This window comes from Microbulbifer maximicatervae (SeqCode) (assembly GCF_052468155.1).
The window spans coordinates 461371-519041 of sequence record NZ_CP174335.1 but is presented as its reverse complement, the minus strand read 5'-3'; the positions used below and the strand labels follow the sequence as shown (position 1 = coordinate 519041).

Genomic DNA, 57671 nt, shown 5'->3' with positions numbered 1-57671 from the left:
CCAAATATCATGAGTGGGTTGGTAAGGGAAAGGTTTGTCATAACTATACCCTGAGCAAATTTCAGGGGTATCACGGGTCAACAACCGGTCAGATTCTAGGCCGCGTTACTCGCCATTTTATTAAAGGTGAGAGCTATGCCGATGTGCAAAAGGCTGTAGATAATGCCCATGAGCACAATGAGATGGTGCGAAATCTGGATCCCAATAATCCCATGCATCAACCTTATATTAAGAAAGGGGTTAAGCCGGTAATGTCGGCGGACTTATTGACTATTCGCAATAGAGTAAAAATGGATAACCCCACCTTAGTGGATGTTCTAAATATTCTGCATAGAAATAATCTTCACTATGAAAATATCTATTGTTCTTTTTGTCGAAGCGAAGTGAGTTTTAGCAATATCCTTATTGGAACTCCATCCTGGGACAGCAAAATGCAGCGACCAACCACCTAAACGGTGTCTTTTAACTTCGTATTCAATTCTTAAGTAGAGAAAAGATGGTGTCCGTTAAGCTAGAAATGTGAATGCATTTTTATTATGGGTCACCATCTACCAATTTGTTACGGCTCACTTCTTTGAGCTTGCCGAGCCTAAACTTTTTTCCTCAATTCCTCCTTATTTTTGTCATATTTATTTCATACCTCACTCATTTGACTAATACTTAGTCCAAAAAATTTTCCTCTTCGTGACTAATGTCAAAAATCATGCAATAAAACTTGAGTATGGATGATTGGTCATAGTAGGTTGTTAGTACGGTTGTTTTGTTTGGAGGGGTGACCCTCTTATTTCTGTACTCGACGTTAGATAGGTGTCATATGCCTGTTCGTGAATTGGATTTAGTCAAAATTTTTGCACCGGAAGGTACCAATGTTGGGGATGCGCCGTCCCTGGTGATTTCTGCCCACGGTGCCGCAACCAAGCAGGTTTTTTATAATAAAGGTCACGGTGGCGACAACCTGCTTTTCTTTGCACCTCACGGTTACACGTTGGAAGATCCTGGCCTACAAGATGTTGTAGATGGGAAAGCAAAAGTTCATGAGCATATTGGCAAGGGTAAGATATGCCGTAACTATATGTTAAAAAAATTTCAGGGGTACCACGGCAGTACAGCCGGACAGATTTTTGGTCGCCTATCGCGTCGATTTATTAATGATGGTGAGAGTTACGCTCAGATTCAGAATGTTGTGGATGAAGCCCATAATCACAATGTGAAAGCTATTCGGAATCAGGCAAGACTGCAGCAATATGACTTAAATGATCCCTTTCAAAAGTCTCTGTATGACGCAAAAGTTGGTGCTTCTTTGTACACCACAAAGATGGAAGCTAACTTCTTGACGATTCGAAATAGGCACAATCAAAAGAGTCCAACCCTGGCTGATGTGCTCAATATTCTGCATCGGAACAACTTACACTATGAGAATATTTACTGTTCTTTTTGCCGCAACGAGTTGAGCGTAGGTAATCTTATATTGGGAACGCCTTCCTGGGACAGTAAAAAGAGGAAGGTGAATACTTAGAAATAAGTAACTGAGTAATTTACGGGCAAAAAAAGGGGGGCGTAAACGCCCCCTTAATCCACTACTTATCAGGAGTGTGTGGAGAAAGCTAATTCCTTTTCAGATTCCTTGTGACCAATACCCGTCTTCCTTGTTTCCTGTAGCCAATCCATGGCCTCTTGTTGCTGTTTGAAATAGCGGACTTCACCGCTAACAAACCAGCTCCCGACTTTTGTGGCTATTTGCTGCCACTCCTCATCCCCAAGTACAGCGACATGCGAGAATTCATTGCCGTGCTTTAAGGCCAGCTTGAACTCATCCCAGATCGCGTGCATCCCCCAGCCCTCGAAATCCCGGAGATCAATCAGTAATTGAACCTGAGGTTTTTTTACCCCTACCAGAGCATATTCTAACAGTGGTGTTATATGCTCATAATCCTCATGGGTTAATTCACCAATTGCCTTTATGTAAAGGAAAAATTCATCATTTATGCGTTCCATGCCAATGGATATGCCGTGGCGTTTAAACTGCATTAATATTTCCTCCCTGCTGTTTTGGTGACCTAAGCTAATGCCTGCGCGGGCATTTGATGTTGTGTCAGATCTTCGTGCAGGGACTCGTAAATTTTTCTGGTTGCCCTGTCGAAATATCTGCAGCTTAATTCACTGACCTGTTTCTGAATATAAATCCAGTCGGTAGTCCCCAGGTACTGTTCGATCTGTGGGAAAATAGATTTATTTTCCAAGTCCATATGCTTGCGTTGCAGCTTCAGGTAGGTGTTGCAAGCTCCTTGCAGCACTCTCCGTTCAACGGTCGCATCGTTGGCAATAGCGTAAAATAAAGCGCACATGTGTTTTGTCGCTGCGGCTATATTTTCATGCTGCATTTGCGCTTCGTAAATTGATTCCCTGTCATGTACTGGCTTAGTCAACAGCCGGGAAAATATTAAGTCCTCAACTGGGTGGTGATACCTATCCGGGTATGCCGATAAATAATCCAAAGCATCAAGGATCAGTGACAAGGTGTTCGGATCGCGGTCGCCGCAGCCAAAAAGATCCAGGAGTAATTGCTCAAAGGCGTTGAGCAACTCTTGCATATGTTTATGGTCACAGCACAGTTGTCGGTAGATGGCATTCATCCCAGACCTCCGCGATTTGTCGATGGGTCTATTGTTGCCATATGTACCAATCCAAAGTTGATTTGGATCAAGTGAGGGGGACTTAGTGGGACTCAAGGTGGAATTTACCGCTACCTACTCAGGGGAAGGCTGGGGTTATCAATAGGTATGAGGCTGACCATGCCGCTGAATTCCTTGGTTCAACTCTTATCTGTACCTCGTTGTATTTGACCACAAGATAAATTAAACCTATTTTCGAGTAGCCCTTTCTTCAGTTTTTTCCACAAGTACGCTCTTCTGTCGGACCTAGATAAGGGTGTGTCTGATCCTTCATATTTTAATAATTTCTAATGACGTGTTGTTGCACATTTAAGCATGCTGCGATGTTTCCCGTTGCTCAATAAATTTATTGGTGCTGAGGTCGTAGGTTGTCATCGAATTATGCTGCCGCGCTCTATTTATGTGTCACGACAAAGTTAATGCAACAGGATGGGAGTGTTAATGAAAATAGTTAAGGCTGGTATAGGTGTGCTGGCACTCGTTGTTTCAACGGGCGCAATTGCCGAGGGCGCCTACTGGGGGGGTGTGGCCGGAATAGCTGATTTTGATTTCAAGGGGGTCGATAATCCACTGAATTTGGGACTGCGAGCAGGTTATGTGCGGGCCTCGGGTTTTGGGGTGGAAGGTGAATATACCAGTTCACTATTAAGTGGTGAGACTGAGGCTTATGGTCGGAATGTGGATGTAGACATACGTACTCTTGCTACTTATGCGACTTACAGAACAGAGGGGGACTGGTACCTGAAAGGACGCCTGGGCCTTCTCTATGAAGACGTTTCTGTTGGCAGTGCAAGTAGTGATGACTTGGGTGTCAGCTTAGGGGCTGGAATTGGTTATAGCCTGAATGAAATTTATCATCTGGAGCTTGAGTACACCGTATTAGAGAAGGATGTCAGTTATTGGTCAGGCGGGTTTAGCTTGAGATTTTAATTGCCTCTTTCCTAAGTTTGACTAATGGTGACACCTCTTTTTAAAAGCTCCCAGGTTACATACTGACCTGTCTAAGTGACCACTTGTGCCAGTTGATTGTGCCCCTATAATCCCTGCCCTTTGATCAGACTTCGAGATTTAAGGGGAAGATGGTGGGCTTTAATCTCAAGGCAATGGCTGCAGTTACCGCTCTGTTGTGTTCCGCTACCGCTTATGGGCAGGGTGCGTATATCGGTGGCGTCTTCGGTGCTTTGGATGTTGATGCCAGGGGGGAGAATCCTTTAAATGGGGGGATTCGAGCCGGTTATACCTGGGGTTCTGGCTGGGGATTCGAGGCAGAAGTCACCGACTCTGTCATTGATGGTGAGTTCGACTACTACTGGCACGATTACAACTACTCCCTGGCAACACAAGCTGTTTATGCCACCTATCGCAGCCCGGGCAACATTTATCTGAAAGGTCGTATCGGCTACCTCCATGAGGAGTTGGAGATAGATAATTGGGAGAAAGAGTACTCGGATAACGGGGCATCTGCCGGGCTCGGGGCTGGTTTCAAACTGACCGACGAGGCGACCCTGGAACTGGATTACACCATCATTGAGTCCGACGTGAATTACTGGTCTGGCTCTGTAGTGTACAAATTCTGACCGTCTTTTTAAGGTGGGCGGGTTGGTCCCGCCACGTCTCTGCATTTGCGCATTCATGCTGCCCTTGGTGTACAATGCGCGCCTTTCTAAAATGCCCAGAATGCATTGAGCAGTAGGGCCATCCCACGCTGGGAGCCTTTGGTCCTACTCATAAGTCTGGGCGCTGTGGTATCGAGTTTTACAAGCCTCTACTCAAGCCCGCTTTACCGAGGGAACACCATGTTTGATTCATCTGTCACTTTAGCTTCTTACGACCCGGAAATTTGGGAAGCCATCCAGGAGGAAGACTCTCGTCAGGAAGACCATATCGAGTTAATCGCCTCTGAGAACTACACCAGCCCAATGGTAATGGAAGCTCAGGGCAGCAGCCTGACTAACAAGTATGCCGAGGGCTATCCAGGCAAGCGTTATTACGGCGGTTGTGAGTACGTGGACAAAGTGGAAACCCTGGCCATTGAGCGCGCCAAGGAGCTGTTTGGTGCTGACTACGCCAATGTGCAGCCGCACTCAGGATCACAGGCTAATGCGGCTGTTTACCAGGCGCTCTGCGCCCCAGGTGACACTGTACTGGGCATGAGTCTGGCCCACGGTGGCCACCTTACCCACGGTGCCCGCGTTAACTTTTCCGGCAAGATCTACAATGCAGTGCAGTACGGTCTGAACCCGGAAACTGGCGAAGTGGATTACGAGGAAGTTGAACGCCTGGCGCTTGAGCACAAGCCGAAGATGATCGTGGCTGGTTTCTCTGCCTATAGCCGAGTGATGGATTGGGCGCGTTTCCGCGAGATCGCTGACAAAGTGGGTGCTTACCTGTTTGTGGATATGGCTCACATTGCAGGCCTGGTTGCCGCTGGTGAGTATCCCTCCCCAATCTCCCACGCCGATGTTGTGACTTCTACTACTCACAAAACCCTGCGTGGCCCCCGCGGCGGTATCATCCTGGCGCGCGCCAACGAAGAAATTGAGAAGAAGCTCAACTCCGCTGTATTCCCCGGTGGTCAGGGTGGCCCGCTGATGCATGTGATCGCGGCGAAAGCGGTTTCTTTCAAAGAGGCCATGACCCCTGAATACAAGGCCTACCAGAAGAAGGTTGTGGAAAATGCCCGCGCAATGGCGGAGACTTTCCTCGATCGCGGTATCAACATTGTATCCGGTGGGACCGATGATCACCTGATGCTGGTTGACCTGATTGGCAAAGAGTACACCGGTAAGGATGCGGATGAAGCCCTGGGTAACGCCAACATCACCGTTAATAAGAACGCGGTACCCAACGATCCGCGCTCTCCTTTCATTACCAGCGGCCTGCGTGTTGGCACTCCGGCAATCACTACTCGCGGCTTTGGTGTAAAGGAAACCCAACAGCTCACTCACTGGATCTGCGACGTGCTGGACGCACTGGAGAAAGGTGATGTTGAAGCCACTATCGCCGATGTGAAGCAGAAGGTTCTGGGTATTTGCGCAGAGTTTCCTGTGTATAAAAAAGGCTGATCAGCACTGCTGACAAAAAAGCGGCTCATAGAGCCGCTTTTTTTATGTGTCCATGTTGAATTTGCGATGCACTGTGGCTGTGCGTGCCGCGGTCACACAGTGCAACGGCTGTGGTAAACTGCGGCCCATTTTCCATTCCGGGGATAATCCCACATGCACTGTCCGTTCTGCAGCGCAGAAGAAACAAAAGTAGTCGATTCCCGATTGGTGGCTGAGGGCGACCAAGTACGCCGCCGGCGCGAGTGCCTGGAGTGCCACGAGAGGTTTACCACATTTGAAACTGCGGAGCTGCTGCTGCCGCGAGTGATCAAGCAAAACGGCCAGCGCGAGCCGTTTAATGAAGACAAGCTGCGCGCGGGTATTCAGCGCGCTGTGGAAAAGCGCCCGGTGAGTATTGAGCGGGTGGAGTCGGCGGTATCTCAAATAAAACACGCCCTGCAGGCGACCGGAGAACGGGAGTTGCCGGCGCGTGCTATTGGTGAATTGGTGATGGAGCAGCTGCGTGAGCTGGACCAGGTGGCCTATGTGCGCTTTGCTTCTGTCTATCGCCGTTTTGAGGATGTCAGCGAGTTTAGAGAAGAGATTGAGCGACTGACCAGTAAGGGATCGAAGACAGAATGAGTCAAACGGTTGTACACAGTGCGGAAGCACTGATGGCCCGCGCTATTCAGTTGGCAGAGCGCGGTCTCTACACCACTATGCCGAATCCGCGAGTGGGCTGTGTGATTACTGACGGGGATGGCAATGTTGTCGGCGAAGGCTGGCACAAGCGGGCCGGCGAACCCCACGCTGAGATCGAAGCCTTGAGTGATGCCGGCGACCTGGCTCAGGGGGCTACGGTTTATGTCACTCTTGAGCCCTGCAGTCATACCGGCCGCACAGGTCCCTGTGCCGAGGCGCTGGTAAAGGCCGGCGTGGCCCGGGTTATTTACGGAATGCAGGATCCGAATCCGAGTGTCAGTGGTGCCGGGCTGCAAATATTGCGCGATGCCGGGATCGAGGTGCAAGGCCCGCTCCTGGAGGAGAAGTGCCGCGCTCTAAACCCCGGCTTTATCAAGCGTATGACCCTGGGACTGCCCCTGGTGCGAAGCAAATCCGCCATGAGCCTGGATGGGCGCACCGCTATGGCCAGTGGGGAATCAAAGTGGGTATCGGGCCCTGCGGCTCGCGCCGATGTACAGCGCCTGCGTGCTCGCAGTTGTGCAGTGATCACAGGGGTTGAGACGGTGCGTTTCGACAATCCCAATCTCAATGTGCGCGCCGATGAAATGGCACTGGAAATGCTGGCCGCAGAGCGAGCCGCCGAAGTGCAGCCGCTGCGGGTAATTGTTGACAGCCAGCTGCGCACCCCAGCGAGAGCCTTTATTTTGCAGGGGGATGCCCCCACATTGGTGTGCACGACAGAGCGCGCGGAGGCCGAGCGCCGCGAGCGTATTGAGAAAACGGGTGCGGAAGTCGTGGTTTTACCCCACGACAAAGAGGGCCGCGTAGACCTGCTCGCCCTGCTCAAGGAGTTGGCGCGACGCCAGTGCAATGAAGTTTTGGTAGAGAGCGGTGCGACCCTCTCTGGTGAATTCCTCTACCGGGGCCATGTCGACGAAATAATTGTTTATATGGCGCCAAAACTGCTGGGTAGCACCGGGCGACCGCTGTTTGAACTGCCTATCGAGCGTATGGGCTCGATGCTGCCGATTACGATTACCGATATGCGCGCAGTTGGTCACGACTGGCGCATTACTGCAACAACCGATATCGAGCGCTGATGTTTACCGGAATTATTGAAGCTTTAGGCGAGATTGCAGAGTTAAAACCCCAGGGCGGCGACCTGCGTGTGCGTGTGCGCAGCGGTAAGCTGGATCTGGGTGATGTGCAACTGGGGGACAGTATTGCCACCAATGGTGTTTGTCTCACGGTTGTTGACCTGCCCGGTGATGGTTACTGGGCGGATGTCTCTGCGGAAACCCTGGATGTGACAACGGTGGGCCGCTGGAAAAAAGGCGACCGGGTCAATCTGGAAAAAGCACTAACACCCCAGACCCGCCTGGGTGGACACATTGTCAGCGGCCATGTGGATGGTATTGGCGAGGTGGTATGGCGCAAGTCCGAGGCTCGCGCCGAGCGATTCCGCCTGCGCGCACCGGAAAACCTGGCTCGCTATATTGCCCATAAAGGGTCTATCACCGTCGACGGCACCAGCCTCACGGTCAATGCCGTGGATGGGGCTGAGTTTGAACTCACCATAGTGCCACACACGTTGCAGGAAACGATTATGGCCGGCTATACCGCCGGTACTCGGGTCAACCTGGAAGTGGACCTGATTGCGCGCTACTTGGAGCGGCTACTCCTCGGTGATGAGGCAGCCAAGCCTAGTGGTGGGGGTATGACCCTCGAATTTTTGGCCCAGAACGGGTTTTACAAGCGCTAAAGATGGGCCGTGCACCACGGCGAAAACAGCAGCGATAGCCGCTCTATTTGCAATTGATAAATTTATCCAGAGTTAACCATGGAACTAAATACGGTTGAAGAACTGATCGACGATATCCGCCAGGGCAAAATGGTAATCCTGATGGATGATGAAGATCGCGAGAACGAGGGCGACCTGGTGATGGCTGCGGAGCAGATTCGCGCTGAAGACATCAACTTTATGGCCACTCATGCCCGTGGCCTGATTTGTATGCCCATGTCCAAAGAGCGCTGTGAGCAGTTGGACCTGCCGCTGATGTCGCGGGACAACGGAGCCCAGTTCAGCACCAACTTCACCGTATCCATTGAGGCGGCAGAGGGTGTCACCACCGGTATTTCCGCCGCCGATCGCGCGCGCACGGTTCGCGCCGCTGTGGCCAGAAATGCCAAGCCCAGCGATATTGTACAGCCCGGCCATATCTTCCCCATTATGGCCCAGCCCGGCGGTGTATTAAGCCGCGCAGGCCACACCGAAGCCGGTTGCGACCTGGCCCGCCTGGCGGGTTTTGAGGCGGCTGCGGTGATTGTTGAGATCATGAATGAAGACGGCACCATGTCCCGCCGCCCGGACCTGGAAAAGTTCGCGAAAGAGCACAACCTGAAAATCGGCACTATCGCCGATCTGATTACCTATCGCGCCCTGAATGAGAAAACCGTCGAGTGCGTTAATGAGCGCAAGGTGCGCACCGAGTTCGGTGAGTTCAAGCTGCGCACCTATCTCGATAAGGCTCGCCGCGAACGCCACTTTGCCTTTGTTAAAGGCGACCCCACCCCAGAAGAGCCGACCCTGGTTCGTGTGCATGTGGGAAATACTCTGCGCGATGTGCTTACGATTCAGCGCGGCGATGAAAAATTCACCCCGTGGACCTTCCGCCGCGCGATGCAGCGTATTGAAGAAGAGGGCAAGGGTGTTGTGGTACTGATCTGCCACAACGAAACCACCGAAGAAATCGAAGAGAGCATTGATTGGCTGATCAGCGGCAAGCAACAGCGCCCCAGCCAGGACTTGGTGTACAAGCAGGTAGGTACCGGTTCGCAAATTCTGCGGGATCTCAAGGTGCGCAAAATGCGCCTGATGAGCGCACCGTTCAAGTTCAGTGCTATTTCCGGGTTTGACCTGGAGGTAGAGGAATACCTGAACGTGGAAGCGCCGCAACCCTAGTAAAAGAGTAACAATACTGAAGCGCCGCTACTGTCCTGATAGCGGCGGCGATGGACAAGAAATACGGATTGAAAATTATGAGTAATATTCAAGTGATCGAAGGGGACTTTGTCGGCAGTACGGGCAAATACGCACTGTTGGTGAGCCGCTGGAACAGCTTTGTGGTTGAAAGCCTAAAGGATGGTGCACTGGACACCCTGCGCCGCAAGGGTATCAAGGATGAAGATATCACTATCTACTACGCCCCGGGCGCATTCGAATTTCCCCTGGCGGCACAGAAGTTGGCTGAGACTAAAAAGTTCGATGCCATTATTGCCCTGGGCGCGGTTATCCGTGGTGGCACCCCGCACTTTGAGTATGTGGCTGGCGAGTGCACCAAAGGCCTGGCTCAGGTATCCATGAATACTGGCATTCCCGTCACCTTTGGCGTGCTGACTGTGGACTCCATTGAGCAGGCTATCGAGCGCTCAGGCACCAAGGCTGGCAACAAAGGTTGTGAAGCCGCCGAAACCGCCCTGGAAATGGTTTCCCTACTCGGCAAGATTTAATTGCCGGCGCGCCGGCACAAAAGGTGTGTCGGTGCAGCCCATTCTGTGAAGTATCTACCGGAAAAGACAATGACCGTAACTGCATCCGCCCGCCGTAAGGCACGTCACTACGCCATGCAGGCGCTCTATCAGTGGCAGATGGCCGGCGCCAGCCTTAATTCCATTGAGGCCGAGTTTCACGCCGATAATGATATGAGCAAAACCGACGTGGAATATTTTCGTGATATTTTCCACGGCGTAGCGAAAAACCTTGATGAGGTAGAGGGCGCTTACACGTCGCACCTGGATCGCAAAGTGGAAGACCTGGACCCTGTATCCCGCGCGCTGTTGCGCATGGCCACTTACGAGCTGAAAAACCGTATCGATGTGCCTTACAAGGTTGTCATTAATGAGGCGGTGGCCCTGGCGAAAAAATTTGGTCCCACCGATGCCTTCAAGTTTATCAATGGCATTTTGGATAAGACCGCTGCGGACCTGCGCTCGGCAGAGGTAGCCGCAGACAAGAAGGGCTGAGCCAGCAATTATGTCTAAAGCGCCGGGGGAGTTTGAGATCATCCGCGATTACTTCGCCCGCGCTCCCCAGGGCGAAGGTGTAGCCCTGGGGATTGGCGATGACTGCGCGCTATTGCAAGCACCTGTCAGCGGGCAGCTGGCCACTTCTATGGACACCCTGGTAGCAGGCCGTCACTTCCCCGCAGGTGCTGACCCATTCATGGTTGCGAGCCGTGCACTGCGTGTGAATATCAGTGATCTGGCGGCAATGAATGCCCGCCCCCTCTGGTTTACCCTTGCCCTGACCTTACCCGATAGCGACTCCGTTTGGCTGGAGAAATTCGCCAGTGGCCTGCTGGAAACTGCCGGCAAGTTTGGGGTTTCCCTTGTGGGTGGCGACACTACCGCTGGCCCCTTGTCCATTACGATTCAGGTGATCGGCCATACCGAAAAGCCCCTCCGGCGGGACGGCGCTTCTGTCGGCGACAATATTTATGTGAGCGGCCCACTGGGCGCTGCCGCAGCAGCCCTGCCCGTTATTTTGGCAGAGCGGAATGTGACTGAGTCAGTGCGGCGGGAGGCGGAGCAGGCTTTCTATTTTCCCGAGCCGCAATTAGAAACCGCCAGCGCGATTGCAGGCATTGCTACCAGTGCGTTGGATATTTCCGACGGATTATTGGGGGATCTGGGACATATCTGCAAAGCGAGCGGTGTGGCAGCAGAAATAAACCTGGAATCTCTGCCCATAGCACCCCTGGCCAATCGATTGGCAGCTGATACTGCCGTAGAGCTGGCGGCCTGTGGAGGGGATGACTATCAGCTCTGTTTTACTGCACCGGCAGCCGCTGTTGATCAAGTTCGTCAGCTGGGTTTCACACCCATAGGGAAACTCGTTGAGGGGGGGGCGCAGGTACGCTGCTCCTATCACGGGAACCCCTGGGTTGCTCAATCGCCAGGCTATAGGCACTTTTAAGTCATTGTGTAGACCATAGTGCCTTTGTGAGAATTCAATAACATGAGCATTAACAACCCGACATTTTCTCAGCTGTTGCGCGATCCCACTCTTCTGTTGGCATTTGGGTTCGGCTCCGGGCTGGCACCCAAAGCGCCGGGTACGTTTGGTACCCTGGCAGCGATTCCTTTTTGGTGGTTGATGAAGGATTTGCCTCCATTCTGGTATCTGGCCATTGTGTTTGTTACCGGTGTGGTAGGTTGCTATCTATGTGGTGCAGCTGCCAAGAAAATGGGAGTTCACGATCACGGCGGTATTGTTTGGGATGAAATGGTGGGCTACTGGCTCACCATGTTTATGGCTCCTGCAGGTTGGGCTTGGGCGCTATACGGTTTTGTCCTCTTCCGGATATTTGATATTGCCAAGCCCCCGCCCATTGGTTGGGCTGATCGCAAGGTGCAAGGTGGCGTTGGAATTATGCTCGACGATATACTGGCCGCCGTTTACGCGTCACTGGTGCTGCAATTAACCGCATGGGTACTGGGTGTCTAGGTTGGATAGGGAAGATCAATGCGCAGCTATTTTGCATTTGTAGTTAGCTTTTTACTTGCACTGAATGTCAATGCTCAGCAGGTGCAGCTAAAAGGTCTGTTTGGCGATAGCGCCATGCTGGAGATTGATGGCCGCCAGAAAATCCTTAAGGCGGGACAAAAATCCCCAGAGGGCGTCACCCTGTTGGAAGCGACTACTCGTTATGCACGGATCAGTGTTGCTGGGCAGGAGCAAAAGCTGACTTTGGCGGCTCCTATCGCAACCAGTTTTGCCAAGGCGGCAAAGGCTGAAGTACGGCTTTCCGCTGATAGCCGGGGTCATTACATGACGGATGCCTGGGTTAATGGCATGAGAGTGCCGATGATGGTGGATACCGGTGCTACCAGCATTGCCTTCAATTATCCCACCGCTCGCCGTCTCGGTTTGAATTTGGATACTGCACAAGAAATACGGGTTTCCACTGCCAATGGAGTTACCAGGGCTTACAAAGTGAGCTTGAACAGTGTAACCATTGGCGGAATCAAGCTTCACAATGTTGATGCGACTGTACACTCCGATGATTTTCCCAGCGTAGTGCTTCTCGGCAATAGTTTTCTCAGTCGGGTTGATATGGAACAGCAGGGCGGCGTGCTGCTACTGCGCGCTCGACACTGATTTAAAGAGGTATTAAGTTGACCATTCGTTTTGTGGAATCCTCAAAACTGCCCACCTCTTGGGGTATGTTTGAGATGCACGGTTTCGAGGAAGTGGAAACCGGAAAAGAGCACGTGGTACTCACCATGGGTGACTTCGATACCGAAGAGCCTCTGTTGGCCCGTATTCATTCTGAGTGCCTGACCGGAGATGCACTATTCTCCCTGCGCTGTGATTGTGGTGCCCAGCTACAACATGCGATGCATCGCATAGCGATGGAGGGGCGTGGAGCTATTTTCTATCTCCGCCAGGAGGGCCGCGGTATCGGTCTGTTAAATAAGATTCGAGCTTACCACTTGCAGGATTGTGGTGCGGATACGGTGGAAGCCAATGAGCAGTTGGGCTTTGGCGCGGATATGCGGGATTACTCAATTCTGAAAGCAATGATCGAACACCTGGGTATTCATGCCATTCGCTTGATGACCAATAACCCGCGTAAGGTAAAAGCGCTGGAGGACTTGGGCATCAATGTGACTGAGCGCCTGCCGCACCAGTCTGGGCGCAATCCCCACAATGCCAAGTATTTGTCCACTAAAAAAGGCAAACTTGGTCACCTGATCGAAAATGAGGATGAAGAAGGAAAAGAGGAAAACTAACTTTCACTTTTCTTTAAGCACCCCAATAAAAAAGGCCGGAGTTATCCGGCCTTTTTTATTTTGTAGAAATTAATTAAAACTGGGTTCGAATATTTTAATTTCGCTATTAAACTATTCAGAGGCTTTTAATTCTTAAAGACCTTGCCCCCTTTCATCACAAAATCCACATCTAAAAGTTCATCGATATTATCCAGTGGCGAGCCATCGGTGGCGATAATATCGGCGTACTTACCGGACTCAATGGTGCCCAGTGAATCGCTCATATCGATCAGGTCGGCGGCGTTAACGGTAGCGGATTGCAGGATGGCCATATTGTCCATACCGGCTTCACTCATCAGTACCGCCTCGCGGGCATTGATGCCGTGCTTGGATACACCTGAGTCGGTACCGAAAGCAATTTTTACTCCGGCATTGACCGCTTTACGGAAATTGCCGCGCATGTCTGTGCCAACACGAATGGCTTTTTCCTTCTGAGCCTCAGATAAGACATCGGTATTTTTTGCCAGCTGTACCACAGTATCGCCGGCGAGAAGTGTCGGAACCAGATAAGCGCCGGTTTCTTTAAATAACTTATGGGCGCGGGGACCTGCGTAGGTGCCGTGCTCAATACTGTCTACACCAGCCTCCAGTGCGGCGATAATGCCTTCTTCCTGATGCGCATGACTGGCCACCTTGCGGCCCATACGTTTGGCTGCAAGGACCACCTCTTTTAACTCATCCATTTCCATCTGCTGACCAGTTCCGGTAGCGCGATCGGTGAGCACACCACCGGTAGAGGTAATCTTGATAAAGTCAGCACCATATTTGATCGCATGGCGGGTCGCGCGTCGGCACTCGTAGGGGCCGTCGCATACAGTTTTGGTCTTGTCATCATGCAGCTCCATTAGCTCTGGACTGACCCCGCTGATATCTGCGTGGCCACCAGTTATTCCCACCCTGCCGGCTGCAACAATTCGCGGGCCATCTACCCAACCTTTATTGATCGCATCGCGCATCGCATACATTTCTTCACCACTGTTACCAGCATCGCGCACAGTGGTAAAACCAGACTCCAGGGTTCGCATGGCAAACATTTGCGAGCGCATCTGGGTCAGCGGCATGGACATCTTGAGAGCCTCGGTATCATTTTTAGGGCCCAGCTCACCTTGTAAATGCACGTGCATATCCATTAAGCCCGGCATTACGAAACTATTCTTAAGATCAATGACTTCAGCGTTATCCGGGCTTACATAACCGGATCTGACAGCACTGATCTTGCCGTCCTCGATAATTACACTTTGCTCTTGCAAAGGTTTCTCACCGGGAACGGCGAGGAGTGTGCCTGCATGGATAACAGTAGTTTTTGCCAGTGTCGCGGATGAGAGAAGAGTTGCGATGCCGCAGAGAAGGAGACGCTTCATGATTTGTACACCTATTTATTATTTAGGTACACGCTAAATCAATCTGCGGAATATGACAATTGCGAGCTGATTACTTGGTGAGAGCCGGGAAATTAGTTTCTAAAAAATGAAAAAAAGGCCGGAAAATCCGGCCTTTCAAAATTTATAAAGAATTAATATCTACGGCGTGGCTGCACAAATACTGTGGTAGTTCGGCCGGGCAGAGTAAAGGTGCCGCTGCTCCTATCAAATTTTACTTTGTGCAGGCGTGAGTCTACTGATCGGCGCTGACGTGGGTGCTTGAATAGGTACTCACCAATAAGGTTTTCGCTGGTAAATTCCAATGATTCGTCATCGCCATTAAACAGCACCACAATTCGTTCAAAGCGGCGATCGATGCTGCCACTGGAATCGGATAACTCCATCACAATCAGCCCAGGAATCTGGTCGGGTCCGGTGTTGAGGAAATTAAGGTGTGCCTCTACGGACTCTGCATCAGACAAGCGGAACAGGGGAGAGCTGTTGCGAATCGCCAGTTGCTCGCGGAATAGAGCAGAACTCCACAAGCGGTGTCGGCGCTCGGGAGCCAGTTCCGGGTTTGCCAGTAAAGGTTGCATCAGGGACCAGTTATCTTCGTTTTTATCTGCGATAGGTAAACCCGCAGCCCAATTATCGGTGGCGAGGCTGAAGTCCAGTGCATTAAACCAGTCACCGGAGTTGTAACTGTCCCGATCCATCGACTTTGAGCGCAGGAAATCCTGGCCTGCGTGGATAAACGGCACTCCCTGGGCGAACAGAACCAGGGAATTACTGAATGCCTGGATACGCACTCGTTCAGCCAAGTCGGCGCTGTCGCTGGCTTTGATCTGTACTCCGTCGAACAGCGTCTCGTTGTCGTGGGCGGCAATATAATTAATGGATTCCTGCGGGTCGGCGGTATAGCCGGTGGGCTGGCCGTTATAGACCAGCTCGCTGCCGGTAATGATATTGCCGTTGGCATCTTCAAAAGGATAATCCGCCAGGTTGCCGGCGAGGGAAACGCGGACTTTATCTGCCAGGGTTAGCAGTGTGGCACGCTCATCTTCTCCCTCAAACTTACCGTTGCTGTCGGTGAACAGACCGGTACCAAAGCCCTGCTCCTCAAAGCCTCCGAAGGGGTTGCCGCCACGCACGGAATCGCGCAGGCGATCGTTAAAGGTGCCGATACCGCTGCCGGCCATATTGCCCTGGCGGGCCTGTACAAAGCGAGCATCGTCAGCCACCTCGCCAAAATTCCAGCCTTCACCGTACAAATAGATAGCGTTGCCATCGACACCATCGGCTGCCGGGGTCAGTGATTGCAGTGCCGCTTGCGCCTTGAGGATATTGTCGAGGCTATGGTGTCCCATCAGATCGAAACGGAAGCTGTCCACCTTGTAGGACCGGGCCCAGGTGACCAGGGAATCGATCATCAGCTTTTCCATCATGGCGTGCTCACTGGCGGTATTTGCGCAGCAGCTGCTCATTTCCACACCGCCCTCCAGGTTGCGGCGGTGGTAATAGCCGGGGACGATTTTATCGAGTACGGAGTTGTCGTATTGGCCATAGGAGCTGGTGTGGTTGTAAACCACGTCCATCACCAGTCGCAGGCCGGAGTGAGATAACCCTTGCACCATTTGACGGAATTCGCGAATGCGCGCGGGTCCATCGGGAGCGCTGCTATAGCTGCCTTCGGGGACCGTGTAGTGCAATGGATCGTAGCCCCAGTTAAAGCCATCGGTATCGCGAATTGCATCTACCTGGGCCTGCTGCTCGCTGCTGTCCGATGCGTAGTCTGAGAGGTCAGGTGTTTGCTGCTGCTGCGTGCGATCCTCATTGACTGTGGCAAAGTCAAAGGCCGGCAGCAGGTGGATATGGGTGAGGCCGGCGCGGGCCAGTTTATTGAGGTGGCGCATGCCGTCGCTGTGCTTGCGGGTGAAAGCCTTGAAGGTGCCGCGCTCTGCTTCGGGGACAGTTTGATCCGCAATACTGAAATCGCGCACGTGCAGCTCGTAGATACTGATGTCTTCCGGCTGGGTTAACTTGGGCTTGCGCAGGCGGTCCCAACCGCGCGGCTTCAGGTCCCGGTCATTCAGGTTAACGATCTGGCTTTTGCCACTATTGATGGAGAGACTCAGGGAGTAGGGGTCGGTGACCAGGTTGGTTTCAAACTGGCGGCTGAAGTAGGAGTACACCTCGACCTCATAGAGATAAAAACTGCGGTCCCACTGCTTGTCGATATCGGCACTCCAAACCCCGGTAGATTCATCGCGCAGCATGGATACCACCTGATCGGCGCTATCGCTGCTGGAGTCTGTAAACAGGTGCAGCTTTACTGCCCGTGCGGTGGGAGCCCAAAGATCGAGCTGGATATTCTCCTCGCCGACACGGGCACCGAGTTCACCGTCGTAGTAGAAGCGATCATCGAGCGCGCCTGCCATCTGCACACCAGTCGCATCCAGTAACGTGCCCTCCGCATCGTAAGCGGCGAGGGCGAGTTGCTGGGTTACCAGATCACTAGTGGAAGCCTGCCCCGGCAATTGCCAGGCACTGAAACTGGCCAGGTGCGGGAATTTTTGTTGGGCGCTGTCGGGCAGGGTGGCGAGAGGGGTGAGATCGATGGTGCCATCGGAACGGATATCACCGTCCTCCAGTTTTAGCTCGGCGCTGTTGCTATAGTGCAATTTAACCTCGATACCTTCCTGCACCTGGATATCCCAGGCAAAGCTGCTGGTATCCACCCAGTGAGCTTTATCGCTGCTCAGGTCACCCTTGGCGAAGCCGTCACTGCTGACGGTGACTTCTTTACTATTCGAGTCAAAAGCAAAGTAGATTTCGTCGTAATCGGCGACCACGGTAAAGCTGACGTTGGCTCCATTGTTGCCGTAGCTCTCCTCCCAGCCTTCGTGCAGTGCTACCTTGAATTCATAGGAACCGGCAGGCAGCGCAGAGGTGATAAAGGTGTAGGTGCCATCTCCATCGGCATCCTGCATCCAGCTGCGCAGGCAACCGGGTTGCCAGTCTCCCGGGCACCCCAGCAGGGATTGGAAGTTGCCGGCTACAGTGGCGACCACGCTATTGTGGTTGTCGGTGATCCAGTGACTCTCGTGGTCGTAGATAAATTTAACTTCGCGGGCCTCATCCAGGCTAAGGGAAATATTACCGCCGTCCCGCTGGCCGCCCCAGCCATAATTTTCATCCCAGCTGTTGTTGAGAGCGGCTTTGTACTCCCAGTTGCCGGCGGGTATCCAAAAGTTGCCTTGCCATTTGTCGTCTTCGCTGTCATAGCTGAGCAGGGTGGCGACACAACCTGGTTGCCAGTCGCCATCGCAGCCCAGTTGGCTTTGTAGGTTGCCGGGAATATTGACCTCTGTGGGGTCTGGTGTGTCAGATGCCCACACCGGTATTTGGATGGAGCAGAAGACTGCCCCCAGAATCAGCCCGGCCTTTGTGCCGGGCCCTGTAAATTTTGTTGTTGGCATAGCGCTTCCCATTTTTTGTTGTACTTGTTGCGGTTCTCTCAGTTGGTATTGAATCGCAGTCACGCATTGACGGCCTCCCACCCCGAGGAGGTGGAGGTCTGGGGGAGGTGGTTGGGGGTGTCATAAAACCTTTATAGATTCGTCACTTGGTGGAAATACCCGCAGGAGAAGATGCTTCTCGAGTAAACGCGATGGCGAAAGAAAAAGCCGGATCTATACTCAGCTGATCGGGTTATGGTGAGTCGAGAAAGGTGATGCACTCGCTGTAATCGGATTCGAAGGCCGGCTTTTGCCGGCTTTGCTTTTTATGGCGGGGCAATTACTAAGAGGCTTCCCGGGATTATCCTTGCTCCTATCCCCGGGTAGTGCTAATTTGCCCATAACCCGCCAGGTACTTTGGCGGAATCCAGAACTCAATGACTGCGGAGGATGATTGATGATTGTTGCAACCCTCCGTCGGGTCCAGTAGCAGCCTCCAGCTGCCCACGCCCGGCGATAGATTCCTAGACGTCGGGCTTTCCCTGAGAAAGCTCTGTTGGCCGCGCATGTGCGGTCGCTTGGTGCTTTATTGCGCCCAGAGGGTTTCAATCTTGAGTAAATCTCGCTTTACCCGCCGGTCTGTTAATAGATTCGGCACTAAATCCCCATCTATCAAAATTGAGCGGGAAGCTTCTCCGCTGCAAAAACTCGGTTGGAAGCCTTTTTTCCAACAGCAGCTGACGCTCGAAGAACTCGAGCAGTGTTTGCCGCTGCGGGTTATGGCTGTACACCGCAGTCGCCTGGAGTTGGCCGGCGAGCAGGGGGCTGTGTCCCTTCCGCTAACCGGGAGTCTTGTGGCTAATTTGCCCGCAGTGGGGGATTGGCTGTTGTTAGAGAAGAGCAGTGGATATTTCGTGCGTTTGTTGAGCCGCAGCAGCCAGTTTGAGCGCATGGCACCTGGGGGGCATCAGGTGCAGATGATCGCCGCCAATGTCGATAGTGTTTTTATTGTTTCGTCTCTGAATGATGACTTTAACCTCTCACGTATTGAGCGCTATTTGGCTCTGGCTCGGGAGTCTGGTTGCAGCCCACACCTGATACTGACTAAGACCGATCTGTGTGAAGATACAGCCCCTTTTCTTCAGGCATTGCGTCCATTCGGCGAATTACCCGCTGCAATGGTAAATAGCCTGGATCGAGAAAGCGTGGCACAGCTGCGCCAGTGGTGCTTACCTGGGGAAACTATCGCGCTGTTAGGTTCTTCTGGAGTGGGTAAATCCACTTTGCTAAATGCGCTGTATGGCGAACCCCTGGCTGAGACTGGGACCATTCGCGAAGCCGATAGTAAAGGACGTCACACTACACGGAAACGCTCTCTTCACTCCCTGAGTTGGGGAGCGCTGTTACTCGATAGCCCTGGAATGCGGGAGCTAGGATTGGTGCATGTTGAAGATGGCGTGGCGGAGACTTTTTCTGATATCGAGGCCTTGTCCAGAGAGTGTCGCTTTTCTGACTGCCAGCACCAGTCAGAGCCAGGCTGTGCGGTACAAGAGGCAATAACGGGCGATTCGCTGGATGATCGGCGCTTGCGCAATTGGCAAAAACTGCAACAGGAACTAAGCCGTAACGGTCAAACTCTCGCGCAGAAGCGGGCAGGGGAGAGAGCGCTATCCCAGATGTATCGATCTGTGCAAAACCAGGCACGTAAACACAAATATTCAGAGGATTAATAGAACTGGCGCCCGGGAACTTTCCCGGGTGCTTCTCAATTAATGAGAGAGTTTTAACGTGACAACGCCTAAGATAATGAGCAAAACTCCCAGGTAGCGTCCAAGGCTGGTGGAGTCTCCAAAGAACAGCACCCCTACGGCAAAGGCTCCGGCGGCACCAATTCCAGTCCAGACCGCATAGGAAGTACCAATAGGTATCTCCCGCTGCGCCAGCCATAGAAGAAATCCACTGACCCCAATAAATACCACAGCCATAACCACACCCAGAAGGCGGGTGTTACTGCCCTGTGAAATTTTCAGTCCCAGCACCCAACCAATTTCGCATAGTCCGGCGAGTATTAAGTAGAACCAGGCCATGATATTCCTTTAAAAATAGCTTTGGGGATTTCAACTTCAGCGCCGCTTGTGACGCTTGCTTGTTGATAAACATATTGGACGGTCAATAGAAAAGATATAGCTGAGAATGGAGGAAACGCTTTTAATGAGGCTTGGGGCAGACTAAGCGGCAGACCACACTTTTCTTTAGCAGCTGCAACTTCCGATATAATCAGGTTTGAAGGGAAGTATCCGACGATAAAAATAAAATCAGTTATAGGGAGTTTGGCCAAGTTGAAAATGATCCATGGAATAAAAGGAGCCTTATTATTTTTTGTGTCTGTCTGGTTATGTTTCCTTTCTGACTTTTCGTATGGTAATGAGGCAAAGATAGAGACCCTGGTTGTTACAGCGGGCAGGTATGCTCAGGGCATTGCGGAGCGGGTAGAGAGCATTTCTGTTGTCGACAATGATGTGCTCAAGAAAGCGGGTAACACCCACATCCAACAAAGCTTGGCGAGTGTGCCCGGAGCAAATCTGGCTCGAGGAAATGGGCAGGAATATCTGCCCGCCCTGCGCTCCCCAGTACTGACGGGTGCGGGCGCTTGTGGGGGAGTTCTGACAGCAGAGGATGGCATTCCACTGCGAGCAAACGGCTTTTGCAATATCAATGAGTTATTTGAATCTTTTAGTGAGACAGCACGTCATATCGAAGTCATAAGAGGGCCTGCTGGTACGCTATATGGATCAAATGCCCTGCATGGATTGATCAATATTATTAGCCGTGACCCTGTTGAGGATGAGGGTGGATTACTCAATGTTGAGACGGGGCCTCACGATTATTACCGAGTGGGTGTGTCGGCGAATCATCATTTTAATACTGAAGGTGATGGAATAAGTACGGATTTGTATCTGACGACCGATGGTGGCTATAGAGATCACTCCGGTGTGGATCAGCAAAAAGCCAGTGTTCAGTATGTTAGCCACATCGGAGATAGCAGGGTTCGAACCCGTTTGGTAGCTACAAACCTGAACCAGGAAACTGCGGGTTACGTTGAGGGAGAGAGCGCTTATCGAGATCCTCGATTGAGCCGTACAAACCCCAACCCAGAGGCATTTCGGGATGCCTATGCTATCAGGATGTATTCCCTGATCGATTTACCTATTAATCGTGATAGCCAAATACAGTTGTCGCCGTATTTTCGAAAAACCAAAATGCGTTTTCTGCAACATTATTTACCGGGCCAGCCTTTGGAAGAAAATGGTCAGGAAAGTATTGGAATTAGAACTGGTTATTATCTTGAGCTGGATAAAAAACTGAATCTGGTTTCGGGTATTGATACTGAATTAAGCGAGGGATATCTCTTGGAGGTGCAAGAGAGTACTACCGAGGGATCTGAATTTCTTCAGGCGACGATTCCTGTGGGGAAGCACTATGATTACGAAGTGACGGCTTGGAATCTCGCTCCTTACGCATCGGTAAACTGGCAGGTTAGTGATAAATTAGAAATTACTGGCGGAGTGAGGTTTGAGTCTGCACGTTACAATTACGACAATAACATGCTCTCCGGGCGTACCGATGAAAATGGAATGGCTTGTGACTTCGGCGGCTGCCGGTTTAGCCGACCGAGTGACCGAAAAGATAACTTTAACAATATATCCCCCAAGTTGGGAGCGCTATTATGGTTAAGTAATGAACTACAACTCTTTACTCAATTGGCCCAGGGTTATCGTGTACCCCAAGCGACAGAGTTATATCGATTACAGCGAGAGCAGACGGTAGCAGAGCTGGATCCAGAGGAAATTAATAGCTTTGAAGTAGGGCTGAGGAAAATAGGCGACTCTTTGTCATATGAGTGGGTGGCTTATACGATGAAAAAGGAGAATGTAATATTTCGTGATGCCGACTATTTTAATCAGTCCAATGGAAAAACCCGGCACTGGGGAGTTGAGTTGGCTGTAGATTATGAATTCACTGAAAGCTTACGGGTAGAGGTGAGTACCAGCTATGCAGAACATCGCTATGCAGATCAAAGGGAGTTGCAAGGTGTAGAACTGGATGGAAAGCTTGTAGATTCTGCGCCAAAGACCTTTGGTAGTTATCGACTTCACTGGTCCCCGAATTCTTTGGTATCAGCGGAGTTTGAATGGTTACATCAGGGTAGCTATTTTACAGATCCTCAAAATGCTTATCGGTATCCAGGACATGACTTACTGAACCTCCATTTGGCCTGGCAGTGGAAACAATATCAAATTTCTACTCGAATACTGAATATTACCGATAAAGCCTATGCTGAGCGCGCGGATTACAGTAGTTTTAGTGGTAGCCGCTATTTCCCTGGAGAGCCTCGTTCAATTTACTTTGGAATCAATTTTGATTGGTAATGTAATAAGGCCTTACTTTTTGCTTTCGGATTTCATTTGAGCGTCCCGAATCAACGCTGCCATGCGATAAAAACCATGAGCCATTTTAGTGTAGGGCGTGAGTAAAAAAAATGCGAGAACTGCACCCAAGTGTAAATCCAATAGTAGGGGGAGTGCGGCTGTCCCCCCGAGGGAAAAAAGTAATAGACCGCTGAGTGCGATGAATAACAGTAGGCCAACAAACCCCATCTCCCCGCTCCAAACCCTTGCTGAGCCAAGTTCTGGATCAGCCTTGAGCTTTAGCTGAATAAGCTTGCTACACCCCACTAATATGAGTAATCCACCAGGTATACCAAGTAATTTGGGTACAGAAAAAATCGAGTATGGCCCTGGCATGTTCAGAAAGTAATACATTACTGTGCCCGAACAGGTAGCTGCAAAGCACAATAAGAAGCCGTATAGAACAGCTTGGTGTGCGTATCGTCGCTGGTTGCTGAATCGGTCTTCCTCTTCGAAGTTACATCCATCCCCGTGGCCCCCGGATAGATTCTTTAGTTTTCCTGCTGAAATTAATGCACTTCTAAATTGACCCCAGGTAATTTTTTCCCCGTCGATTTTCCTCCAGTAGCGACGTAAACTTATCCCCAGGCTAAACAGCGGATAAAGAAAGGCCGGTAAAAAAATACTGGTCATAGTGGCGTGAGAAACAATTGCGTAGAAGCCCTCACCACCACTGGGTTTCAATACTCTTATTACATAAAAGATGATGGCAAATCCGATGATAGTAGCCAGGGCGATCAGACTGCCGCGTTTTTGGAACATTCTAGCGATACCTCCCGGCCAGGCAAAAGTCTCCCAGCTTTTCTGTCGCGCTTCGGCCATGACTTGGGGAATATTAATATTGAATTCGTGGGGATCGGTATACTGGCAGGCATAGTAACAACCTCGGCAGTTGTGGCAGAGATTGGCCAACTGGGTGATGGTTCCCTCTGAGAAAGAGCGGTGTAGTTGAAGTGCTGGAAAAACGGCGCAGTAGCCCTCGCAATAGCGACAGGCATTACAGATTTCTGCTTGCCGCCGTGCCTCTTCCAAATTATCCATTTGCATAGTTAGCGGCTTCCCTGCCAGCAATACGCCCAAAAACGGTGCCGATCATCATACCCAACCCAGCCAGATATCCCTGACTTAGGATTGACCCGGCCATGGTTTCTCCTGCAGCCCACAAGTTTTTTACCGGCCCTGTGGCAGTGCTGCACTGGGCATTCTCATCAATCTTGAGCGCCAGATAAGTGAAGGTAACCCCGGTGCGCAAGCTATAGCAGTAAAATGGTGGCTCGCTGATGGGGCGGGCCCAATTAGTTTTTTCTGGTGTCAGGCCGGTAGTGGCGACACTATCCAGCTCGGTGGGGTGAAAAGCGTCACTACTGCCACAAGCAGCATTAAAGGTTGCTATGGTATCGATCAGTTTTTCAGAGGGTAAACTGGTTTTTTCCGCGAGTTCCTCCAAGGTGTTCGCTTCGGTCGGAGGAAATGCTGATGGCATAAACATTTTTAAAGACTTGGAGTCGATAATTGCAAAAGCCACCTGGTCTGGCTGTTGTGCGACAAGGCGGCCCCAGATGGCATAGCGTTTGGGCCAAATATCTTCTCCCTCGTCATAAAAGCGCTGGGCCTCCTTGTTAACGACGATGGAAAAGGGGACACAATCCAGGCGGGTTACTATGCCCCCATCAAACTTCGGCGCTCGCCCATCAATTGCCACTGCATGGCACTGGGTGGGATCTCCGACGGACTGCACGCCTTGCTCCAGTAAATCTTCCAAGACCACACCCCGGTTATAAGGTGTTCCGCGTATCAGGAAATTTTCAGCAGCTGGGCCCCAGGCTTTTTCCAACCACTCAAGATTGGCTTCGAATCCGCCGGAGGCTGCTACAACTGACCTGGGTTCAATTTGGTATTGCTGTCCCTCGTAAACATAGTCGACACGAGTAATATGATTGCCCTCTAGCTGCAGGTGCTTAACGTGTGCCCGATACAGCACATCAACACCTAATTTGCCTGCAGTTCGGTAATAGGCGTTAACCAGGGACTTACCGCCGCCAAGGAAAAAAGCATTTGTGCGCGTGAGGGATAGTGTGCCGGACAGAGGCGGCTGGAAATGAACGCCGTGCTTTTGCATCCAGGGAAGCGCTTTTTCTGATGAGCGTATAACCAGCCGAGCTAACTGCTCATTGGTTTTACCCCCGGTAACTTTTAGCAGGTCTTCATAGTACTCGTCTTCACTGTAATCACCTTCCAGTGGACCCAGGGGGCCTCGGTGCATACAGCGTATATCCCTGGTGTGGCGGGAATTGCCGCCTCGATAGGGCTTGGGGGCAGTTTCCAGGATAATCACCTTGGCCCCAAGTTCGGCAGCAGTTATAGCTGCGCACAGAGCGGCATTGCCACCCCCAATTACGGCGAGGTCGTAGTGAGTGTTCACCGATAGAAAACCCTTTTGCAATGGATCAGTGTTCCATTGCAAAAGGTAGGTGAAAATTGAGAATAAATAGGCGGGCAGGCAATCCCTGCCGCAAAAAATCGTTAGCTGGTGGCGGGTTGTTCAGCTTGCTGCATGTCGATGTGAACAGATACAGAGGCCTGGCTTTCCAGCCAGTTGTCCATGCGCTCTTCAAGAATATTCAGTGGCAGTGCTCCAGATCCCAACAGAGCGTCATGGAAACTGCGAATGTCGAAATTGCTATCCAGGGTTTCCTCCGCCTCTTTGCGCAGCTCTTTAATTTTGAGCTGCCCTAGCTTGTAGGCCAGGGCCTGGCCGGGCCAAATTAAGTAGCGGTCTATCTCGACGGTTACATCGTGGAGCGGTTTGGCGCTGTTTTCCATAAAGTATTCGATCGCTTCCTCGCGGCTCCAGCCCAGCTGATGCATACCGGTGTCCACAACCAAACGCACTGCACGCCACATATCGTAAGAGAGTGCACCGAATTCGCTGTAGGGGTTTTTATACAGGCCCAGGTCGTAACCGAGACTTTCGGAGTAAAGGCCCCAACCCTCTACAAATGCGGTATAGAGAGCCATACGGCGCAGTGGGTGAATATCAGTTTGCTCTTGTGCCAAGGCAATTTGCAGGTGGTGACCCGGCATCGCCTCGTGCACTGTGAGCGCCTCCATTTCCCATTTTGGGCGGCTGGGCAGGTTGTAGGTATTGGCAAAGAAGATACCTGCACGGCCAGCTTCGTTGGAGCCGGGCAGATAATAAGCTGTGGTTTGGGATTGTTCTGAATAACTGGGTATAGGTTTCACGCCATAGGGCAGGCGTGGCAAGGTGCCGAACAGAGCGGGCAGCTCTGCATCAATGCGCTTGGCAATATCGCGGTAATCCCGCAGTAACCCCTCCCGGCTGGTGTGGTAAAAGCGCGGGTCGGTACGCAGAAACTCGGTGAATGCTTTGAAGTCTCCCTGGAAGCCTGTCTTCTGGATGATTTTATCCATCTCCCCTCGAATTCGCTTCACTTCCGCAAGCCCAATGCGGTGGATCTCTTCGGGGCTAAGATCGGTGGTGGTACTCTCTTCCACTTTATGGGCGTACCAGCGCAGACCGTCAGGGCGGCTGGTTAAAGCGGTATCCACCTGGGCCTCGGGAATATATTTTCGCTCAACAAATTCAGCCATACCCTGCCAGGCCGGTACCAGTTGTTTGCTGTAAATGGCATAGGCGCGTTGCTGCAGGTTTTTCCGCTTAGTTGCTGGGATGGCCTCAGGCATTCGATTAAATGCCGTCAGCAATGGGCTGTGCTCCGGCGCGACAGGTACCAGTGCGCGTATCTGACGCGGCAGGTCGCGCAGGGTAATTTGTGGTGGTGTGACCCCTTTGCGCAGGCCCCGGCGCATCAGCCCCTGGGTTTGTTCAATCAGGATTGGCAACCTTTCCAAGCGGCTGATAATTGTTTCGTAATCGGCTGCAGTGCGCTTGGGCATGCTATTGATAACAGCCGGTACATTGCGCTGAATACCGCTCATATGGGTAATTGGTTGCAAGTGCTCTGGAAACTGGAAGCCTTTTACTTCTCCCAATAAGTCCTGGTAGAGCAGCTGGTAATCCAATTGTTGCCCGGCTGGCAGGTCGCTCTGGTCGATATTGCGTGTAGCGCCCAATAGGATTCGGGTCTGCTTCTGCCTGAGTTTCACAGATTTCAGGGAGTTATCTACCCAGCGATGATTTTGCCCGGGGTAGCCCTCGTAGGTTGCCTGGCTGGGATAACTCTCCATAATCCAGCGATAACGTAAATCCTGTAAGGCGATGAGGCGCTCGGAGGCGCTGGTCTCCGGAAGGGACTTGTATGCTTTCCGGAAGGTATCCTGATCCATCGCCGAGGTATTGAGGCTGGCAATAAGTCCCAGGGAAGTGAATAGGGCTTTTCTGATAAACGACATAGTCCCCTCGAGTGAAAGCGTGTGGTCCAAATAGTGGCCGGATTTAGTCAATGGGTGGTTTGTTACCACTGCCGGCAATTTATTGCCGGGCATTCGAAGAGCAGCCAGCCGCATTAGCTGGCTGCCAAAGGCGGGCTGGGTCAGTTGGCTGCCGCTGTGCGACTGCCAAACTCCTGGTGATTGATCAGTTGCAAGCGCCTGCGAATCTGTTCCTCAATACCGGAAGCATTGAGGCCGATGGCCGCCAGCAGGTCTTTGTGCTTGCCGTGCTCAATAATTTGATCTGGAAGCCCCAGTTGCAGCACCGGTACTGACCGCGCAGTGCTATTGAGGTATTCGAGTACGGCACTGCCAGCACCACCAGCAATGGTGTTCTCTTCGATGGTAACTAAGAGTTGGTGACTCTTGGCAAGTTCATCGATCAGTGTCTCGTCCAGGGGTTTTACCCAGCGCATATCGGCTACAGAGGCCCCCAGCTGCTCTGCAGCGGCCATAGCGGGGCCGAGTAAGGTTCCGAAGCTGAGGATGGCTACACCACTGCCCTGGCGCAACAGGCGCCCCTTGCCGATCGGTAGCTCTGTCATTTCCTTGTTGATGGCGGTACCCATACCAGTTCCGCGTGGATAGCGCACAGCAGTGGGGCCGTTGTGTTGGTAGGCGGTATAGAGCAGCTGGCGGCATTCGTTTTCGTCACTGGGCGCGGCGATAGCCAGGTAGGGCAGGCAGCGCATAAATGTGAGGTCAAAACTACCCGCGTGCGTGGGGCCGTCTTCCCCAACCAGGCCGGCGCGGTCGATGGCGAAAGTGACATCCAGGTTTTGGATTGCCACATCGTGCACCATTTGGTCGTAGCCGCGCTGTAAAAATGTCGAATAAATAGCAACTACCGGCTTCTGGTCTTCACAGGCGAGGCCCGCAGCGAGAGTGACGGCGTGCTGTTCGGCAATGGCTACGTCGTGGAAGCGGTCCGGGAAGCGCTTGGAGAACTCCACCATACCGGAGCCCTCACACATTGCCGGGGTAATAGCGACCAGGCGCTCGTCCTGTTCTGCGGCATCGCACAGCCACTGGCCAAAAATATCCTGGTACTTGGGCAGTTTCTTCTTGCCGGGTACGGCTACTTGCACCTTGGCTTCCGGCTCCAGCTTGTTCAGCGCGTGGTAGCCCACCGGATCTTCTTCAGCGGGGCCGAAGCCTTTGCCCTTGGTGGTGGCAATATGCAGGAGTTGCGGGCCCGGCTGGCTGCGCAAGTTGCGCAGGGTGTGGACCAGGTCGTGCATGTTGTGGCCATCCAGGGGGCCCACGTAGTTAAAACCCAGTTCTTCGAACAGGGTACCCGGCGTGATCATACCTTTGACATGCTCTTCGGTGCGTCGCGCCAATTGCCAGGCTTTGGGGATGGCAGACAGTATCTTACGGCTGCCCTCGCGCATGTTCAGGTAGGTTTTACTGGCCAGGATTTTGGCGAAATAGGTAGCCAGGCCGCCGACATTTTTTGAGATAGACATACTGTTGTCATTGAGAACAACCAACATGTCCTTGCCGGTATGGGAGGCGTGGTTCAGGGCTTCGAAAGCCATTCCCGCCGTCATGGCGCCATCGCCAATCACCGCCACTACCTTGCGATCGTCAGGGGAGCCCAGGGCCATACCCAGGGCGGCGCTGATCGAAGTGCTGGAGTGGCCGACTCCAAAGGTATCGTAGGGGCTCTCACTGCGTTTGGGGAAGCCGGACAGGCCCCCTTGCTGGCGCATGGACAGCATCTGTTCGCGGCGACCGGTGAGGATTTTATGAGGGTAGGTCTGGTGGCCCACATCCCAAACCAGCCGGTCCTCCGGGGTATTGAATATGTAATGCAGGGCGATGGTCAGTTCCACCACACCGAGACCGGCACCAAAGTGCCCGCCGGTCTGGCCGACACAATACAGCAGGTACTCGCGCAATTGGCTGGCGAGTTCCGGCAATTGGCGTTCATCGAGGGCGCGCAGCTGCGCCGGGTCGTCGATCGAGTCGAGTAGCGGTGTCTGCGGGCGTGTGCGTGGAATTTCTTCGAGCATCAAATGTATCAGTTGCAACAGATGGTGATATTGAGGGGGATTGTATGCCCGTGGCGGGCATATTGCATCCCAAACCCCACAGGCAAGGCTGTGACTTAGTGTCCGCGCTGCACGATATAGTCTGCGAGCTGCTGCAGTAGCAGGGTATCGCCATCGAGACTTTGCAGTGCCTGGGAGGCCTGGGCGTGCAGTTTTGCCAGCTTGTCCCGGGCGCCGTCGACGCCGAGCAGAGAGACATAAGTGGGTTTGTTGCGCAGGGCATCGGCGCCCTGGGTTTTGCCCAGAACCGCGGTTTCAGCAGTGATATCGAGAATATCGTCCTGAACCTGGAATGCCAGGCCAATAGCTTGGGCGTAGCGGGTAATAATCTCCAGCTCCCTCTCGCTGGCACCGCCCAGCAGTGCGCCCATACGAGCGCTGGCACAAATCAGAGCCCCGGTCTTGAGGCGGTGCATGGGCTCCAGCTGATCCAGGGTCAGGGTTTGGTCAACGGAGTCCAGGTCGATAGCCTGGCCGGCGACCATACCTCGGGCCCCCGCCGCAGTGGCGAGCTCACGCATAAGCTGTAACTGCAATTGAGGGGCGAGGGGTTCAGCGAGGAGCAACTCGAAAGCCTGGGTTTGCAGTGCGTCGCCGGCGAGAATGGCTGTGGCTTCGTCATAGGCGATATGACAGGTGGGGCGACCTCGACGAAGGTCGTCGTCATCCATTGCCGGCAGGTCGTCATGAACCAGGGAGTAGGCGTGAATGCACTCCAGGGCCGCCGCTGTGCTATCGCAATAGGCCAAGTCAAAATCGACTCCCCGAAAAACCTGGGCACAAGCGTAGACGAGAGCGGGGCGCAGGCGTTTGCCGGGGCCCAGTGCGGCATAGCGCATTGCTTCGAACAGCTTTTCTGAGCCGTCGATCGGGGTGTTGAGCGCCTGCTGGATTCGGCTTTCGACGCGTGTGGAGGAGGCTTGTAGGAAGGCTTTCAGCTCCTCTGGCAGGTTTGCGGAACTCACTTAAACTGGGTCCCCGGAGTTGTCGTCGGCATCAAAGGGGAGCTCGCGGATATTGCCGCTCTCTTCAATTAACAGCTTCACTTTCTGCTCGGCTTTGGCGAGCTTCTGTTGGCACTCCCGGGTGAGTTTCACTCCCTTTTCGAAATCAGCGAGAGCCTCCTCCAATGGGAGATCTCCGCCTTCGAGTCGCTCAACCAGCTGTTCCAACGCCTCGAGACTCTCTTCAAAAGTTGATGTTTTTTTCTTTGCCGCCATAGCATCGCCTCTTAATTGCGGGGCAACCTTAGCGGCTGGCGCTGCGGGGGTCAATTCCATGGCCCCCTCATCCGGGAGCCTCCTCTCAGTGTCGTTTAGGAGCGCAATTCCTAGAGGCTCGACTCCCGGGATAAAAGATAGTGCGCCAGGGCTTTTTTCTGCACCGCCGTAAAGTTGTAGTTAGGCATTGGTGGTGTTGGGGCGTCGAAGTAGTCAGCCAGGGTCTGCGCTGTGTATTTAGCGGACAGGTTGCGCAGGGGAAACTGGGCCTGATGGCAGTGGGCACAATCGTTAGACCGATAGAGCTGGGCGCCCAGTTGAACCACCTCGGCATCTATTGAAAGCGCGTTGGCCGTGGATGTTTTTTGCAGTTGTGGCTGCTGTGTTGTCAATACAGCTTGGCGAGGGGGTCCTTGGCTTACACGATAAACTGCACCGGCGTAGTCATCGGAAATATAGATGTTGCCCAGTTTATCCTCGGCGATGGCGACAGGGCGGCCGTAAACCGTTTGGCGGTCATCGCTGAGAAACCCCCACAGGAAATCCCTCTGTTGAATTTCCCCGTCGTTACTCCAGTGCAGGGAGACAACTTTATAACCATCTTTCACGCTGCGGTTCCACGAGCCGTGCAGGGCGACCAGCGCTGCATGGCGATAATCCTTAGGCTGTTCCACACTGCGCAAAAATTTAATCCCGAGTGGCGCGTTGTGAGCGCGAAATTCGTACACAGCAGGAATTGAGTCAGCAATCTTTTGCTGGATTTCAGGGCTTGCATCCACCCCAAGATCCGGATCGGGAACCCGGTCACCGTAAGCGTAGGGCCATCCGTAGAATTGGTCTTTGCGAATCAGGTTGAGCTCATCTGGCGGCAAGTTGTCGCCGAGCCAATCGCGGCCATTATCTGTTGCGTAAAGTCCGCCATCTTTTGGAGACCAATCGAACCCCACACTATTACGCAGGCCGGTGGCGTATATTTCAAAATTATCTCCGTTTGGTTTCATTCTCATGATGGTTGCGCGGCGAGGATCTTTTTCAATACAAACGTTGCAGCTGGAACCACTGCTGAGAAAAAGCCATCCATCGGGACTCATATCAATAGTTTTTGTCCAGTGTCCATCGTCCTCAAGATTTTCAATAATTCTCTGGTAGCGCCCAGCGAGTCGCCCATCGGAATGATCAAAGGGGACCCGTCCAACTGCGTCACTTTCGGCAATATATAACCAGCCGTCGTGTAGTAATAATCCGTGGGGCCGTTGAAGATTATCAATAAGGGTCTTTTGCCCGTCACTGCGGCCGTCGCCGTCTTTATCCTGTAATAAAAGTGAAACTTTGCCGTGTCTCGGCTGAGAGACAATGATGTCTCCGCTGCGGGTCACTATGAGCCAGCGTGCGCCAGGAACATCCCTTGCGAATAATTCGACCGAATATCCATCCGCTGCCGTTAGCCTGCCTGTCACTTCTTTTTCTGTTGTTTTGACACCACCGACCAGTTGGCGCCAGGGTACACTGACACTGGATTTAAAGGTGGCCAAGGCGGTAGAAAGCACCGCTCCCAGGGCAATAAAAAATATTAGCGTATATTTCAACGTTTTCTTCATGGTATCGATTGAACTTGAAATAAAGAAGTTTATAGTTGCCGCGCTTACTTTTTTACCCCTATAGTTAACGCGGGATTAATTTCCTGTCTCCCCTCCCTTTTGTAACAGGTAACTCAGTTTGTGAGATATCTCTTACATAAAATTCAGCAGATTTCCCCTACTTTTTTCTCCCTTGATGTCCATAATTAACTTGCAAGGACGCGAAAGGGACTGCACTACTGCGGCAATGGATAAATGGATTGCGCCGCTCGCCCTAGGGATATGGGCACCATCCTGTGAGACGCACCGCCCGGGCCGGATTGCCTGGGCGGTGTTTTACATTCTGCTTTAATCTGCCTGTTGCTGCCTACAACACTTTCCAGAATTTATACCTATCCTTTGTAATTTGCTGTAATTCCACCATCGGCTTGTCACTGTCTGGAATTTGTAATAGTTATCCGCTTTAATGTTGATAGGCCGGCCAAATTACCCATGAGCCGGCGGAGGGTGGCGCATTCAGTAATCTACCAGCAGAAGTGCCCGTATTACCCAAGGCAAAACTACGCCTGTGGGCATCTGTATTTTCGTTGGTAAAAAAGCTTTCAGACTCCTCCATCTTGTCTGGGAGCAAGCTTTTACTTTCGAAGGTGGCAGTTTTTTCTAATGCTGTGAATCGCGCCAGCTTCTGTCATCGTCATCCAGTCCCTTCGATCTGTCACTCCAAAACTTCTTTTTTCTTCTTTATAAAAACTGTTGTGATTACACGGAAACAGTTCCGGGGCTGCCTTGTTCTATTCGACTGTGGGGAGGCGAGGTTATGCACGCGAGAATATTGCGTTTAAACCTGGCGGGACAACCGCTGGAATGGCTGAGTTGGCAAGAGGCATCCTGTCTGTACGTGCGGGAGCTGGTTACATGGTCGCTGGGAGGTGTTGTCCAGCGGGTGAGAGGAGGCTTTAATCGCAATGGCGATCGCTCCAGCCTCGATCTGGCCGCTATTATCGCCTGTGGCGGTGCACGTATGGCCCGTCCGCGCCGGCGCCCACCTCTAACAAATCGAGCACTGTTTTTTCGCGATTCCCATACTTGTCTTTATTGCGGTAACTTCTTTAAAAGTGTGGATTTGACACGGGACCATGTTATTCCTGTTTCCAAAGGCGGAGTTGATTCCTGGGAAAATGTGGTTGCGGCCTGCAGGCGCTGTAACCAGCATAAGGGCAATCAATTATTGGAAAATATCGACATGGAGTTGTTGGCTTTGCCCTTCTGCCCCAATGCAGCTGAATACCTTGCCCTGATTAACAGTGAGCGGATTCGCGGCGATCAGATGGAGTTTCTGCGCGGCCAGTTTTCACGGCGACGTCAACAGGGGTGGTTGTTGCACTAGCCCGTCGGATCAAAATGAGCAAAAAAGAAAAGGGGCCAACAGGCCCCTTTTAATTATGTCTTGTCGTTAGGTGAAGATACCGCAGAGCGGATCAGGCCGGCCAGGTATTCGGTGAAATTGTGCCCGTGGTTTTCCATCATTTTGGGGAACATGGAGTTAGGTGTCATACCGGGAAAAGTATTGACCTCATTGAGGTAGAGTTCGCCGGTCTCTGTCAGGAAAAAGTCTATGCGGGACAAATCCTTCAGCTTTAGGGCTTTAAAAGTGCGCAGGGATACTTCGGCTATCCATTGAAGCTGTTCTTCGTGAAGATCAGCAGCTTCGATAAAGGTGACCGCGCGGCTGCCCTCGGCATACTTTTCCTTATAAGTGTAAAAAGTATCCGTTGGGGCGCGTACTTCTCCCGGGTGGGTTGCGATCACATCATCATCGTAGTGGTAAACCGCAACTTCTAGCTCTCTGGCTTTCAATGCTTTTTCTATCAGCACATAAGGGGAGAGTTTAAAGGCGTCCTCGATCGCGGCCTCTAAGCCCTCTTTGTCACGGACCTTAAAGCAACCTACGGAAGATCCCTGATTGGAGGCTTTAACAAATACCTCGCCCCAGTTCTCCAGGGCATCGTGAGCTTTTTGTAGCTCCTCGACTTCAGTGCTGTGCAAAAACTCGTAAGGTGTGTTTTCAATACCCAGAGCGCTGAGCCACATCTTGGTTTTAATTTTGTTAAAGCAGATTTTGCTGGGCTCAGGTGCAGAGCCGAAATAGGGGATGCCGAACATATCCAGTTGCGACTGCAAATCGCCGGTCTCTCCCGGGTAGCCATGAATTGCAGGAATTACGTAGTCCACATCCCAGGAGTTACCTTCTTCATCGCGAATTTTGCGATCGTAAAAGATATGGTAAACCCGGCCCTGGCTGTCGGTAAGGCAGCCACTGCTATCCATTTCCACCCGCAATAGGGCGATGTCCTCTGCCGCTGACAACTTGTCCTCGATAAAATCAGCAGTTCTGAGGGATACGTCGTGCTCGCTGCCGCCACCGCCGCAGATAAGCAAGGTGTTAATCATAAAATTATTCCGTCGTAGTGCCTGCCGAAGGTGCGGTTAATACCTGTTCGCACTGTTGAGGCAAGGTCTTTGGTTTCGGCTTTTTCTGTTTCGGCTGGGGTTTAGTGCCATTGAGAATTGCATAGAAGTCATCGCTAAACCACCAATCCAGGTCACTGCCACAGGCTGCAGTGGTCACTGGTGCCTGGGGCTTACAGTTGGTGCTTCCCTCTGGGCAGGCCAGGCGCACATGAAAATGGTAATTGTGCCCCCACCAGGGGCGCACTTTTCGCAGCCACTCGTTATCTTCGCCGGATATTTCGCACAGGTGGCGCTTGATGGTCGGGTGTACAAAAATTCGTTCGACCCGCTGGTCCTCTGAGGCCAAGCGCAGGATTTTGGGAACCCGGTCGTCCCAGTTTTCAGGGATTAGGCGGTGTTTGCGCTCATCAGCCAAGGCAACAGCAGAAATATTATCACGCTCCCACGGGGTGAGGGGACGCTCTGCGGCTCGCCGATCCTGGGAATACCAGATGTCTACGTCCAGGCCAGTTTGGTGGCTGTTGTGCCCACCACTGCCGAAAGGGCCCCCTCGAGCCATAGACATGTCACCGATCTGGATTCTGCCCAGATCTTTCTGCGCCACGCTCTGGGAAAACTCCTTTAGGAAGTTAATGGTCTGGGGGTGGGCAAAATGTCGATCGCGGCCAGTCCTCACCAACTGATAGCCCTCTCCCCTCAATGGCAGGGTCTCTCCGCCACTCAGGCAGCCATTGGTGTAGGTGCCAATACTCGATGGTGTCTGTGCACTGGGCACTTCGACCTTATCCCAGTCGTTGGCACTTGCGGCGCCGCTCGCTAGGGCCGAGGCGAGAATCAGGGTGTGGGTTATTTGCCGTAAAAATCCCGCTTTAAAGGGGCTAACGGCCTCGGTAGTGGATACTGAATTTTGAGCTTTCGGGTGCATAGGTCCCTGGATACCAATAAGTCACAGTTGTCGGGCCACCTCAAGTGGCGCCCGACGAGTATAGACAGACAGAGTGCTAGCTCTGTGACGCAAGTATTTCTTTGCAGTTCCGTATCAGCTGCTCCATTTCCTCATCGGTGCCAATAGAGATACGCAAGTACTCACTGATCCGGGGCTTGTTGAAGTAACGTACGAGAATATTACGCTCCCGCAGTGCCAGATACAGGGCTTCTGCGCCGGGCTCCGGTGGTTTGGCTAGAAGGAAATTGGCTTGGGAGGGAATCACTTCGAACCCCAGGTCTGTAAGCGCCCGCTCACAGCGCTCGCGGGTGGCGATGACCTTGCCGCAATTGTCGCTGTGCCAGGCGGTATCGCGGATCGCTGCGGTGGCCACACGCTGTGCAATGGCATCAATGGGGTAGGAGTTAAAGGAGTTCTTGGCTCTTAGCAATCCTTCAATCAGGTGCTTCTGCCCCATGGCAAAGCCGAGGCGAAGCCCTGCGAGGGCATAGGACTTTGACAGTGTGTGTATTACCAACAGGTTGGGGTAGCGATCGATGAGTGTTGCTGCGCTCTGGCCGCCAAAATCGATATAGGCCTCATCAATAACCACCACTCTCTCAGGCTGTGAGCGCAATAGCTGCTCAATCTGCTCTAGCGGCAGGTACCGTCCCGTGGGTGCATTGGGGTTGGGAATAATTACACCGGCTGCGGGAGCGGCATAGTCCTCAAGCTGGATAGAGAAATCAGCGTGCAGGGGAACAGTGCGGCTTTTGATATTGAAGAGCTGGCAATAAACCGGGTAAAAACTGTAGGTGATATCCGGAAATAGCAGGGGCTCGCTGCGGCGGAAAAAACTGTAGAAACTCAGCGCCAGTACTTCATCGGAGCCATTGCCCACAAATACTTGCTCGGCAGAGAGGTTGTGCTTATCGGCAATAGCGCGACGCAATTCACAGGACTCCGGGTCGGGATAGCGGCGCAATGCATCGGCAAAGTCGTGTTGCTCCAAGAGCCTTAAAGCTTCGGGGGAGGCAGGGTAGGGGTTCTCATTAGTATTGAGCTTTATCAGGGTTTCACTCTTGGGCTGCTCCCCGGGTGTATAGGGTTCCAGCTGGTCGAGCCCTGGGCTCCAATAAATCTTGCTCATGATTCCACCTCTGCGGTACTACTTTGATTGTCGCTGGAAGAGCCTTCAGCGCCTTCTTTAGTTTCTTTTTTCTTAATGGGGATATCAAACAGGTCGGCCGAATTTCCAATAAATTCCTGCATGGGAACAGGGTTGCGGAACAGCATATTATCGTATTTCAGCTCTGTGGATATCGGCGGAACCTCGCTGAATTCGTCCATGTTGTTAACGCTTTCAGCTAAACCTAGGCCGAGGAATGCCAGTGGCAGTGTCAGTGCCACTGTCCAGCGCCAGCCTCTGGCGAGGTTGGTGGCCAAATAGCAGGCGGACCAGAGCATTGCCGGTAATATGATGGCGAGTACCAGGAAGTCCAGGACCTGAATAGTAGTGCCGATGGCAAAATTGAAATTGATCAGCCCCCTCAGCCATTCCCAAAAAGTGTAAGTAAGTGCACCTATGGCGGCGATGGATAGATGGGTGAAAAAGTGCGTTTCATGCCTGACAACCCTGCCGATAAACGCCCAGACTCCGGCGTAAATCACCATGCCAATTATGGCCGTGGCAAGAATGTTGACGGCAATAGTCCATTGATAGTTTCGGGCGTAACCGAGGTAGCTCATCAGTACGCTGGCGAAGCCAAAACACAACAGCAGCAGTATTGCTCCCAGGGGGTGGGACAAGCTGGAAAACAGGTTTTCCAGTGAATGGAGAGGGGTAGCTTCAGGTACCGGGTCATCCGTATGGAAAACCCGGAAGCGTGACTTCCCACACTGCAGCAAGTCACCGGAGGAAATCCTGTGTTGAGCGATGGTATCTGGTTTAACGGACTTATCTTTCAGGTTTCCCAAAAGCTGGCAACCGTTGGTCGAATTGAGGTCGTGTAAGACGTACTGGCCGTCCTCTCCCCGCTTGATTTCGGCATGGTGGGCATCGGAATGGATGTCCTCCAGAATTGCATCGTTGTCGTAAGCGCGGCCCAGGGTAAATTTATCCCCGTCCATTCGGTAGCGCAGCTGCACCCGGTGGGCGCGATTGAGTTCTTCAATAATCAGGGCCATTGGATCTCGCTCGTAAACTTCTGAGTAAAGGCGTCGGCGGACTCCTGGGTAAAGCCGGACAAGGTAAAGTGGCTGACCAGTGCGCGATTTTTCTGATCCACACTTAGGCTCAGGAAGAAAATATCGTAGAGGTCAGGAAAGTCCTTGTAGCGCCTGACACAGTAGCTGGTGCGCGCGATCAGGGGCTCGCGATTGCGATCCGGCTTCGATACCGAGGTTTCATTGCCGCGCTCCTGAGAGGTAAATCCTTGCTGGCAGCGGAAATTGGTTACATCTTCTTCTCCAGCGCTATTGCCTGGGTAAAAGGAGTCCATCTGCCCTTCGTACTCGGCATAAAAGCGCGCGGGCAGAAGATCCTCGGCTTGCAGCCAGAAAAATTCGTACTCTACCCGCCCGGTGTTGAAGTCGTCGGACAGGAAAATAACATCTTGTCCGGTGCAGCCTTTATCAATTCGCTTGATCGGATTGGTTTCGCTCTCTTGGGTGTTTCCCCAGCATTTAATGGCTGGAATTATTTCACCGACAACCTGGGCCTCACCGAGGGCGCGACGCTGCCAGTCGGCCCTAAGTATTGAGTCGATAATTTTTTGCTGGTTATCCAAAAGCTGTTGATAAGTTACTTGCTTCAGGTTGAGAGTGCCGCCTTCAGCGCGGTAGTGTTTTAAAAGTGACGACAGCTTATCCACTGGTACCAGGAAGCTAACCTGGTTGCCTGCAGTCGCCACATTAATGCCCACTACCTGCCCTTGGGTATTGATCGCTGGCCCGCCGCTCATTCCCGGATTAATAGATCCGGCAAAGTGAATACGATCGTAGAAGCTACCGCCGGCAATACCGTTATAGGTCCCGGGAATCAAGGTCATGCCGAGGTCCAATGGGTTGCCCAGGGAGACAATGGTTTCCCCTTTTTTGGGGGTGTCTGTCGCCAACTCCAGGTATTCGTCTCCCGGCTTCTCCTGGCGCAGCAGCGCCAGGTCATTGACGACATCAATATCCAGTAGAGTTAATTTTCCCCGGGTGCCATTAACTGCAAGATATTCCAGGGAGTACTCGTCCGGCTCGCTAACCGCTTGAGCCACTACGTGGTAATTGGTGGCGATCAATCCATCGGGGGAGATTTGAAAGCCTGACCCCAGGCCGGCTTTTGAATTGGAGGATTTTTCGATAAGTCGAATTTGATAGAGGCTGCCGCGATAATCACTGTAGAGCTTTTCATAGCCTTGCGCCATTGCAACAGTGGATAAGCAGCACAGAATCCAGGCGAAGAGCCACGTGGAAAGTTTCGGCATTTTGAATTGATTAAATTGTGGACAGGAAGCGTGATACTACGGGATATAGGATAGTGCAACAAGCGCCCATCACCGGCGCTATCTACCAGTGATGGGTTTGTTTTGGATGGTCAGAGATAGTCCACAATTTTTGGCTGTGTCTCTATCACTTTTTGGTGCGACTCGAGATAAAAGCGGCTGAAGAGTTTGTCGGCTTCTTCCGGAGCGATAAAGCCCTCGCTAAATCCTGGGCTAACTGGATCGAGATGCAGGCGCGCGCAGTTGATCACATGGGCGGCCATCTGCGCCATATTTTCATCCCCAACAGAAATTCGGATGGTGGTTGGGAATATACCCGCCGCTTCCATCGCTTCAGGTGATAGCTCTGAGTGAGATGTCAGGGCGGGGCACAGCACCATGGTATTTGTCTGGCCCAAGCTTACCATTTGCCCGAAAGCGGGCTCCAGCGCGTCAAAGAAACTTTTAAAGGCTTCGGTGGGAATTTGCGCAGCTTCCATGTCAATGCTGAATAGTGGTGTGGGGAACTGGTAGCGCATCAGCGATTCTCGCAGCCCGGAATTGGGATGGGTTTCCACTGCATGGCTGTTGACACGAATCTTGCTGTGACTGGCGAAGAAATGGCTGAGGCTCAAAGTATTAATACACTTGGTGAGCATGCGCATTTCCAGGGTACGCATACCGCAATGCACTTCCCAGGCCTTGTCTGCATCCAGGAAAGCCCCCTTGATGTAATAAACATCCCAGAACATGCACTGATCCCAATTAAGGCCTTTTGCGCTGTCACCTTTAGGGATAAACATGCGGTGGTTTTCGCCGATAACCACACCGGCAGTGGCGGCACCGGTGCCGCCGATATCCTTGGTGTAGGAGTGAACAACAAAATCCGGTCTCTCTTCCCTATCTTTGCGGCGCAGTGGCTGATATAGGAAAGGGGTTGCCAGGGTGGCATCCAGGCTTACCAGGATATTTTCCCGGTGAGCGGTTTTACAAACAGCCGGTACATCCAGCATGATCCCGTGGGGATTGCATGGAGACTCAATATAGACATGTATTTTTGCTCCGGCACTGATTGCGTCTGCGTATGCTTGCTGGGTATCAGCCAGTAGCTTTTCGAACTCTTCACCGGTAGTGCCATCAAACCAGGCCAGATTGATAGACAGTTTATCTTTGCGGGCGTAGAAATCCTGTAATAGCTGGTGAGTGCCGCCATAGATATTCCTGGAAACAATTAAGATATCCCCGTGGCGCAATTGATTTGATAGGAGTGCATCGATTGCAGCCATACCGGAATTGAAATTCCAGGCCATGTATTCACTGGCTTCAGGTCCGCATTCCAAATCCACAATAGCATTGGCCAGGGAAATGGAAGTGGGGTTGAGTAAACGTGAATAAATATCGTGGCTCGGCTCGCGCCCACGGAAAGCATCGTCCACCCACTCGGTGCAGGCATAAATGTAAGTTGCCGTGCGGGCAATTACCGGGGTAGCAGAAAAAATAGCGGGAATATTATCGAACAGGGGGTAACCACCCCGTGTGGTGATATTAAAGTCGTCTCCCTGTAGGCTCTGAAAGCTGGCGCGCAATGGGTTTTGTAAGGTGTCCAATAATTTCGCCAGCTGGAAACTCATAAATCGCTTGGCATTGAAATAGGCAATCTTGTCAGATTTGTCCAAGCGCTGGAGTGTATCGGTTACCTGGCTCCACAGTTGGCTCAGATTTCCCTGTGCCTGGTAGAGCAGGGTTGCGGTCTGTTCTAACAGTTTTCCATGCTCTGATTCACTATCAATACAAAAGTGCTGCAATTGCTCTTTTGCCAGTTCATCAATATTTTTTGCCTCGGTGCTGTTGCGGCGGGGAGAGAGAATTTTTACATCTTCTAGGTTCGCTTCCATTGTGTCCTCACTACGTGATGCTTTTTGTTATATGGCGACTCTAACAGTCATCTGCGTCGTATAAAACACTTGGCGAGCAATCAGTGTGTAATTTGCTGTGTTTTGGCGTGATCGATCTGTAATTTGGAAATCTGTACAGTAGCTTCCAGTTGAGGGGGTAGGTGGCTGTGGTAATGGTTGCCGGCCATGGAAAGGCAGCCCCCACAACATTTAAATAGGATTTAATTTCCTCGTAGCCTTAGGTAGTGCGATGAAATAAAGGGATTCAGCGCAAGCTGAACGGTCAAGCTGGAATCGACAGGTGTAGAGTCTTAGTCGATTCTCTTGGATGAGCTTGTCCGGGCATGGATGCCAAATTTTGCTCTTGATAGTGTTGTTGTAACCGTCGATGGTTGGGACCATCATTTCGGGCCGGCAGTTTTATTACTGCCGGCTTTTTTTTAATTTGGACTCCATTTTGAGAGCGATTACCCATACAATATTTTCCAGTCTTCAAGCCTGCCGTGTAGCACCCAATAAAGTTCTGAGACGCAATTCAAATTGGATTGAATTGGCGAAAGGGATCATCGATTGATTTCAACAAGCTCCAAGAATAGTTTTATATTTATTTTAAAAAATATGCCCTGATTCTGGTCTCGGTGTCGCCATAGTGGAAAAGGAATAATCCTTCCACTCTTGGTTCTGCTTAAATTAAGCGTTTATCAAATGTTATTTTTGGCGTACGACGACTCCGTGTGTCTATTTTAATTATTTGGTGTGTGGTTGCCTGTAATGAGGTGTGATCGACCTGTAATCCTTAAGTCTGTACATTGACGTCCAGTTGAGGGAGTACAGGTGGCTGTGGGAACAGTTACCTCGCCATGGAAGGGCAGCTCCCACAATAAAATTTCGGATGGATTTAATTCTCCTATCGCCCTGTGCGCGTTAGAGAGTAAAGGGATTCAGCGCAAGCTGAACGGTCAAGCTGGAATCGACAGGTGCAGAGCCTTGGTCGATTCAACTAGATATGCTTGTCCGGGGACGGATGCTGAAGTTTGCTCATGATAGTGTTGTTGTAACTGTCGATGCTTCGGGTCAGTAGCTTCAGTTCTACTGGCTTTTTTAAAGTTGAGACCGGTTATGATAACGCGGTCAAGGACGTAGTTTACAACAAGATAAAATGTCCTTTGGTGATACCATATAACAAATTTTTAGAGAGGGATGGAAATATGGTCAATTGTGCTGACCTACCTGTACTTGACGTAAAGGTGCCTAAAGAAGGGTTAAAACTGGATTTGGTTCTTCAGCCTAAAGAGCAAGAAGATGGTAAGCCTCAGTACTGGCCGCTGTTTAATGCGGTTAACCCTGAAGAGCACTTCGGCAATATGCACTTCAAAATCCATAAGCGTGCAGTATTGACTCTGGAGGTGACTCTGGATTTATCACAAGTACCGGGTCGTGAGTTGGAATTTGTTCGCTATCGCCAGAACCATAAGTTAGATGGTCTTATTGCCCTGAGCCCGGATTTTCGTCACCAGTTCCGTGCTCGCGCTAAAGAAGTGGATGGTGAATTCACTAAACTGATTATCAAAATTAGGGATAGAGAGGATATCCCCGATAACTTCTCTTTCCTATGGATGTGCATGGATGCGGAAACCGGTGCGCACTTTGTCTCTGGGGATCCAGAGGCGCAGGTCGACCCATTTCCAGTTAATGGCCCACTTTAGTCGCAAATAGCCGACATAACTTTTTGTGAGGTTTGGGGTTGGGTGCAGAGTTTTTTAAATGCCGGTAAGGCAAACCACTCTGCCCCCATTCCTAGCTCAATTAGCTCTTCTATATAGTAACTTGCTGATCGCCATTCCTCGGAAAGGGCATAGATAAGGGCCGCACTGTAGGTGATATCGGTGTCATCTTGGTTCATTTTAAGCAGCTTGTTAAGTATAACTATTGATTCAGCATGCTGGTTAAGGTTCGCCAGGGCTATTGCTCGGATTCGATATTTTCTAAGGCTTTGATCTCCATCCTTAATATTTGAGGTTAGCTTTAATATCTTTTCATACTCATTTATTGCGAGCTGGTTATTTCCCAGCATTTGATAGGTTTCTGCAGTTTGATATATCGTAGTTAAGTTCTGCGGTGATATAGATAGCACTTTTTTATATTTGTCTAATGCTTCCGGATATTTCCCTTGCAGAAAATAAACTACCCCTAAATTGGCTTCGGAGGTTAAGCTTCGGAATTGTTCTGGAATTGCAATGAAAGCCTTTTGGGCGGTTTCCAGGTTTCCTTGTTCTAATTCAATTACCCCAATAACAGCATGAGCCGACCAGAAATCTGGATGCTTTTCTAGAAGGATACCTAAAGTTTCTCTTGCTTCGTCATAGTTTGCGATTTGAAATTGGTTTATTGCAACCAAGTATAAGTTCAGTGCGGAGGGGTTTAGAGTTGAGGCTTGCTCTGCATAATAGAGGCCTTGCTTATAATTTTCTTGGGAATAGTAGAATCGGGCATATTGAGCAAGTATGTGTGCAGAGGGGTATCCTTTAGCCTGAAGTTTATTTAATATCGCTTCAAATCCCGCTCTATCTATGCCTGCGGATTTAATATAAAGTTGGGCTTCAAGAAGAGCAGTTTTGTCGGCCCCAGTAGATTCTGCACTGGCTAATATCCCAAGAGCCGATGTAAGTAGGCTGGTATCGTTGCTAGCCATATATAGTTTAGTGGCTATTTTCGCATATAGGGAGTATAGGTTTGAGTTTTTTGGATATTTGCCAATCAACTCTTTTGATATTTCTAAATCTTCTGGTTCGGTAGCGGTCTTCGTAAGTTTTGCAATTGTAGAAAGATACCGAGTATAGTCTTCAGGCGCCATTCTAACATCGGCGACCGACTCTTTATGGTATTTGCTTGGGAATAGGTCTATGGCACTATTCCGTATTGAATATTGGGACTCTTGTCTCTGTTGATCTGTAAGAAATATAAAAGAAATTTGCTTTTTGACTTGTTTGTCTAACGGGTTAATAACTTGTATTTCGATGTTGCAACGCAATTGCATGCACTCTAAACGTGCCGCTAAAGCATCAGTAATCCCCTTTTCCTTCAACCGTTGTAATTGGTCATCTAGGCTGGCTTGCTTTCTGGGGTTATAGCTTACTAAGGCGCTTGACTTTAGGTGGCTTGGGGTGCTCATAAGAGCTTGGCGTACCATAGCGGCGACTAGAGTGTCCGTGTTTTGATCGGTTGTTTTTCCGCTAAATTCGACAGGAAGTACTGCAATATATTTGGGGGGCAACTTAGAATAAGTTTTCCAGCCCCATGTTACAGCTGTAGCTAAAACAGCAAAGCCGGCTAAACATTTAGTCAGACGGTTATATTTCTTGCGCGGTTTGATAAGCAACTGTGTTACTGTTTCAGAGTATTGTTGGGTGTCAGCATCAATGCCATGATGGCGGACTAAAGAAAGAGCTTCGAAAACTTGCTGGGCAGAGTCTGGGCGCTGCTCGGGGCGCTTACTTAAGAGTCTATCGAGCAGTGCTACAAGTGGCTTAGGTATTTCTGGCCAGTAGGTTTGTGGAGGAATATGGGGTGCGCTACAAATTTGTTGGGCAAATGCCAGCGCATTTAAGTCTCCACGTTCAAAGGGCTTGTTGTTGCAAAGCAGTTCGTAGGCAATACTGCCCAAGCTAAATAAGTCACTTCGAGCATCCAGAGGGGTACCTTGAACCTGTTCTGGGGACATCGCCTGTATGCTGCCAGCGATATGATCTTCTCTGGTCAGTTGTTGGTCACAATCCAGCGCCTTGGCTATGCCAAAGTCGGTGATTTTTGCTACGCCATCATTAGTGACAAGGATATTTTCGAGCTTAAGATCTCTATGAATAATACCTAGGGAGTGAGCTTTACTTAGCCCCTGACATATTTGCATCAACAAGTCGAGCTTTACTGCCAGGGTAGGGCTATTTTCGCGAAGCCATTCTTTAAGAGTGACACCCTCAACGAGCTCCATAACAAGGGCGATCCCGTTAGTTTCCTCTAGTACGTCATAAAGCCGCACAATATTTGGATGATTCAACCTGGCTAGAAGTTCGGCTTCGCTGCGAAAACGGGCCTCTGCAGAATTTCCACTTAAGTCAGAGCGGAGGCGCTTAATAGCTACCTTTCGCCGAAGCTTGATATCTTCGGCTAAGTAAACAACCCCCATACCACCAGCACCCAGGGTGCGCTCAACCCTGTAACGGCCTTGATATTCCTCAGTTTTTTCCAACGCAACTACGTCCATTGTATTGAGTTCTTCTCGGATGGATGGGGGATTTTACCTGATAGTACAATTTCGTGAAGGGATCTGTCGCCTTGTAAAGGGAAATGGTTCACGTTATTCCATTCTGTTTGATTTGCTTTTGGTGACTTAAGTGCCAATTCTGTCAGTGCATAACGCTGGATAACTGGAACGCAAATCATCAAAACTGGCGATGGTACAAATAGACTGAAAGCCAACGGTAGTGAACCACACTGGGGCTGCGCCTAGCTCCAAGGTCTTTCGTATGTAGGCTTTGGCGGAGAGCATCTCACCACTTGCCATATAAACCTGAGCATGGATGTAATTTACAAACAAGCCATTGCTAGGGGCTGTGTCGTCAATCTTCAATAGTGTTTCAATGGCTTGTTCTGCCTGGCCCAGCTCTGAGTAAGCCTTTGCCCGGAGTAATAGGCCAAGCGAATCTTGTTGATTCTGTGTCAGGTTCAGAGCGTGTCGGGCAAGCTCCAATGATTTCGCTTGCCTATTTTCTAGGCGAGCAATTTCTGCGAGCATTAGATATACATGAGGGGCGTTTGGGACGCGTTCAGCGATATGATAGAGGCAGCTTTTGGTGTCCTCGAACTGCTTTTCGATATAGTAGGATAGGCAGAGATTGAAAGTATCCCAATCTCCCAGCTGTTTTAGGCCCAGCTCACTAAGGAATCGGATAGACTCCTTTGGGTGGCCTGAGCCCAACTCAATAGTTGCGAGTAGAGAAATAGCATCATTATATTGATTGTTGAGGCGGATAGCGTGTAGAAGTTGGAGTTTGGCATTCTCCATTTGCCCCATTAAAATCAGGGTTGATGCCTTTTGGTGAAGATAAATGGGACTGATACGAATATCGAGTGCATGGTTAATGACATCCAAAGCACGTTTGTAATCCCCCCCCCGCTGGTAAGCTTTCGCGCGCAGAAAGTAGTAGAGCGCTTGGTCGGGCGATTGCAATTTTAACTTTGCGAGTAAGGTCTCTGTGCGTTCAGTATCTCCCAGATAAATGGCAATACGTATCTTGGTAGCCAATACAGATGGAGAGTTGGAAATCTTTGCGGGTATGTTTTTGAGGAGCTCATTGAGCCTGCCCCGTATTTTGACTTTCCGTGAGTGATAGAGGTGGGTGACTAGCAGATCTGCCAACAACTCATAGTAAGGGGGGAAATAGGGGTTCTTCTCTAGCAACTTTTCTATCTTGGTAATTGCACTGGCAACATCTGCTTCATTATTGCGCTGCTCAAATATCTCGAGATAAAGTTGGTAATCTGCTGGACTTAAGGTGAACTGGGCTCCTTGGTTTTCTATAGGATAGTTGGGTAGCAGGTATTGCATTTGCTGAAAAATGCGTGCACGGCTCTCCAGGGGAGCATCTAGGTCCAGCATGGTGCTACGGTTGGAGGTCTCGACGAAATCTTCGGTTTCTATTAAAGCGAATGAAGCTTCGCACAGAGTCGCTTCACAGCTCAAGGCGAATTGCAGTAGTAGTTGTGCGTTGAGCGCTTTCGCCTGTTCACGCAGGGGCTTGTCTTTTAGCTGTTGTGACTCCGAATAGGGGACTAGCAGTAAAGCTGCTTGATCGGACAGCCCCTGCTTGATAGAGCTGAGGAGATTGCTGGCCAGTAACCTTTCCTCGCGGTTATGTAGACTGGATAAGTCTGGCTCAATAATCGCAATATATTTTGCCGGGGGCTCTTTGCTGCTCGGCTGGAAAAACCGTGGGAAAACTGCGGTGGCTAAGCCAAATAGTATTGTTCCGGCTGCCAAGAGTATTCCGGCTAGGAATTTGTGGCTTTTGTTTTTACGTCGGCGCTGTACATGAAAGTCTTCGGTCGTGATCGTGATTTCGCGTTCAGTGGTATCTTGTTGGGCCGATGTTAGTTGACCTAGTATCACATCTAGGTCGCCGGCTACAGCAGCAGCACTGACGGGACGCTTGTCAGGGCGTTTGGCTAGTAATTTATCTAGCAGTTTGCATAGTGCTGTAGGAAGACCTGTATTAATGACCCCTGCAGGGGGATGCGGATTGTTGATAATCCGATCGATGATAATATATGGACTTCCGTGCTTGCCAAACGGCGGTTGGCCACATAGCAAGTGATAGGCTAGCATCCCTAGCGCAAATAAATCACAGCGGAAATCCAATTTTTCGCCGAGGGCTTGCTCGGGGGACATTGCGTACCAGCTACCGGCGATATGCTGCTCTCGAGTGAGCGCTATTGTATCCTGCCAACTTCGAGCAATGCCAAAGTCCGCGATTTTAGCGATATTATTACTATCAATAAGGATGTTGTCAGCTTTTAGGTCGCGGTGAATAATGCCGGCGGCATGTGCGCGGGCCAACCCTACAGTGATTTGCTTGAGCAGTTGTATTTTTTGGCGAAGATTGGGGTTGAATTCCCGTGCCCAATAGGTGAGCGGGCGGCCATCAACATACTCCATAACGAGGGCAACATCGTCCTGCTCCTCCACAACATCGTAAATTTGTACAATATGGTTGTGGTTAAGCTGAGCGAGCAATAATGCTTCCTGGCGAATTCGCTGTGAAGCAAACTCATTGCCGGGATTATTGAGCAGTCGCTTTATGGCGACCTGTCGGTTGAGCCGCTCATCTTTGGCGAGATATACAACCCCCATTCCTCCAGCTCCAATCTGGCCGATGATCTTGTAGTGCCCGATATAAGAAGGTGGTTGCGATGACATTGTAAATCTTGCCAAGGGGTGAGTGATTCAGTTCCGCCCCCCCTGGCAAGTAATGACTGAATAGGTAAATAGGAGGCTTAGCCTTAAGCCCCTTCGCTGAAGGCGAAATTATACTACTTCCAACTCTGCTTTTGCCTCAAGTTGGTTACCTTTAAATATTTCGAATTGTGGACAACCTATACGGATTTCCCAGGAGCGACGCTCTACTAAGCTAGAAGTATCTACTGCGTCAGGTAGTGACTCGGAGATTTGTTTACGAGCACGGAAAATCTGGGTGTTTAGGTGGTTGACCGTAATACCTAGCTCATGAGTGGCCACTTGAATAGAAACCCAACCCTGAGAGTCTGTATCTATACCGCTCTGCATATCCTTGTAGCGGGCACGGGCGAGATACAGTAATAGATAGTTATGAATTCTTGCGGGTAGGGACTGCTTCATGCCTTCACGCTGAAGTTGTAACTGCACGTGCTCTTCGTGGGAGCTCACAGAGAACTTCAGCTCAAAGTCGACAATAGACAGCTGCTGCAGTGACAACTCTTTCGTTGCCCCTTGGTTGTCCGCCAGGAAAAGCTGCCAGCTATTAAGTCCACAATCTATACGATCGCCATGATTGACCAGGATTTTATCGCCATCGTCAGCGGATGCACCGGTAAACTCGTATAGCCACTGCCCGGTGAGGGGGCTGTACTGCAAGCTGGCAAGGGGCTCATTTTCATTGGGCAGCAGGTGAAACTGCTCCAGCTGCTGAGCTTCGCCGGATTGGATATCGATCAGCAAATTCTCTGGACCGTCGAGGTTCTCAACAATCCAGGCTGGATTGTTGGCTCGTCCAAATGCGATCTTGTCGCCAGTTTGAAGTGGGTAACTCTTAGCTGGCACCAGCTGCTGGCCATTTAGCCAGGTGCCATTGCGACTCAGATCGCGGATATTCCAATGTGTACCGGTCCACTGCACTGCGGCATGGATGCCCGATATCTCAGCACTTGTGATTCTTGTGTCTACTGCACCCTGCCGGCGCCCAATGGTGTGGTGTGCCATTAAGTAAACTGGTTGTTCCCTATCTGGATGCTGTAAGCAAGCCATATTCCTACCCTTCTGTCGTGGCCAACTCAAGTTGTGGCCTGATTGCGACAAAGTTCAATCATACTGGTGGGTGCCTGCTGTGATTGTCCTGCGAGTACCTCAGCAGAACGGAGTCTTGGCTTTCCATTTGTGGCGATCATTTCCCCGAGCTGAGACACTACTTGTTGTGATGGGCGCTGTTCTGCGCCGCTATCCCACTGCTTGTCTCGGAGAGAATTGCCCCAGTTCTGAATGATTTAGTCACTACGATTTTTGGAAATTGTTCTATTTTTGCGCTCCCTTGATAACTGTCTCTAGGGGAGTGCAATAATTGTCAGTAATTGCTTCCATTTTCGCTGAAAAGTTGTGCCGCCGTCAAAAATCTTAAAGACCTTTTCGTACTTTTACTTGTGACTTGGTTAATGTTCTCCAAATACACGGCTGCACACTAGTTTAATGGATACTTGCTTGTATCTTTGTCGATCGCATCTACTTTAATCGATGACTACACAATATATTTCATAGTTGTACGTCGGTGCTAGCGGCATTACTGCTAATTTGGTAAATGGTTACCACTTTTGCTGTTATTGAAAATAAGTCTCAATTGTAAAAGAGAATATATATTATTAACCGTTAAATTTGGCACTTTTGACGGCTTGTATGTCATTGTTGAAAAGGTTGATTTGAAGTAGCTGCTTTGGCGCGCTATTTATCAGATGCACTTAGGTGGCACTTTGCAGCTAAAGAATGAAAATTTAGCGGTAGTGAAGCCCGAAGCAAAACGCTGGGGCACTCTGACGATTTTTAACCTTTGGGCCAACGCCGCACAAAGTCTCGCTGGCTATACCCTGGCGGCAACTCTATTCCTCGGTCCCAATACGAATGCTTGGCTGGTTCTCGCTGGGATCGCTATTGCAGCAATTTTAATTATCATCCTGTTAAATTTAATCGGTGAACCGAGTGTTAAATACGGTATACCGTTTCCCGTATTGGCCAGGGCGAGTATGGGGATCCGAGGTGCTAACGTCCCTGCGTTGCTTCGGGGGAGCGTGGCAATATTTTGGTACGGTGCGCAGACTTGGTTTGCTGCCCATGCCATGTCTTTATTACTGAGAGAGTGGTGGCCACAAGCTGTCGGAGGGCAGTGGCTGGCAATGGACCGGATCGATTGGGCCTCCATCGTACTTGTCTCCTTATTTCAGGCTCTTCTATTTTTCAAAGGTATCAATACGATCCGTTGGTTTATCAACCTGGCTGCGCCATGTGTCTATGGAGTGATGCTGGCTCTGTTGTGGATGCTAGTAGTTCGCAGTGACGGACAGTTTGTATTTGCAGTTGCTACTTTCTTTGATCGGTCTATAGCATCCTGGGGCGATGGCTTGGTCCAGCTCATCAAAGTCACAGGTACTATGTTGGCTCTCTATGCGCCGATAATCCTAAGTTACGGAGATTTTGCTCGTTTCTGTAAGAACGAGTCTGTTATGCGAAGGGGAAATTGGCTGGGAATCACTATAAACATGACTGGCTTTGCGATAATTGTTCTGTTCACCACTATCGCCGCCCAGTCAGTTTTCCACCAGAACCTGGCAAATCCCACTGATATCGTGCAGAAGCTTGGGAATCTGGAGCTGTCATTGATCGCCGCGGTTGTTTTTTTTACAGCAACGGCCGGTATCAATGTGGTGGCGAACTTTGTGGCTCCAGTTAACGATATTTCAAATCTTCTGCCAAAGTACCTGGGGTTTCGCAGGGCGGCATTGATAACGCTGTTTCTGGCCTTTCTGATTAGTGCTTTGTGGCCCGCTGTTATCAAACAAATCGGTTTAGTGGCGTTCGTAAACTGGATGGGGGTTTTTCTGGCGCCTGCCTACGGTGTCATATTGTCTCACTACTACTTAATAGAGAAGCGCCAGATGGAAGTAGAGCAGTTGTATTACAGCGATAGTGATGGGCGTTATTACTATTTCTGTGGCTGGAACCCGCGAGCACTGCTGACTTTATTGGCGACATGTATTGTTATCACAATGTTGGCTTTTTTCTTACCGAGAGGGTTGATGGCAGGCGTCGACTGGCTATTGGCTGCGGCTGCTGCTTGCGTTGTTTATTGGAGTGTTGCGAAGCGCAGTTAGGGGGAGCCCGGAGGTATTTCCGGGCTCAGGGGGCGTACTTTTTTGTTGTTAGATACGGATACCTTCGATATCCAGGATCATCTCAACTTTCTGGGAGGCTGGGCCTAGGGATTTGATACCGAATTCTTTCAGCTCGAACTCAGTGGTTCCACTGAAGCCCTGGCGGTAGCCGCCCCAAGGGTCTTTACCGCCACCGATATTGGTAACGTCAATTGTGATTGGCTTAGTGATACCGCGCAGGGTCAGTTCGCCATTTAGACGGGCTTTGCCGTCTTCCAGAGGTTCAAAGCTAGTGCTCTTGAAAGTAGCAGTGGGGAATTTTGCGGTATCGAGGAAGTCATCACTGCGCAGGTGCTTGTCTCGCTCAGCGTGATTGCTGTTGAGGCTGGTTACATCGATGTCGACATTGATAGAAGATTTTTCTGGTTGCTTTTCATCGTAAAAGAAGGAGCCGCTGAAGTCATCGAAACGGCCGTACAGCCAGCTGTATCCAAGGTGCTTGATACGAAACTGCACAAAAGCGTGAGCCCCTTTGGTGTCGATTTTGTATTCCGCTGCTTGAGCTACAGTCCCCATCAGAGCTGCAATAAGAAATACAGAGAGCTTCTTCATGTCATTTTTTCCTTATTTGGTGGTTGAGAGTGTTGTTTGTACGTGTGAGTGATCGTCTGTAGAACCCTTTACACGGATGCCAAGGATTCTGCGCAGTGTGCCGTCACGGTCAATAAAGTGATGCTTGAGGGCTGCCAAGACATGTGCTGCTACGAGTCCAATCAGGCCCCAGGCAAGGATTTCGTGGATAGATCCCGCAATGTCTTCCTGATTAGGAATCCCTTGTAAGGTTGCAGGGATACTCACTATGCCGAAGACATCGATAGGACGGCCATCGGCGGTAGAAATCAGATAGCCGGAAACCATGATTGCCAGTAGTAACAGGTAAATCAGCCCATGAGTGGCGGTGGCGGCAAATTTCTGCCAGCTGGGTGTTTGGGGGTTGCTCGCCGGAGATGGGTTGGCAAAGCGCCAAGCCAGCCTGAAGAGTAGAAACACAAGCAGGATGATGCCCACCCCTTTGTGAATTTCAGGGGCTCGCTGATACCAGGGGTCGTAGTAGGATAGCTGGCGCATCCACCAACCGAGAATAAAAGTCCCTATGATCGCAGGGGCCATTATCCAATGGAGGGCGATGGCTACCCAGCCGTAGCTGGAGGAGCTGTTTTTGGCCTGCACTTCTCTCTCCTATTGGTAGTACGTCACACTTAGATTTGCTAAGTGCCACTAGGGTACAGCCTTTGGGCTCTACCACCAATGGGGAGTTCCTGAGTATGGGAAAGGAGTCAAAGGTGTTAATAGGAAATGCCGCGCTATATCGAGCGCCCCGGAGAGCTTTCGCGCTCGGCCGCCTGAAGGATGCGCTCACAGGATAGCCGGTCCAGGGAGGAAGAACGCTGTGCCAATTGGTCTGCCAGCCAGCTGGTGGAGTGCTCTTCATCCCCAAGGGCTAGTTGTTCCAGCTGCCAGATAACATTCAATAGGGTCTCACGCTCAAACCCCGTCTCAACCGCCTGGCTGGTAAACAGGTGGGGTTCCAGTTGTTCCAAATCGTTGCGCTTGAGTACTAACTCCGCATAGGTAGGGTACCAGCGACTGCTAAACGGTTCTGGCCGCTGGTGATAGTCGAAGGTGATTCGCAGCCGGTTTCCGTCGGCATCTTCCAGAAGCGGAGTGTCATGTTCGTAGGCGGGCAGCGCTGGATTATTCCGCAAAATATCCACGATGGCGTGCCAGTCACTGGGATTTTCGTAACAGAGCCTGACAGGCTCTACCAGTTCACGGGTCCCCTTGTGATCTTCCAAAGACAGTTTTTGGCCTGGACGGTACCAGTACAGGTTAAGAAGCTGCTCATCGGCCAGGTCTGCAAGATGTGCACTGGTTAGTGGCTCTTCAGACAATGCACTCAGGTGGTCAACGGCCTGCTGTACGCTGAGCCATTGCTTGCGGTGGAAGTGTTGCTTATTACCTGTAATTCCCATTCTATTCTCCCGGCGCAATTCTACGACCTGGAGCCTCAAGTTTAGCAGGGTGCAACGCTGCTCCAGTCACTATCGTGCCTTTGCGGCGTGGGAAGATAAAAGTTGCTAATCCATGATTATAGAAAGGGTACAATGGCGCCTTTTCATATCCAGGGCATGCTGAAAAAATGAGGCCGCTCACTGGGCTGCTGTCACTGGTTTTATCCGTGCAGTTTGCGCTGATGTATCGCCGATAGATTAAGACTATTCAGTCAAAAAATATGGGGTTGAAATGCGTGTTACTCTCCCAGAGTTGCTGCGGTTTGATATTGCCTCTGGCGCGGCTAAAGCCTAGGCGCTCGGCGCATGAATTTATTGCAGTGGAACAGTTTCGCATGAGCCATAAATATACACAGCCATGTTGATTGCGATAGGCAGCCTGTAGCCCGGATTATGTAAATATACTGATGAGAGCAGAGTCCGCTTAGTTTGTGATAAGTGGATTTCAAGATATTAAAAAAGAAACGGGTAACCTGTGAATATGGCGTGACAGCCTGACCTGTAAGCCCGGAAAATTAAAAGAGCCTTTAGATGTTTAACTTTCTCCCCTCGTTTTTACTGTTGGTCATATCTTCGGTGTTGCTGGCCGTTAGCACATTGGTTTGTGCAGCCCCCATACTCTTGTTTTCAGTTTTTAGGTTTATTCTCCCTTTTGCCTTTCTGCAAAAACTTTTCATGGGTTTTTTTATTTCTTGGGCAGAAATGTGGATAACCCTAAATAAAGGCTGGATGAAGCTAACCCAAAGAACCCAGGTGGATGTACAGGGGATAGAGCATCTCGATAAACATGGATGGTATCTGGTCACAGCGAACCATCAAAGCTGGGTTGATATCTTTATTATGCAGTCGATTTTTAATCGAAGAATTCCATTCCTGAAATTTTTTGTGAAGCAAGAGTTGATCAAAGTTCCTGTGATTGGAATGTGCTGGTGGGCACTCGACTTTCCATTTATGAAGCGTTACAGCAAAGAATTTTTGAAAAAGCATCCAGAAATGCGCGGTAAGGATCTTGAAGCGACAAAAAAATCTTGTGAAAAATTTAAGCTAATACCCACCAGTATTATGAACTTCCTTGAAGGAACAAGGTTTAGCAAAGAGAAGCATCAAAGACAGCAATCGCCTTTCAAACATCTTCTAAAGCCCAAGTCCGGAGGGATTGCTTTTGCAATGCACTGTATGGGTGAGCAGCTGAACCAGTTACTGAATGTCACCATTGTTTACCCTGATGGTATACCTACTTTTAAAGATTTCCTTTCCGGTAAGTTAAAGAAAGTGATTGTTCGCATTGAGAAAGTCCAGTTGCCGAGCCGGTTTTTTGAGAGAGACTACGCAACCGATCAGGAGTTTCGGGTGGAGTTTAATCAGTGGGTAAATGAGTTATGGACTGAAAAGGATGCCCTGATTGATAAGCTTTTAATGGAAAGCAGGGCTTGAGCGGGGTTCGTAGAGAGGTTCACTCGTGACCCTCTCTACTGGCCGAACGTCACTATAGCCAAATAGGAAGCTGAGCCCGGATCTCCTCGGGTTCACAAGCCACCAGATTTTTTCCTGTTTCTCCTGCTATTGTTGCGCGGGTTGGAGATTTCAAGGCATCCCTCAAGCTGCCAACCATATAGGGTTCTGCGACAATATACAGTTTTTCGTACTGGCCCTCCTGTCTTCCCCTCTCCAGGGTATGTGCAATTTCTCTGGCAAAATTCTCACCTTCACGGCGATGTAATCCTGCAGAATTACCTACTGAGTGCCTTCCTTGACCATAGCTGTCGAAAGTGCGTCCGGGCGCATCACTCTCTTGGTCTCTGCCAGAGAGCCGTGATTCTGGATGGAGAAGTGCCTGGATTTCATTGAGATTTCCCGCGCGTTTGTTGGCTTCAAAAATTCGCGCTTGGGACTGGTTAGCCACAAGGACCCATGCTAAGGCCATGAACATATCCTCGTTTAACTGCCTTATTTAATCCTAGTAAATAGCCATATTGGCCACGAGCCCTGGTTGCTTATTGATGGATATGGAGGTGGAAATTCTCTTTAGGTGCACTTGGAAAGGAAGTTTTTAATATTTATATGTACAAAAGAAATATACGATAGCTCTCATATTCAATTTGTAATGGCTTTTATCGGCACTTAATCCCTTCGTTTGTCGCAGTATTTCCTAGACTGTACTCAAGATGTAACAGGCGCAAGACGGACTCTTGAGTTTTTCTGGCGCCTTTTGCGGCTTAGCGTAAAAAGAGGTTGTAGATATGAGTCTGATCCCCAGAGGGTCCCTATTGGACCTTGATAATATGTTTGAACAAATGCTCTCACCGACCCGTGCAATCGGCTCTGAACGCGAGGGATTTTTTTCTCCGCGTATCGATGTGAGTGAGCGCAAGAATATGTATGAAATTAGCGCTGAGCTGCCGGGAGTGGGTAAGGACGATATCAGTGTAACCCTAGAAAATGGGGTTTTGACCCTTGAAGCTGAGGTGCACCGCGAGGTTAAGGAGAAGAAGGATGGCCGCGTGCTTCGTCAGGAGCGGCGTTACGGCAAGTTCTTGCGCAGTTTCAATCTTGGTGAAGATGTTCGCGAAAGTGAGATTGATGCAAATTTCAAAGATGGGATTCTCACGCTCACGGTACCAAAACATGAGGGGCATCCCCCACAGAGAAAGCGGATTGAAGTGCACTGATCTATAGGGGTTAAGGGTGATGGGTTTTACCCGTCACTCTCTTTGGCATTTGTCTAAAGAGCTTTGAGGTACCTATGAAAGTTAAACACGCAATGCATGAGGGGGCTACCTGGTGCACCCCGGATACTCCATTACAGGAGTTGGCAAAAATTTTACGAGATGAAGATATTGGTGCAGTGCCGATCGGAGAAAATGACAGGCTTGTAGGAATAGTGACTGATAGAGATATTGTATGTCGCGGTGTGGTTCAGGGGGGTAATCTCAGCTCTTTGTCCGCCCGAGATGTTATGACAGAGGGGATTGAATGGTGCTGGGAAGAGGATGATCTGCTGTCTGCTGTCCACAAAATGGAGCAACAGTTGTTACGGCGAATGCCGGTACTCAATAGTGAAAAGCGTATGGTCGGTATTCTCAGTTTAGGGGATATTACCAGTGCCATCGCCAGCAAGCAGGGTGGGCAGTTCGCAGCAGCGGTCTCCTCGCACCACTGAGTGTGGGACTTAACGCATAATGCTCTTTACAGTCGTCAATCTATATTGGCGGCTGTTGGAAGTTTGAGTGCTCTAGAGTGTCTTGTCCGAAGCCTGTGAATCCCTCGGCAACCTAATGGCTCCATCTACTACTGGGCTGTTGATAGTCTTATTTACTTCCTGTCTGAGCTTGATCATGTTCACGGTCGACCCCGATGTCCGTTAAATGTGATTATTTGGGAGGCGTGAAGGAAGAATCAGTCGTATAATCCCTACTTTTTTTGAGGTTACTTATGGCTGTGACTCAGGAGCAGTTGGCACAACGCAGTGGAAATCAGTGCGAGCTCTGTAAAGCAGAAAATGGCTTGGCGGTTTATGACGTACCCCAGTCAGAGGGCTATCCAGATGCGGCAGTATTATTGTGTCAAACCTGTAGGGACCAGCTGGAAAATCCTGCACAGCTGGAAAGTGCGCACTGGCAGTGTCTGTCGGAGTCTATGTGGAGTACCGAGCCGGCAATTCAAGTGTTGGCATGGCGTATTCTAAAGCGCTTATCTGGCGAGACCTGGGCCCAAGACTTGTTTGACATGTTGTATTTGGATGGCGATTTGCTGGCCTGGGCAGAGGCCGGGGCAATACCAGAGGCTGGTGAGTTGGTGATTCATCGGGATAGTAATGGTGCCCAGTTACAAGCTGGAGATAATGTAGTTATTATCAAAGACTTGGATGTAAAAGGAAGCAGTTTGGTTGCAAAACGGGGAACGGCAGTTCGCGGTATCAGCTTAAGCGATAATCCTGAGCATATCGAAGGACGGGTCGAGGGTCAGAGAATTGTTATTCTGACAAAGTTTGTGAAAAAGAGTGGCTGATAAATATTTCATAAATAACTTCATTTTCTGAAAAGGGTATCTGCCGGCGGACCCGAAATACTCCCCTGTCCGTCTTAATTATGAAAATAAGAAAGGTATAGTTTACCTTTCTTATTTTTTTGCAAAATATTTCCGCTTTTATCAATTAACTGATAATTTTTAGAGCAAAATACGGTGTAATATTGAAGACGATAATAGCAATTTTGTATTGTGCTAGATATTGAAAATATGCACGGCCTAAATCTTGTTCATTAAGCTCAAATATTCGTGCGTGAATCCTGGTGATCGACTTCCTCAGGCAGACAAGTCCAATAGTTGATAGCAGTAGTATCAATATGTTTATAATCGAAGCCCAGCCTAAAAATAGTGTTAGATTTTCAGTTTCCATGTGAAATTTCCTTGCAGTTCTTTCTCGTATAAACCGATAGTTTTATGAGTAGATAGTGGAAAGTGCCACAATAGTCAGGCACTAGCCTTCAAATAAGTTGCGTTTGTGGATAGGGGTAGTCCCAGTTAGTTGAAGAGCTATGTTATATGATATAGCTATTGTCCGATGCTCATTATTCCTAGACACTGTGTGATAGTGCAAATGAGAGGTTGGCAATATGGTAGCTATAAAACATGAAGCCTATCTATGAAATTCGCAGTGGTGCGCTGGCTGGGTTTAATCTATTGGTGCCACAGCTCGGTGGTCAGTCATCAGATTTTTTAGCGCAAGTGGGGCTTCCTGCGGATTGTACACGTCGTCCAAATATCTTGATCCCCATTGCAACGCTGGTGGACCTCCTTAATTTGTGTTCACGGGACTTGTCCTGTAGTGACTTTGGCTTGCGATTGGCGGGGAAGCAAGGGCTACGTATGCTGGGCGTCCTT

At 50.6% G+C, this 57671-nt stretch carries 52 protein-coding genes (2 of these 52 only partly in view); 25 read left to right on the top strand and 27 right to left on the bottom strand.

Annotation, left to right across the window (positions count from 1 at the left end; genetic code table 11):
- On the top strand, positions 1-452 hold the 3' portion of the coding sequence (locus ACJJIY_RS02145; RefSeq protein ID WP_444896047.1) for a putative adhesin. 211 nt of this gene lie to the left of the window's left edge; the window shows 452 of its 663 coding nt (coding positions 212-663); the start codon falls outside the window, past its left edge; its stop codon occupies positions 450-452.
- A 362-nt stretch (positions 453-814) separates the two neighbouring features.
- Entirely contained in the window at positions 815-1516 is a 702-nt protein-coding gene (locus ACJJIY_RS02140) for a putative adhesin (RefSeq protein ID WP_444896048.1), read from the top strand.
- 68 nt (positions 1517-1584) lie between these two features.
- Here ACJJIY_RS02140 and ACJJIY_RS02135 read toward each other — a convergent pair whose 3' ends face one another.
- Entirely contained in the window at positions 1585-2028 is a 444-nt protein-coding gene (locus ACJJIY_RS02135) for a SpoIIAA family protein (RefSeq protein WP_445358989.1), read from the bottom strand.
- A gap of 29 nt (positions 2029-2057) precedes the next feature.
- Positions 2058-2633, bottom strand: a complete 576-nt coding sequence (locus tag ACJJIY_RS02130; RefSeq protein WP_444896049.1) for a hemerythrin domain-containing protein — start codon at positions 2631-2633, stop codon at positions 2058-2060.
- Between the two features lie 480 nt (positions 2634-3113).
- On the opposite strand from ACJJIY_RS02130, the gene ACJJIY_RS02125 reads away from it, so the two are divergent.
- The 13 genes from ACJJIY_RS02125 to ribA all read left to right on the top strand — a co-directional run bounded on the left by ACJJIY_RS02125 (position 3114) and on the right by ribA (position 13195).
- A complete protein-coding gene (locus tag ACJJIY_RS02125; protein WP_444915482.1) occupies positions 3114-3602 on the top strand; it encodes an outer membrane beta-barrel protein in 489 nt (162 codons plus the stop codon).
- Positions 3603-3751: 149 nt separating this feature from the next.
- On the top strand, positions 3752-4249 hold the full coding sequence (locus tag ACJJIY_RS02120) for a porin family protein (RefSeq protein WP_444915483.1): 498 nt from the start codon (positions 3752-3754) through the stop codon (positions 4247-4249).
- A gap of 219 nt (positions 4250-4468) precedes the next feature.
- A complete protein-coding gene (gene glyA, locus ACJJIY_RS02115; RefSeq protein WP_108734578.1) occupies positions 4469-5737 on the top strand; it encodes a serine hydroxymethyltransferase in 1269 nt (422 codons plus the stop codon).
- 153 nt (positions 5738-5890) lie between these two features.
- Positions 5891-6358 carry a transcriptional regulator NrdR gene (gene nrdR, locus ACJJIY_RS02110; protein WP_108734577.1) on the top strand — a complete coding sequence of 156 codons (468 nt, stop codon included), beginning with the start codon at positions 5891-5893 and terminating at the stop codon, positions 6356-6358.
- Positions 6355-7500: a bifunctional diaminohydroxyphosphoribosylaminopyrimidine deaminase/5-amino-6-(5-phosphoribosylamino)uracil reductase RibD gene (gene ribD / locus ACJJIY_RS02105; RefSeq protein WP_445358988.1), complete on the top strand. Its 1146-nt coding sequence runs from the start codon at positions 6355-6357 to the stop codon at positions 7498-7500. The genes nrdR and ribD overlap by 4 nt, the downstream gene beginning before the upstream one ends.
- Positions 7500-8162, top strand: coding sequence for a riboflavin synthase (locus ACJJIY_RS02100; protein WP_108734575.1), 663 nt, complete (start codon positions 7500-7502; stop codon positions 8160-8162). The genes ribD and ACJJIY_RS02100 overlap by 1 nt, the downstream gene beginning before the upstream one ends.
- Positions 8163-8240: 78 nt before the next feature.
- Positions 8241-9362: a bifunctional 3,4-dihydroxy-2-butanone-4-phosphate synthase/GTP cyclohydrolase II gene (gene ribBA, locus ACJJIY_RS02095; protein WP_413663385.1), complete on the top strand. Its 1122-nt coding sequence runs from the start codon at positions 8241-8243 to the stop codon at positions 9360-9362.
- Between the two features lie 77 nt (positions 9363-9439).
- A complete protein-coding gene (ribH, locus tag ACJJIY_RS02090) occupies positions 9440-9910 on the top strand; it encodes a 6,7-dimethyl-8-ribityllumazine synthase (protein WP_108735355.1) in 471 nt (156 codons plus the stop codon).
- 69 nt (positions 9911-9979) lie between these two features.
- Positions 9980-10423 (top strand): transcription antitermination factor NusB, encoded by a 444-nt coding sequence (gene nusB, locus ACJJIY_RS02085; protein WP_282931196.1) that lies wholly within the window; start codon positions 9980-9982, stop codon positions 10421-10423.
- 10 nt (positions 10424-10433) lie between these two features.
- Positions 10434-11375: a thiamine-phosphate kinase gene (gene thiL / locus ACJJIY_RS02080; RefSeq protein ID WP_444907218.1), complete on the top strand. Its 942-nt coding sequence runs from the start codon at positions 10434-10436 to the stop codon at positions 11373-11375.
- A gap of 42 nt (positions 11376-11417) precedes the next feature.
- A complete protein-coding gene (locus tag ACJJIY_RS02075; protein ID WP_413663383.1) occupies positions 11418-11906 on the top strand; it encodes a phosphatidylglycerophosphatase A family protein in 489 nt (162 codons plus the stop codon).
- Between the two features lie 18 nt (positions 11907-11924).
- The gene (locus ACJJIY_RS02070; RefSeq protein ID WP_444925963.1) at positions 11925-12560 is read left to right on the top strand and encodes a retropepsin-like aspartic protease family protein; all 636 of its coding nucleotides are present in this window, start codon (positions 11925-11927) and stop codon (positions 12558-12560) included.
- 17 nt (positions 12561-12577) lie between these two features.
- A complete protein-coding gene (gene ribA, locus ACJJIY_RS02065; RefSeq protein WP_108734569.1) occupies positions 12578-13195 on the top strand; it encodes a GTP cyclohydrolase II in 618 nt (205 codons plus the stop codon).
- A 125-nt stretch (positions 13196-13320) separates the two neighbouring features.
- On the opposite strand, the gene ACJJIY_RS02060 is transcribed toward ribA, so the two are convergent.
- Positions 13321-14595, bottom strand: a complete 1275-nt coding sequence (locus ACJJIY_RS02060) for an amidohydrolase family protein (RefSeq protein ID WP_413663381.1) — start codon at positions 14593-14595, stop codon at positions 13321-13323.
- A gap of 152 nt (positions 14596-14747) precedes the next feature.
- Positions 14748-18074 carry a pullulanase-type alpha-1,6-glucosidase gene (pulA, locus tag ACJJIY_RS02055; RefSeq protein ID WP_445358987.1) on the bottom strand — a complete coding sequence of 1109 codons (3327 nt, stop codon included), beginning with the start codon at positions 18072-18074 and terminating at the stop codon, positions 14748-14750.
- Between the two features lie 590 nt (positions 18075-18664).
- Here pulA and rsgA point away from each other — a divergent pair.
- Positions 18665-19783 (top strand): ribosome small subunit-dependent GTPase A, encoded by a 1119-nt coding sequence (gene rsgA / locus ACJJIY_RS02050; RefSeq protein ID WP_445358986.1) that lies wholly within the window; start codon positions 18665-18667, stop codon positions 19781-19783.
- Between the two features lie 39 nt (positions 19784-19822).
- Here the strand turns inward: rsgA and ACJJIY_RS02045 are convergent, their stop codons facing one another.
- Together ACJJIY_RS02045 and ACJJIY_RS02040 are read right to left on the bottom strand one after the other, a co-directional pair.
- A complete protein-coding gene (locus ACJJIY_RS02045) occupies positions 19823-20140 on the bottom strand; it encodes a DMT family transporter (protein ID WP_108734565.1) in 318 nt (105 codons plus the stop codon).
- Positions 20122-20391 carry a hypothetical protein gene (locus tag ACJJIY_RS02040; RefSeq protein ID WP_445358985.1) on the bottom strand — a complete coding sequence of 90 codons (270 nt, stop codon included), beginning with the start codon at positions 20389-20391 and terminating at the stop codon, positions 20122-20124. Before ACJJIY_RS02040 ends, ACJJIY_RS02045 begins: the two co-directional genes overlap by 19 nt.
- Positions 20392-20434: 43 nt before the next feature.
- Here ACJJIY_RS02040 and ACJJIY_RS02035 point away from each other — a divergent pair, with 43 nt between their 5' ends.
- On the top strand, positions 20435-22483 hold the full coding sequence (locus tag ACJJIY_RS02035) for a TonB-dependent receptor (RefSeq protein WP_445358984.1): 2049 nt from the start codon (positions 20435-20437) through the stop codon (positions 22481-22483).
- 12 nt (positions 22484-22495) lie between these two features.
- On the opposite strand, the gene tcuB is transcribed toward ACJJIY_RS02035, so the two are convergent.
- The 7 genes from tcuB to ACJJIY_RS02000 form a co-directional block, all read right to left on the bottom strand.
- Entirely contained in the window at positions 22496-23569 is a 1074-nt protein-coding gene (gene tcuB / locus ACJJIY_RS02030) for a tricarballylate utilization 4Fe-4S protein TcuB (protein WP_444915495.1), read from the bottom strand.
- Positions 23556-24965, bottom strand: a complete 1410-nt coding sequence (gene tcuA, locus ACJJIY_RS02025) for an FAD-dependent tricarballylate dehydrogenase TcuA (RefSeq protein ID WP_444915496.1) — start codon at positions 24963-24965, stop codon at positions 23556-23558. Before tcuA ends, tcuB begins: the two co-directional genes overlap by 14 nt.
- Positions 24966-25045: 80 nt before the next feature.
- Positions 25046-26896, bottom strand: coding sequence for a DUF885 domain-containing protein (locus ACJJIY_RS02020; RefSeq protein ID WP_445358983.1), 1851 nt, complete (start codon positions 26894-26896; stop codon positions 25046-25048).
- 140 nt (positions 26897-27036) lie between these two features.
- On the bottom strand, positions 27037-28953 hold the full coding sequence (gene dxs, locus ACJJIY_RS02015; RefSeq protein WP_445358982.1) for a 1-deoxy-D-xylulose-5-phosphate synthase: 1917 nt from the start codon (positions 28951-28953) through the stop codon (positions 27037-27039).
- 95 nt (positions 28954-29048) lie between these two features.
- Entirely contained in the window at positions 29049-29942 is an 894-nt protein-coding gene (locus ACJJIY_RS02010) for a polyprenyl synthetase family protein (RefSeq protein WP_445359643.1), read from the bottom strand.
- A 15-nt stretch (positions 29943-29957) separates the two neighbouring features.
- The gene (locus ACJJIY_RS02005; RefSeq protein ID WP_444915498.1) at positions 29958-30272 is read right to left on the bottom strand and encodes an exodeoxyribonuclease VII small subunit; all 315 of its coding nucleotides are present in this window, start codon (positions 30270-30272) and stop codon (positions 29958-29960) included.
- Between the two features lie 50 nt (positions 30273-30322).
- The gene (locus tag ACJJIY_RS02000) at positions 30323-31810 is read right to left on the bottom strand and encodes a PQQ-dependent sugar dehydrogenase (RefSeq protein ID WP_445358981.1); all 1488 of its coding nucleotides are present in this window, start codon (positions 31808-31810) and stop codon (positions 30323-30325) included.
- Positions 31811-32606: 796 nt separating this feature from the next.
- On the opposite strand from ACJJIY_RS02000, the gene ACJJIY_RS01995 reads away from it, so the two are divergent.
- On the top strand, positions 32607-33176 hold the full coding sequence (locus ACJJIY_RS01995) for an HNH endonuclease (RefSeq protein ID WP_282931208.1): 570 nt from the start codon (positions 32607-32609) through the stop codon (positions 33174-33176).
- A gap of 53 nt (positions 33177-33229) precedes the next feature.
- Here ACJJIY_RS01995 and ACJJIY_RS01990 read toward each other — a convergent pair whose 3' ends face one another.
- From ACJJIY_RS01990 to ACJJIY_RS01965, 6 genes are all read right to left on the bottom strand, one after another.
- Positions 33230-34240 carry a D-alanine--D-alanine ligase gene (locus ACJJIY_RS01990; protein ID WP_445355638.1) on the bottom strand — a complete coding sequence of 337 codons (1011 nt, stop codon included), beginning with the start codon at positions 34238-34240 and terminating at the stop codon, positions 33230-33232.
- A gap of 4 nt (positions 34241-34244) precedes the next feature.
- Complete coding sequence (gene mepA / locus ACJJIY_RS01985; protein ID WP_445358980.1) at positions 34245-35186, bottom strand: penicillin-insensitive murein endopeptidase; 942 nt, start codon at positions 35184-35186, stop codon at positions 34245-34247.
- Positions 35187-35262: 76 nt separating this feature from the next.
- Positions 35263-36336 carry a histidinol-phosphate transaminase gene (hisC, locus tag ACJJIY_RS01980; RefSeq protein ID WP_445358979.1) on the bottom strand — a complete coding sequence of 358 codons (1074 nt, stop codon included), beginning with the start codon at positions 36334-36336 and terminating at the stop codon, positions 35263-35265.
- The gene (locus tag ACJJIY_RS01975; RefSeq protein ID WP_282931212.1) at positions 36333-37373 is read right to left on the bottom strand and encodes an FHA domain-containing protein; all 1041 of its coding nucleotides are present in this window, start codon (positions 37371-37373) and stop codon (positions 36333-36335) included. Before ACJJIY_RS01975 ends, hisC begins: the two co-directional genes overlap by 4 nt.
- Positions 37364-38662: a S1C family serine protease gene (locus ACJJIY_RS01970; protein ID WP_413663356.1), complete on the bottom strand. Its 1299-nt coding sequence runs from the start codon at positions 38660-38662 to the stop codon at positions 37364-37366. The genes ACJJIY_RS01975 and ACJJIY_RS01970 overlap by 10 nt, the downstream gene beginning before the upstream one ends.
- A gap of 110 nt (positions 38663-38772) precedes the next feature.
- Positions 38773-40554: a trans-sulfuration enzyme family protein gene (locus tag ACJJIY_RS01965; RefSeq protein ID WP_445358978.1), complete on the bottom strand. Its 1782-nt coding sequence runs from the start codon at positions 40552-40554 to the stop codon at positions 38773-38775.
- Between the two features lie 1208 nt (positions 40555-41762).
- Between ACJJIY_RS01965 and ACJJIY_RS01960 the strand changes: the two genes are divergently transcribed.
- Positions 41763-42260, top strand: coding sequence for a hypothetical protein (locus ACJJIY_RS01960; protein WP_445355642.1), 498 nt, complete (start codon positions 41763-41765; stop codon positions 42258-42260).
- On the opposite strand, the gene ACJJIY_RS01955 is transcribed toward ACJJIY_RS01960, so the two are convergent.
- The 3 genes from ACJJIY_RS01955 to ACJJIY_RS01945 all read right to left on the bottom strand — a co-directional run bounded on the left by ACJJIY_RS01955 (position 42257) and on the right by ACJJIY_RS01945 (position 48610).
- Positions 42257-44815 (bottom strand): protein kinase domain-containing protein, encoded by a 2559-nt coding sequence (locus ACJJIY_RS01955; RefSeq protein ID WP_445355643.1) that lies wholly within the window; start codon positions 44813-44815, stop codon positions 42257-42259. The genes ACJJIY_RS01960 and ACJJIY_RS01955 overlap by 4 nt on opposite strands.
- Before the next feature lie 126 nt (positions 44816-44941).
- Positions 44942-47527, bottom strand: coding sequence for a protein kinase domain-containing protein (locus ACJJIY_RS01950; RefSeq protein ID WP_444896070.1), 2586 nt, complete (start codon positions 47525-47527; stop codon positions 44942-44944).
- A gap of 108 nt (positions 47528-47635) precedes the next feature.
- The gene (locus tag ACJJIY_RS01945) at positions 47636-48610 is read right to left on the bottom strand and encodes an FHA domain-containing protein (protein WP_444896071.1); all 975 of its coding nucleotides are present in this window, start codon (positions 48608-48610) and stop codon (positions 47636-47638) included.
- Positions 48611-49323: 713 nt separating this feature from the next.
- Here ACJJIY_RS01945 and ACJJIY_RS01940 point away from each other — a divergent pair.
- Positions 49324-50718: a cytosine permease gene (locus ACJJIY_RS01940; RefSeq protein WP_445358977.1), complete on the top strand. Its 1395-nt coding sequence runs from the start codon at positions 49324-49326 to the stop codon at positions 50716-50718.
- A gap of 48 nt (positions 50719-50766) precedes the next feature.
- Here the strand turns inward: ACJJIY_RS01940 and ACJJIY_RS01935 are convergent, their stop codons facing one another.
- The 3 genes from ACJJIY_RS01935 to ACJJIY_RS01925 form a co-directional block, all read right to left on the bottom strand.
- On the bottom strand, positions 50767-51330 hold the full coding sequence (locus ACJJIY_RS01935) for a YceI family protein (RefSeq protein WP_445358976.1): 564 nt from the start codon (positions 51328-51330) through the stop codon (positions 50767-50769).
- Positions 51331-51342: 12 nt separating this feature from the next.
- Complete coding sequence (locus tag ACJJIY_RS01930; protein WP_413663349.1) at positions 51343-51948, bottom strand: cytochrome b; 606 nt, start codon at positions 51946-51948, stop codon at positions 51343-51345.
- Between the two features lie 134 nt (positions 51949-52082).
- Positions 52083-52751 (bottom strand): hypothetical protein, encoded by a 669-nt coding sequence (locus ACJJIY_RS01925; RefSeq protein ID WP_444896074.1) that lies wholly within the window; start codon positions 52749-52751, stop codon positions 52083-52085.
- Between the two features lie 570 nt (positions 52752-53321).
- Between ACJJIY_RS01925 and yihG the strand changes: the two genes are divergently transcribed.
- On the top strand, positions 53322-54224 hold the full coding sequence (yihG, locus tag ACJJIY_RS01920) for a 1-acylglycerol-3-phosphate O-acyltransferase, YihG family (RefSeq protein WP_444934191.1): 903 nt from the start codon (positions 53322-53324) through the stop codon (positions 54222-54224).
- 52 nt (positions 54225-54276) lie between these two features.
- On the opposite strand, the gene ACJJIY_RS01915 is transcribed toward yihG, so the two are convergent.
- Complete coding sequence (locus tag ACJJIY_RS01915) at positions 54277-54714, bottom strand: host attachment protein (protein WP_282931224.1); 438 nt, start codon at positions 54712-54714, stop codon at positions 54277-54279.
- 316 nt (positions 54715-55030) lie between these two features.
- Here ACJJIY_RS01915 and ACJJIY_RS01910 point away from each other — a divergent pair, with 316 nt between their 5' ends.
- The 3 genes from ACJJIY_RS01910 to ACJJIY_RS01900 all read left to right on the top strand — a co-directional run bounded on the left by ACJJIY_RS01910 (position 55031) and on the right by ACJJIY_RS01900 (position 56798).
- Positions 55031-55459 carry an Hsp20/alpha crystallin family protein gene (locus ACJJIY_RS01910; protein ID WP_282931225.1) on the top strand — a complete coding sequence of 143 codons (429 nt, stop codon included), beginning with the start codon at positions 55031-55033 and terminating at the stop codon, positions 55457-55459.
- 74 nt (positions 55460-55533) lie between these two features.
- Entirely contained in the window at positions 55534-55950 is a 417-nt protein-coding gene (locus ACJJIY_RS01905) for a CBS domain-containing protein (protein ID WP_108734525.1), read from the top strand.
- A 272-nt stretch (positions 55951-56222) separates the two neighbouring features.
- Entirely contained in the window at positions 56223-56798 is a 576-nt protein-coding gene (locus tag ACJJIY_RS01900; protein WP_282931227.1) for a PhnA domain-containing protein, read from the top strand.
- A 145-nt stretch (positions 56799-56943) separates the two neighbouring features.
- On the opposite strand, the gene ACJJIY_RS01895 is transcribed toward ACJJIY_RS01900, so the two are convergent.
- A complete protein-coding gene (locus tag ACJJIY_RS01895; RefSeq protein ID WP_444911533.1) occupies positions 56944-57186 on the bottom strand; it encodes a DUF6868 family protein in 243 nt (80 codons plus the stop codon).
- Positions 57187-57419: 233 nt separating this feature from the next.
- On the opposite strand from ACJJIY_RS01895, the gene ACJJIY_RS01890 reads away from it, so the two are divergent.
- A protein-coding gene (locus ACJJIY_RS01890) for an AraC family transcriptional regulator (RefSeq protein ID WP_445358975.1) crosses the window boundary here: on the top strand, positions 57420-57671 show its 5' end (the start). It continues 762 nt past the right edge of the window; 252 of the gene's 1014 nt are visible here — the first part of the coding sequence; the start codon lies at positions 57420-57422; the stop codon falls past the right edge of the window.

Excerpts from the sequence above, each read along its gene's own strand:
- ACJJIY_RS02140 (WP_444896048.1), top strand. The coding sequence starts at position 815 with ATGCCTGTTCGTGAATTGGATTTAGTCAAAATTTTTGCACCGGAAGGT.
- ACJJIY_RS02135 (WP_445358989.1), bottom strand. The coding sequence starts at position 2,028 with ATGCAGTTTAAACGCCACGGCATATCCATTGGCATGGAACGCATAAAT.
- ACJJIY_RS02130 (WP_444896049.1), bottom strand. The coding sequence starts at position 2,633 with ATGAATGCCATCTACCGACAACTGTGCTGTGACCATAAACATATGCAA.
- ACJJIY_RS02125 (WP_444915482.1), top strand. The coding sequence starts at position 3,114 with ATGAAAATAGTTAAGGCTGGTATAGGTGTGCTGGCACTCGTTGTTTCA.
- ACJJIY_RS02120 (WP_444915483.1), top strand. The coding sequence starts at position 3,752 with ATGGTGGGCTTTAATCTCAAGGCAATGGCTGCAGTTACCGCTCTGTTG.
- glyA (WP_108734578.1), top strand. The coding sequence starts at position 4,469 with ATGTTTGATTCATCTGTCACTTTAGCTTCTTACGACCCGGAAATTTGG.
- nrdR (WP_108734577.1), top strand. The coding sequence starts at position 5,891 with ATGCACTGTCCGTTCTGCAGCGCAGAAGAAACAAAAGTAGTCGATTCC.
- ribD (WP_445358988.1), top strand. The coding sequence starts at position 6,355 with ATGAGTCAAACGGTTGTACACAGTGCGGAAGCACTGATGGCCCGCGCT.
- ACJJIY_RS02100 (WP_108734575.1), top strand. The coding sequence starts at position 7,500 with ATGTTTACCGGAATTATTGAAGCTTTAGGCGAGATTGCAGAGTTAAAA.
- ribBA (WP_413663385.1), top strand. The coding sequence starts at position 8,241 with ATGGAACTAAATACGGTTGAAGAACTGATCGACGATATCCGCCAGGGC.
- ribH (WP_108735355.1), top strand. The coding sequence starts at position 9,440 with ATGAGTAATATTCAAGTGATCGAAGGGGACTTTGTCGGCAGTACGGGC.
- nusB (WP_282931196.1), top strand. The coding sequence starts at position 9,980 with ATGACCGTAACTGCATCCGCCCGCCGTAAGGCACGTCACTACGCCATG.
- thiL (WP_444907218.1), top strand. The coding sequence starts at position 10,434 with ATGTCTAAAGCGCCGGGGGAGTTTGAGATCATCCGCGATTACTTCGCC.
- ACJJIY_RS02075 (WP_413663383.1), top strand. The coding sequence starts at position 11,418 with ATGAGCATTAACAACCCGACATTTTCTCAGCTGTTGCGCGATCCCACT.
- ACJJIY_RS02070 (WP_444925963.1), top strand. The coding sequence starts at position 11,925 with ATGCGCAGCTATTTTGCATTTGTAGTTAGCTTTTTACTTGCACTGAAT.
- ACJJIY_RS02060 (WP_413663381.1), bottom strand. The coding sequence starts at position 14,595 with ATGAAGCGTCTCCTTCTCTGCGGCATCGCAACTCTTCTCTCATCCGCG.
- pulA (WP_445358987.1), bottom strand. The coding sequence starts at position 18,074 with ATGCCAACAACAAAATTTACAGGGCCCGGCACAAAGGCCGGGCTGATT.
- ACJJIY_RS02045 (WP_108734565.1), bottom strand. The coding sequence starts at position 20,140 with ATGGCCTGGTTCTACTTAATACTCGCCGGACTATGCGAAATTGGTTGG.
- tcuB (WP_444915495.1), bottom strand. The coding sequence starts at position 23,569 with ATGCAAATGGATAATTTGGAAGAGGCACGGCGGCAAGCAGAAATCTGT.
- ACJJIY_RS02020 (WP_445358983.1), bottom strand. The coding sequence starts at position 26,896 with ATGTCGTTTATCAGAAAAGCCCTATTCACTTCCCTGGGACTTATTGCC.
- dxs (WP_445358982.1), bottom strand. The coding sequence starts at position 28,953 with ATGCTCGAAGAAATTCCACGCACACGCCCGCAGACACCGCTACTCGAC.
- ACJJIY_RS02005 (WP_444915498.1), bottom strand. The coding sequence starts at position 30,272 with ATGGAATTGACCCCCGCAGCGCCAGCCGCTAAGGTTGCCCCGCAATTA.
- ACJJIY_RS02000 (WP_445358981.1), bottom strand. The coding sequence starts at position 31,810 with ATGAAGAAAACGTTGAAATATACGCTAATATTTTTTATTGCCCTGGGA.
- ACJJIY_RS01995 (WP_282931208.1), top strand. The coding sequence starts at position 32,607 with ATGCACGCGAGAATATTGCGTTTAAACCTGGCGGGACAACCGCTGGAA.
- ACJJIY_RS01990 (WP_445355638.1), bottom strand. The coding sequence starts at position 34,240 with ATGATTAACACCTTGCTTATCTGCGGCGGTGGCGGCAGCGAGCACGAC.
- mepA (WP_445358980.1), bottom strand. The coding sequence starts at position 35,186 with ATGCACCCGAAAGCTCAAAATTCAGTATCCACTACCGAGGCCGTTAGC.
- hisC (WP_445358979.1), bottom strand. The coding sequence starts at position 36,336 with ATGAGCAAGATTTATTGGAGCCCAGGGCTCGACCAGCTGGAACCCTAT.
- ACJJIY_RS01975 (WP_282931212.1), bottom strand. The coding sequence starts at position 37,373 with ATGGCCCTGATTATTGAAGAACTCAATCGCGCCCACCGGGTGCAGCTG.
- ACJJIY_RS01970 (WP_413663356.1), bottom strand. The coding sequence starts at position 38,662 with ATGCCGAAACTTTCCACGTGGCTCTTCGCCTGGATTCTGTGCTGCTTA.
- ACJJIY_RS01965 (WP_445358978.1), bottom strand. The coding sequence starts at position 40,554 with ATGGAAGCGAACCTAGAAGATGTAAAAATTCTCTCTCCCCGCCGCAAC.
- ACJJIY_RS01960 (WP_445355642.1), top strand. The coding sequence starts at position 41,763 with ATGGTCAATTGTGCTGACCTACCTGTACTTGACGTAAAGGTGCCTAAA.
- ACJJIY_RS01955 (WP_445355643.1), bottom strand. The coding sequence starts at position 44,815 with ATGGACGTAGTTGCGTTGGAAAAAACTGAGGAATATCAAGGCCGTTAC.
- ACJJIY_RS01950 (WP_444896070.1), bottom strand. The coding sequence starts at position 47,527 with ATGTCATCGCAACCACCTTCTTATATCGGGCACTACAAGATCATCGGC.
- ACJJIY_RS01945 (WP_444896071.1), bottom strand. The coding sequence starts at position 48,610 with ATGGCTTGCTTACAGCATCCAGATAGGGAACAACCAGTTTACTTAATG.
- ACJJIY_RS01935 (WP_445358976.1), bottom strand. The coding sequence starts at position 51,330 with ATGAAGAAGCTCTCTGTATTTCTTATTGCAGCTCTGATGGGGACTGTA.
- ACJJIY_RS01925 (WP_444896074.1), bottom strand. The coding sequence starts at position 52,751 with ATGGGAATTACAGGTAATAAGCAACACTTCCACCGCAAGCAATGGCTC.
- yihG (WP_444934191.1), top strand. The coding sequence starts at position 53,322 with ATGTTTAACTTTCTCCCCTCGTTTTTACTGTTGGTCATATCTTCGGTG.
- ACJJIY_RS01915 (WP_282931224.1), bottom strand. The coding sequence starts at position 54,714 with ATGGCCTTAGCATGGGTCCTTGTGGCTAACCAGTCCCAAGCGCGAATT.
- ACJJIY_RS01910 (WP_282931225.1), top strand. The coding sequence starts at position 55,031 with ATGAGTCTGATCCCCAGAGGGTCCCTATTGGACCTTGATAATATGTTT.
- ACJJIY_RS01905 (WP_108734525.1), top strand. The coding sequence starts at position 55,534 with ATGAAAGTTAAACACGCAATGCATGAGGGGGCTACCTGGTGCACCCCG.
- ACJJIY_RS01900 (WP_282931227.1), top strand. The coding sequence starts at position 56,223 with ATGGCTGTGACTCAGGAGCAGTTGGCACAACGCAGTGGAAATCAGTGC.
- ACJJIY_RS01895 (WP_444911533.1), bottom strand. The coding sequence starts at position 57,186 with ATGGAAACTGAAAATCTAACACTATTTTTAGGCTGGGCTTCGATTATA.